This is a genomic window from Streptomyces sp. NPDC051555 (assembly GCF_044454405.1).
In the GTDB taxonomy this organism is placed as follows: Bacteria; Actinomycetota; Actinomycetes; order Streptomycetales; family Streptomycetaceae; genus Streptomyces.
Window position 1 is genome coordinate 229,742 of record NZ_JBITDP010000011.1, and the last position, 56,895, is coordinate 286,636.

Annotated in this window: 47 protein-coding genes and 1 pseudogene (1 of these 48 running past the window's edge); 25 read left to right on the forward strand and 23 right to left on the reverse strand. The window is 73.2% G+C overall.

The features are described from left to right. Positions 1-123: 123 nt before the first annotated feature. The 5 genes from ACIBEA_RS23250 to ACIBEA_RS23270 all read right to left on the reverse strand — a co-directional run bounded on the left by ACIBEA_RS23250 (position 124) and on the right by ACIBEA_RS23270 (position 5,284). Positions 124-672, reverse strand: a complete 549-nt coding sequence (locus ACIBEA_RS23250; protein WP_399263840.1) for an SMI1/KNR4 family protein — start codon at positions 670-672, stop codon at positions 124-126. An 81-nt stretch (positions 673-753) separates the two neighbouring features. Continuing rightward, entirely contained in the window at positions 754-2,070 is a 1,317-nt protein-coding gene (locus tag ACIBEA_RS23255; RefSeq protein WP_399263842.1) for an ATP-binding protein, read from the reverse strand. Next, complete coding sequence (locus ACIBEA_RS23260; protein WP_399263844.1) at positions 2,070-2,774, reverse strand: response regulator transcription factor; 705 nt, start codon at positions 2,772-2,774, stop codon at positions 2,070-2,072. Before ACIBEA_RS23260 ends, ACIBEA_RS23255 begins: the two co-directional genes overlap by 1 nt. 44 nt (positions 2,775-2,818) lie before the next feature. Next, positions 2,819-4,345, reverse strand: coding sequence for an alpha/beta fold hydrolase (locus tag ACIBEA_RS23265; RefSeq protein WP_399263846.1), 1,527 nt, complete (start codon positions 4,343-4,345; stop codon positions 2,819-2,821). A gap of 135 nt (positions 4,346-4,480) precedes the next feature. Further along, positions 4,481-5,284 carry a DeoR/GlpR family DNA-binding transcription regulator gene (locus tag ACIBEA_RS23270; RefSeq protein WP_399263971.1) on the reverse strand — a complete coding sequence of 268 codons (804 nt, stop codon included), beginning with the start codon at positions 5,282-5,284 and terminating at the stop codon, positions 4,481-4,483. Positions 5,285-5,422: 138 nt separating this feature from the next. Here ACIBEA_RS23270 and galT point away from each other — a divergent pair, with 138 nt between their 5' ends. Continuing rightward, positions 5,423-6,472, forward strand: a complete 1,050-nt coding sequence (gene galT, locus ACIBEA_RS23275; protein WP_399263849.1) for a galactose-1-phosphate uridylyltransferase — start codon at positions 5,423-5,425, stop codon at positions 6,470-6,472. Further along, complete coding sequence (gene galK, locus ACIBEA_RS23280) at positions 6,469-7,737, forward strand: galactokinase (RefSeq protein ID WP_399263851.1); 1,269 nt, start codon at positions 6,469-6,471, stop codon at positions 7,735-7,737. The genes galT and galK overlap by 4 nt, the downstream gene beginning before the upstream one ends. Here galK and ACIBEA_RS23285 read toward each other — a convergent pair. Genes ACIBEA_RS23285 through ACIBEA_RS23295 form a run of 3 tightly spaced genes read right to left on the reverse strand, consistent with a single transcriptional unit; the run spans position 7,718 to position 12,167 of the window. Then, positions 7,718-8,599: a DUF3626 domain-containing protein gene (locus ACIBEA_RS23285; RefSeq protein ID WP_399263854.1), complete on the reverse strand. Its 882-nt coding sequence runs from the start codon at positions 8,597-8,599 to the stop codon at positions 7,718-7,720. The genes galK and ACIBEA_RS23285 overlap by 20 nt on opposite strands. Positions 8,600-8,622: 23 nt before the next feature. Further along, a complete protein-coding gene (locus ACIBEA_RS23290) occupies positions 8,623-9,606 on the reverse strand; it encodes an FAD binding domain-containing protein (RefSeq protein ID WP_399263856.1) in 984 nt (327 codons plus the stop codon). Then, the gene (locus ACIBEA_RS23295) at positions 9,603-12,167 is read right to left on the reverse strand and encodes a molybdopterin-dependent oxidoreductase (protein WP_399263858.1); all 2,565 of its coding nucleotides are present in this window, start codon (positions 12,165-12,167) and stop codon (positions 9,603-9,605) included. Before ACIBEA_RS23295 ends, ACIBEA_RS23290 begins: the two co-directional genes overlap by 4 nt. Before the next feature lie 288 nt (positions 12,168-12,455). Here ACIBEA_RS23295 and rph point away from each other — a divergent pair, with 288 nt between their 5' ends. Next, positions 12,456-15,116, forward strand: coding sequence for a rifamycin-inactivating phosphotransferase (rph, locus tag ACIBEA_RS23300; RefSeq protein WP_399263860.1), 2,661 nt, complete (start codon positions 12,456-12,458; stop codon positions 15,114-15,116). 15 nt (positions 15,117-15,131) lie between these two features. On the opposite strand, the gene ACIBEA_RS23305 is transcribed toward rph, so the two are convergent. Further along, positions 15,132-16,574, reverse strand: a complete 1,443-nt coding sequence (locus ACIBEA_RS23305) for an amidase (protein ID WP_399263862.1) — start codon at positions 16,572-16,574, stop codon at positions 15,132-15,134. Between the two features lie 154 nt (positions 16,575-16,728). Here ACIBEA_RS23305 and ACIBEA_RS23310 point away from each other — a divergent pair, with 154 nt between their 5' ends. Beyond that, entirely contained in the window at positions 16,729-17,337 is a 609-nt protein-coding gene (locus tag ACIBEA_RS23310) for a TetR/AcrR family transcriptional regulator (protein ID WP_399263973.1), read from the forward strand. Positions 17,338-17,402: 65 nt separating this feature from the next. Here the strand turns inward: ACIBEA_RS23310 and ACIBEA_RS23315 are convergent, their stop codons facing one another. From ACIBEA_RS23315 to ACIBEA_RS23325, 3 genes are read right to left on the reverse strand one after another with little or no spacing between them, the layout of a single operon-like run. Continuing rightward, a complete protein-coding gene (locus tag ACIBEA_RS23315; RefSeq protein WP_399263864.1) occupies positions 17,403-18,074 on the reverse strand; it encodes a response regulator in 672 nt (223 codons plus the stop codon). Continuing rightward, positions 18,071-19,264, reverse strand: a complete 1,194-nt coding sequence (locus ACIBEA_RS23320) for a sensor histidine kinase (RefSeq protein ID WP_399263866.1) — start codon at positions 19,262-19,264, stop codon at positions 18,071-18,073. The genes ACIBEA_RS23315 and ACIBEA_RS23320 overlap by 4 nt, the downstream gene beginning before the upstream one ends. A gap of 20 nt (positions 19,265-19,284) precedes the next feature. Continuing rightward, complete coding sequence (locus tag ACIBEA_RS23325) at positions 19,285-19,806, reverse strand: hypothetical protein (RefSeq protein WP_399263868.1); 522 nt, start codon at positions 19,804-19,806, stop codon at positions 19,285-19,287. 298 nt (positions 19,807-20,104) lie between these two features. On the opposite strand from ACIBEA_RS23325, the gene ACIBEA_RS23330 reads away from it, so the two are divergent. From ACIBEA_RS23330 to ACIBEA_RS23345, 4 genes are all read left to right on the forward strand, one after another. Beyond that, complete coding sequence (locus ACIBEA_RS23330; RefSeq protein ID WP_399263870.1) at positions 20,105-22,072, forward strand: GTP-binding protein; 1,968 nt, start codon at positions 20,105-20,107, stop codon at positions 22,070-22,072. Positions 22,073-22,234: 162 nt separating this feature from the next. Next, a complete protein-coding gene (locus ACIBEA_RS23335; protein ID WP_399263872.1) occupies positions 22,235-23,107 on the forward strand; it encodes a hypothetical protein in 873 nt (290 codons plus the stop codon). Continuing rightward, the gene (locus tag ACIBEA_RS23340) at positions 23,104-27,360 is read left to right on the forward strand and encodes a caspase family protein (protein WP_399263874.1); all 4,257 of its coding nucleotides are present in this window, start codon (positions 23,104-23,106) and stop codon (positions 27,358-27,360) included. Before ACIBEA_RS23335 ends, ACIBEA_RS23340 begins: the two co-directional genes overlap by 4 nt. A gap of 210 nt (positions 27,361-27,570) precedes the next feature. Further along, positions 27,571-28,839, forward strand: a complete 1,269-nt coding sequence (locus tag ACIBEA_RS23345; RefSeq protein WP_399263876.1) for a lectin — start codon at positions 27,571-27,573, stop codon at positions 28,837-28,839. A 48-nt stretch (positions 28,840-28,887) separates the two neighbouring features. Here ACIBEA_RS23345 and ACIBEA_RS23350 read toward each other — a convergent pair whose 3' ends face one another. Beyond that, on the reverse strand, positions 28,888-29,526 hold the full coding sequence (locus ACIBEA_RS23350; protein ID WP_399263878.1) for a hypothetical protein: 639 nt from the start codon (positions 29,524-29,526) through the stop codon (positions 28,888-28,890). 207 nt (positions 29,527-29,733) lie between these two features. Between ACIBEA_RS23350 and ACIBEA_RS23355 the strand changes: the two genes are divergently transcribed. Together ACIBEA_RS23355 and ACIBEA_RS23360 are read left to right on the forward strand one after the other, a co-directional pair. Continuing rightward, the gene (locus ACIBEA_RS23355) at positions 29,734-30,402 is read left to right on the forward strand and encodes a HAMP domain-containing protein (protein WP_399263975.1); all 669 of its coding nucleotides are present in this window, start codon (positions 29,734-29,736) and stop codon (positions 30,400-30,402) included. A gap of 92 nt (positions 30,403-30,494) precedes the next feature. After that, positions 30,495-31,541 (forward strand): EcsC family protein, encoded by a 1,047-nt coding sequence (locus ACIBEA_RS23360; protein ID WP_399263880.1) that lies wholly within the window; start codon positions 30,495-30,497, stop codon positions 31,539-31,541. A gap of 47 nt (positions 31,542-31,588) precedes the next feature. Here ACIBEA_RS23360 and ACIBEA_RS23365 read toward each other — a convergent pair whose 3' ends face one another. Next, positions 31,589-32,566: a helix-turn-helix domain-containing protein gene (locus ACIBEA_RS23365; protein WP_399263882.1), complete on the reverse strand. Its 978-nt coding sequence runs from the start codon at positions 32,564-32,566 to the stop codon at positions 31,589-31,591. 140 nt (positions 32,567-32,706) lie between these two features. On the opposite strand from ACIBEA_RS23365, the gene ACIBEA_RS23370 reads away from it, so the two are divergent. After that, positions 32,707-33,804, forward strand: a complete 1,098-nt coding sequence (locus ACIBEA_RS23370; protein WP_399263884.1) for a saccharopine dehydrogenase family protein — start codon at positions 32,707-32,709, stop codon at positions 33,802-33,804. Positions 33,805-33,812: 8 nt separating this feature from the next. On the opposite strand, the gene ACIBEA_RS23375 is transcribed toward ACIBEA_RS23370, so the two are convergent. The 3 genes from ACIBEA_RS23375 to ACIBEA_RS23385 all read right to left on the reverse strand — a co-directional run bounded on the left by ACIBEA_RS23375 (position 33,813) and on the right by ACIBEA_RS23385 (position 36,333). Beyond that, the gene (locus ACIBEA_RS23375; protein ID WP_399263886.1) at positions 33,813-34,895 is read right to left on the reverse strand and encodes an alpha/beta hydrolase family protein; all 1,083 of its coding nucleotides are present in this window, start codon (positions 34,893-34,895) and stop codon (positions 33,813-33,815) included. Positions 34,896-35,224: 329 nt separating this feature from the next. Further along, on the reverse strand, positions 35,225-35,467 hold the full coding sequence (infA, locus tag ACIBEA_RS23380; RefSeq protein WP_399263887.1) for a translation initiation factor IF-1: 243 nt from the start codon (positions 35,465-35,467) through the stop codon (positions 35,225-35,227). 50 nt (positions 35,468-35,517) lie between these two features. Beyond that, positions 35,518-36,333: a GNAT family N-acetyltransferase gene (locus ACIBEA_RS23385; protein WP_399263889.1), complete on the reverse strand. Its 816-nt coding sequence runs from the start codon at positions 36,331-36,333 to the stop codon at positions 35,518-35,520. 366 nt (positions 36,334-36,699) lie between these two features. Between ACIBEA_RS23385 and ACIBEA_RS23390 the strand changes: the two genes are divergently transcribed. The 3 genes from ACIBEA_RS23390 (at position 36,700) to ACIBEA_RS23400 (ending at position 41,292) form a co-directional block, all read left to right on the forward strand. Next, positions 36,700-38,769, forward strand: a complete 2,070-nt coding sequence (locus ACIBEA_RS23390; protein ID WP_399263891.1) for a phosphocholine-specific phospholipase C — start codon at positions 36,700-36,702, stop codon at positions 38,767-38,769. A gap of 177 nt (positions 38,770-38,946) precedes the next feature. Next, the gene (locus ACIBEA_RS23395) at positions 38,947-40,164 is read left to right on the forward strand and encodes a cytochrome P450 (protein ID WP_399263894.1); all 1,218 of its coding nucleotides are present in this window, start codon (positions 38,947-38,949) and stop codon (positions 40,162-40,164) included. A gap of 72 nt (positions 40,165-40,236) precedes the next feature. Then, positions 40,237-41,292, forward strand: a complete 1,056-nt coding sequence (locus ACIBEA_RS23400; protein WP_399263896.1) for a biotin/lipoate A/B protein ligase family protein — start codon at positions 40,237-40,239, stop codon at positions 41,290-41,292. A gap of 24 nt (positions 41,293-41,316) precedes the next feature. On the opposite strand, the gene ACIBEA_RS23405 is transcribed toward ACIBEA_RS23400, so the two are convergent. Both ACIBEA_RS23405 and ACIBEA_RS23410 read right to left on the reverse strand, forming a co-directional pair. Then, positions 41,317-42,588, reverse strand: coding sequence for an NAD(P)/FAD-dependent oxidoreductase (locus tag ACIBEA_RS23405; RefSeq protein ID WP_399263898.1), 1,272 nt, complete (start codon positions 42,586-42,588; stop codon positions 41,317-41,319). Between the two features lie 181 nt (positions 42,589-42,769). Next, positions 42,770-42,919 (reverse strand): annotated as a pseudogene (locus tag ACIBEA_RS23410) (RNA polymerase subunit sigma-70); the annotation flags it as partial. 88 nt (positions 42,920-43,007) lie between these two features. Here ACIBEA_RS23410 and ACIBEA_RS23415 point away from each other — a divergent pair. After that, the gene (locus tag ACIBEA_RS23415) at positions 43,008-43,325 is read left to right on the forward strand and encodes a UBP-type zinc finger domain-containing protein (protein ID WP_399263900.1); all 318 of its coding nucleotides are present in this window, start codon (positions 43,008-43,010) and stop codon (positions 43,323-43,325) included. A gap of 75 nt (positions 43,326-43,400) precedes the next feature. On the opposite strand, the gene ACIBEA_RS23420 is transcribed toward ACIBEA_RS23415, so the two are convergent. After that, positions 43,401-44,009, reverse strand: a complete 609-nt coding sequence (locus tag ACIBEA_RS23420) for an ABATE domain-containing protein (protein ID WP_399263902.1) — start codon at positions 44,007-44,009, stop codon at positions 43,401-43,403. Between the two features lie 81 nt (positions 44,010-44,090). On the opposite strand from ACIBEA_RS23420, the gene ACIBEA_RS23425 reads away from it, so the two are divergent. Beyond that, positions 44,091-44,885, forward strand: coding sequence for an MBL fold metallo-hydrolase (locus ACIBEA_RS23425; protein WP_399263904.1), 795 nt, complete (start codon positions 44,091-44,093; stop codon positions 44,883-44,885). A gap of 191 nt (positions 44,886-45,076) precedes the next feature. On the opposite strand, the gene ACIBEA_RS23430 is transcribed toward ACIBEA_RS23425, so the two are convergent. Then, positions 45,077-46,000 (reverse strand): helix-turn-helix domain-containing protein, encoded by a 924-nt coding sequence (locus tag ACIBEA_RS23430; RefSeq protein WP_399263906.1) that lies wholly within the window; start codon positions 45,998-46,000, stop codon positions 45,077-45,079. 1,120 nt (positions 46,001-47,120) lie between these two features. Here ACIBEA_RS23430 and ACIBEA_RS23435 point away from each other — a divergent pair. The 4 genes from ACIBEA_RS23435 to ACIBEA_RS23450 all read left to right on the forward strand — a co-directional run bounded on the left by ACIBEA_RS23435 (position 47,121) and on the right by ACIBEA_RS23450 (position 50,920). Continuing rightward, entirely contained in the window at positions 47,121-47,864 is a 744-nt protein-coding gene (locus tag ACIBEA_RS23435) for a ThiF family adenylyltransferase (RefSeq protein ID WP_399263908.1), read from the forward strand. Positions 47,865-48,260: 396 nt separating this feature from the next. After that, positions 48,261-48,656 (forward strand): phosphopantetheine-binding protein, encoded by a 396-nt coding sequence (locus tag ACIBEA_RS23440; RefSeq protein WP_399263910.1) that lies wholly within the window; start codon positions 48,261-48,263, stop codon positions 48,654-48,656. Further along, positions 48,640-49,350 carry a 3-oxoacyl-ACP synthase III family protein gene (locus ACIBEA_RS23445; protein WP_399263912.1) on the forward strand — a complete coding sequence of 237 codons (711 nt, stop codon included), beginning with the start codon at positions 48,640-48,642 and terminating at the stop codon, positions 49,348-49,350. The genes ACIBEA_RS23440 and ACIBEA_RS23445 overlap by 17 nt, the downstream gene beginning before the upstream one ends. Positions 49,351-49,552: 202 nt before the next feature. Continuing rightward, positions 49,553-50,920 carry an erythromycin esterase family protein gene (locus tag ACIBEA_RS23450; RefSeq protein ID WP_399263914.1) on the forward strand — a complete coding sequence of 456 codons (1,368 nt, stop codon included), beginning with the start codon at positions 49,553-49,555 and terminating at the stop codon, positions 50,918-50,920. Between the two features lie 43 nt (positions 50,921-50,963). Here ACIBEA_RS23450 and ACIBEA_RS23455 read toward each other — a convergent pair whose 3' ends face one another. Next, the gene (locus tag ACIBEA_RS23455; RefSeq protein WP_399263916.1) at positions 50,964-51,719 is read right to left on the reverse strand and encodes an alpha/beta hydrolase; all 756 of its coding nucleotides are present in this window, start codon (positions 51,717-51,719) and stop codon (positions 50,964-50,966) included. 257 nt (positions 51,720-51,976) lie between these two features. Between ACIBEA_RS23455 and ACIBEA_RS23460 the strand changes: the two genes are divergently transcribed. The 3 genes from ACIBEA_RS23460 to ACIBEA_RS23470 all read left to right on the forward strand — a co-directional run bounded on the left by ACIBEA_RS23460 (position 51,977) and on the right by ACIBEA_RS23470 (position 54,753). Further along, a complete protein-coding gene (locus tag ACIBEA_RS23460) occupies positions 51,977-52,621 on the forward strand; it encodes a dihydrofolate reductase family protein (protein WP_399263918.1) in 645 nt (214 codons plus the stop codon). 131 nt (positions 52,622-52,752) lie between these two features. Continuing rightward, on the forward strand, positions 52,753-53,697 hold the full coding sequence (locus ACIBEA_RS23465) for an AraC family transcriptional regulator (protein WP_399263920.1): 945 nt from the start codon (positions 52,753-52,755) through the stop codon (positions 53,695-53,697). Positions 53,698-53,847: 150 nt separating this feature from the next. Further along, on the forward strand, positions 53,848-54,753 hold the full coding sequence (locus ACIBEA_RS23470; RefSeq protein ID WP_399263922.1) for a carbohydrate-binding protein: 906 nt from the start codon (positions 53,848-53,850) through the stop codon (positions 54,751-54,753). Between the two features lie 46 nt (positions 54,754-54,799). On the opposite strand, the gene ACIBEA_RS23475 is transcribed toward ACIBEA_RS23470, so the two are convergent. Further along, positions 54,800-55,633 (reverse strand): PIG-L family deacetylase, encoded by an 834-nt coding sequence (locus ACIBEA_RS23475; RefSeq protein WP_399263924.1) that lies wholly within the window; start codon positions 55,631-55,633, stop codon positions 54,800-54,802. Between the two features lie 263 nt (positions 55,634-55,896). On the opposite strand from ACIBEA_RS23475, the gene ACIBEA_RS23480 reads away from it, so the two are divergent. Together ACIBEA_RS23480 and ACIBEA_RS23485 are read left to right on the forward strand one after the other, a co-directional pair. Beyond that, a complete protein-coding gene (locus ACIBEA_RS23480) occupies positions 55,897-55,992 on the forward strand; it encodes a hypothetical protein (protein WP_399263977.1) in 96 nt (31 codons plus the stop codon). Between the two features lie 110 nt (positions 55,993-56,102). Next, on the forward strand, positions 56,103-56,895 hold the beginning of the coding sequence (locus ACIBEA_RS23485; RefSeq protein WP_399263926.1) for a lantibiotic dehydratase. The gene runs 2,540 nt beyond the window's last position; the window shows 793 of its 3,333 coding nt (coding positions 1-793); it begins with the start codon at positions 56,103-56,105; its stop codon lies off the right edge, out of view.

Sequence of the window (56,895 nt, forward strand, 5' to 3'; positions counted from 1 at the left end):
CACCCCCCCTGGGTCCCATCGCCCGCAATCCTCTACGCGGGGGCCCACATTTTAAGGCCCCCCCCCCCCCGCCCGGGGGGGGGCCCGGGCCCCCCCCCCGGCCCCCGCCCCGGCGGACACGCCCTAGCGGTCGCGCCAGTTGACGAAGGACGCCTCTCCGCTCAGCACCATGCTGATCTTCTGCTGCCGGAACTCCTCGTCGCCCAGGAGGCCGTGCAGGAACCCGGCCATGCCGCGGGGGTGCACCTGGAACTCGGGGTGGGTGTGCCGCCCGCAGATCAGGACGGGCCACCGGTCCGGGTCCTCGTCCGTGGTGTCCCAGCAGTAGACGTCAGCGCCCGAGGTGACGGCCCACGCCACGATGGACGCGGGATCCACGTCGAAGTCGGCCTCGTCGCCGCACATGTCCCACATCTCGCGGACGAGCTCCGTCTCGTCCCGCAGGCCCGGGCCGTCCCGGTACGGCCACCCGTCGGCCCGCTCCGAGGGCAGCAGGACGTTGATCGCGTCCTGCACGACCCCGGCCCCGTACACCTCCATGAACCGGACGTAGTCCGAGGGGAACCGCTTCCCCCAGATCGCTTCGACCTCGTCCCAGCGGATCCGTTCGTCCACCCCGCCGGCCACCGGTATCAGTGCGGCGAGCGCCGCCACCGCGTCCGTTCCGTGCATGTCCTGCCCTTCGTCCGTCACCCGCACCGCGCGGGGTGCCGCGTACGGGGCCCAACCTAGGGAACCCGGCGCCGCCGCACGTCACCGGCCCGTCGGGGAGTGGGGCGGGAGGTCGAAGCCGACCTCGGCGCCGCCGTCCGGGGCGGCGGTGGCGAAGACGGTGCCGTCGTCGGCGGTCACGAGGGCGTGGACGATCGCGAGCCCGAGGCCCGAGCCCGGCACCGCCTGGGTGCGCGGACCGCGGTAGAAGCGGTCGAAGACGGCGGCCCGTTCGCCCGGCGCGATGCCGGGACCGCGATCGCGCACGAAGAGCCGGGCGCCCTCGACGTGGACGGTGACGGCCGTGTCCTCGGGGCTGAACTTCAGCGCGTTGCTCAGGAGGTTGTCGACGCAGCGGCGCACCGCCCGCGGGCGGGCGCGCACCGGGACGGGGCCGCGGGTCGTGACCGTGATGCTCCGGCCCGTGCGCTGCCGGTGGCGGTGCGCGGCGTCCTCGGCCGCGGCGGGCAGGTCGACCTCGGCCGGCTCCTCCTCGGTGGAGCGGTCCGTGGCCAGGTCGACGAGCTCGCGGACCAGCGTGTCGAGCGCGGCCGCCTCGGTGACCAGCGTGGTGAGGATCTGTTCCTCGTCCTCGGGGGCGAGCCGGCCGCGCCCCCGTTGGAGCAGTTCCGCGCTGCCGCGCACCGAGGTGAGCGGGGTGCGCAGCTCGTGACTGGCGTCCTGGACCAGCCGCTGCTGCTGGTCGCGGGACCGGCGCAGGGCGGCGAGCATGCTGGTGAAGCTGCGGGTCAGCTGGCCGATCTCGTCCAGCCCGGCCGGCGGGAGCGGGGTGGTGAGGTCCTGGGTGGTGGTGATGGACCGGGTCACCCGGGCCAGGCGGCGCACCGGACGCAGGATGCGGTCCAGGGCGAGCCAGCTCAGCAACGCCGACAGGGCGGTGGCGGCGACGGTCGTCCAGGGGACCCGCCACAGGAAGGCGTGGTCGATGCGTTCGGCGCCCGCGTAGTGCTGGGCGACCATGACGGCGCCGCCACCGGGCAGCGGCACGGTCAGGACGCCGTACTCCGCACCGCCGACGGTGATGTCCTCGCGGGCGGAGGCCCGCGCGCCCCGGGCCACGGCCAGGGCCGACTCCGGGACGGGCAGCTCCGCGCGTCCGGGGTCCAGCGGGCGCACGGCGCCCGCGGCGCTGAGGACCTGCTCGGTGGTGTCCGGCCGGACCGGGGGCGTACGGTCGACGCCGAGCAGGGCGACGGCCGTCACGGCACGCTCGTCGAGCGCGCGGTCGAACTGCTCGGCCACGACGTCGCTGACGCCCCGGTACGAAAGGGTGGCGGCGAGCGTCATGGCGAGCGCGGCCGCCGCGATGACGACCAGGGTGATCTTGGCGCGCAACATCAAGCGGCCCGGACGGTGTAGCCGACGTTGCGCACGGTGTGGATCAGCCGTGGCGCGCCGTCCTGTTCGGTCTTGCGGCGCAGGTAGCCGACGTAGACGTCGAGCGAGCGCGAGGTGGTGTCGAAGTCGTAGCCCCAGATGCGCTCGTAGATCTGGGTGCGGGTGAGGACCGAACCCTGGTGGCGCAGCAGCAGTTCCAGCACGTCGAATTCGGTCTTCGTCAGGTCCAGGGGCCGGGCACCCCGGTGCGCTTGGCGCGCACCGGGGTCGAGGGTGAGGTCCGAGACCGCCAACACCGCGCTCTCCACCGGGTCCTGCGGGTCCACGCGGCGCAGCAGCGCGCGGATGCGGGCGAAGAGCTCCTCCGTGGCGAAGGGCTTGGACAGGTAGTCGTCGGCGCCCGCGTCCAGACCGGCGACCCGGTCGCCGATCTGGTGACGCGCCGTCAGGACGAGTACGGGCAGCCGGTCGCCGCGGCGTCGGAGCATCCGGCACAGCGCCAGACCGTCGAGGCCGGGCATGACCACGTCCACCACCGCGAGGTCGGGGGACTCCCGTTCGAGCACGGCGAGGGCTTCGAGCCCGTCGCACGCGAGCAGGACGCGGTACCCCTCGAAGCGCAGGAGCTGGTCCAACGTGCTGCGCACGCCGGGGTCGTCCTCGACGACCAGCACCGTACGACGGTTCTCGTTCACCTCAGTCATGTGATCATCTTCGCCGTTGGTGGGCGTGGCCACGACCTCGGCCTTCAGCGGCGTACGGGAGTGACGGCGATGGGCGGGACCGCTCCGAAGCAGGAGGTGTCGCCGGGGGCGTTGGTACGGATGAAGCGTGTGGTGACGCCCGTGACGCAGCCGCTGGACTCCAACTCGGGCACGTGCCCGACGTTGCGCACGGAGAAGAAGGTGCTGTTGCGGAACTTCGCCGCGGCCAGGCGCCCGTTGGCGTCGGGGGTGTTGGCGTCCAGGTCCCCGGAGAGCACCAGCACCGGGACGTCGGGCAGGCGCAGTTCGGTGGGCTGCGGGCGCCCGGTGTTCTCGCGCGGCCAGGAGATGCACACGTCCCCGCCGTCGGTGGGTCCCTCGGTGAACCCATGGCCGCTGAAGGCGCCGAAGCCGCCCTGCCCGGCGCCCGCGAGGGCCTTGCGGTACTGCTGCCACCGCACGGACAGCGGGGCGTCCGTGGCCCACGCCTTGCGGTAGTCGTTGCAGACCACGGCGATGTACGGGGCCTGGTCCTCCGTGCTGCCCGAGGAACCCTCCTCCCGCACCAGCCGGCGCAGCGGCTCCGTGTCGCCCTTGACGAAGCGGTCGAGGGCCCACGGGGCGCTGCCGAGGAGGGAGGGCTCGGCCGGTGCCATCCCCGCGCCCCGGCTCGCGGCCTCGAACATGAGGTGGGCGAGCTTGCCCTCGGTGAACCGCTCGCGGTAGGTCCTGCCCTCGGCGACGATCGGCACGGTGAGGGGGCGCTCCCGCAGCCGCGCGGCCGTGGTGGCGAGGTCCCGGACGGCCTTGTCGCCGTCGCACGCCTTGGGCACGGAGCGTTCGCACACCCGGCGCAGGGCCAGGGAGACGGCCTGTGCGCTCGGCCGTACGAGGGGGTCGAAGTCGTGCGGGTAGGCCCCGGACAGCACGATGTTGCGCACGCTCCCGGGATGCCTGCTCGCGTACACCGGCATCAAGTAGGTGCCGTACGAGAGCCCGTAGAGGGTGAGTTGGCGCACCCCCAGTCGGGCCCGGACGGCGTCGATGTCGTCGGCGGTGGCCGCGGTGGTGTAGCCCTGGGCGCGCGGGCCGAGGGTGCGGGCGCAGTGCGCGACGGCGTCGCGCTGTTGCTGTCGGGTGCCGAAACGGTACTCGGCGTCGGTCACCCCGCAGGGGATCCGCTCGGACGCGCCGGTGCCCCGCGGGTCCACGAGCAGCAGGTCGTGGTCGTCGAGGACCCCTTCCAACCCCGCGGCGAACTCGGCGGCCTTGCCGATGGCCACCTCGCGGGGACCGCCGGGATTGACCGCGACGGTCCCCTTCGCGGCGCCCTGGCCCCGGTGGCGCACGACCGCGTAACTCACGCCGATCGTGCCGAGTTCCGGCTTGCCCGCCACCAGCGGACGCCGCAGCGAGCCGCAGTCCACCTGGTGTCCCGCCACGGTGGGGCACCACGTCGGGCCGCTCCCGGCCGGATCGGCGGCGCTCGCCGCCGGCACGGCCGAGAGCAACAGCGCCATCGTGCCCACGGCCAGTACCGTCCGCCGCGCCCCGCTCGTGTACGTGCTCATGTCCGCTCCTTCGTCGCGTCCTGTGGTGTGGACACGACCTTGCCCGGCCCGTGACAGGGCCGGGCAAGAGCGACGGCAAAGGCGTGTGAGAACCGCGGAGAGGGATGCGAAGGAGGCCGGAGGGCGCGGCGGCGCTCAGCCGCCGGCGACGAGGAGTTCGCCCACGTGCTCACCGAGTGCGGCCCGGGCGGGTGCGGGCATGCCCGCGTCGGTCACGAACCAGTCGGCCCGGTCGAGCGCCGCGAAACCGCTGAGCCCGACCACCCCCCACTTGCTGTGATCGGCCACCACGGCGACCCGCCGTGCGGAGGCGACCAGTGCCCGGTTGGTCTGGGCCTCCATGAGGTTGGGGGTGGTCAGCCCGGCCTCCTCGGTCACCCCGTGCGCGCCGAGGACGAGCAGGTCGACGTGGAGCGAGGAGATCACCAGGTCGGCCAGCGGGCCGACCAGTGCGGCCGAGGGGGTGGGGGAGCCGCCGGTGAGCAGCAGGGTGGGGGCTTGGGCCCCACCGCCCCGGCCGGCTGACCGCAGCAGGTCGGCCACCGGGAGGGAGTTGGTGACGACGGTGAGTCGCGGGACGCCGAGCAGTCGGCCGGCCACGGCGTGGGCGGTGGTGCCGCCGGAGACCGCCACCACGCTGCCGGGCTCCACCAGTGCCGCGGCCGCGTCCGCGATGGCGGCCTTCGCCGCCCCCTCCAGATCGGACTTGGCGTCGAAGCCGGGCTCGTGCCCGCTGGCCCCCGTGGTGGCGACGGCCCCGCCGTGCACCTTCTCCACGGCCCCGTCGCGGGCCAGGGCTTCCAGGTCCCGGCGCACCGTCATGTCCGAGACGCCGAGCCGCTCGACCAGCTCCGCCACCCGTACCGTGCCGTCGCGCCGGACCGCTTCGAGGATCGACGCACGTCGCTGGTGGGCCAGTTGCGCAGCCTGTTCGGCCACGTGGTCACTCCCGGCTATCAGGGCTATCAGGGGAATCCGGTCGGAAAGCAACAACATAGCATGGGATTGTTGTTCGGTCCTGTGGGAAATGCCTCGCCAGTCTGTTGATTTACTTTGAGATCTGTTTAGTCTTGGCGGGTGAAGAAGACCCTCGCGAAACTCGCGGACGGCCGCGAACTGATCTACTTCGACACCGACGAAGGCGCCGTGCGCGATGCGCCCGACCTGCGCCCGTTGGACCGGGTGCGCAGCCGACCGCAGGTGCGGCGGGACGAGGCGACCGGTGACTGGATCACCATCGCCTCCCACCGGCAGGACCGCACCTACCACCCGCCCGCGGGCGAATGCCCCCTGTGCCCCTCCCGGGACGGCCGGTTCACCGAGATCCCCGCCGCCGACTACGAGGTGGCCGTCTTCGAGAACCGCTTCCCCTCCCTGGCGGGCGAGGTCGGACGCTGCGAGGTCGTGTGCTTCACCCCGGAGCACGGGGCCGGTTTCGCCGACCTCACCCCGCGCGCCGCCCGCCTGGTCCTGGACGCGTGGACCGACCGGACCGCCGAGCTCGCGGCCCTCCCGGGCGTCGAGCAGGTGTACTGCTTCGAGAACCGGGGGGTCGAGATCGGGGTGACGCTCGCCCACCCGCACGGCCAGATCTACGCCTTCCCCTTCGTCACCCCGCGCACCGCCAAGATGACGGCCGCCGCGGCCGCGCACCGCGCCGGCACCGGACGCAACCTCTTCGAGGACCTGCTGGCGGACGCCCGCGCGGCCACCGACCGGGTGGTGACGGCAGGGGAGCACTGGACCGCCTTCGTGCCCTACGCCGCGCGCTGGCCGTACGAGGTCCACCTCTACCCGCACCGCCGCGTCCCCGACCTGACCCGCCTGAGCGAGGCCGAACGGGCCGAGTTCCCGGAGCTCTACCTGGACCTGCTGCGCCGCTTCGACCGGCTGTTCCCCGCGCCGGGGCGGCCGGAGGGGCCGGGCCCCACCCCGTACATCTCGGCCTGGCACCAGGCCCCCCGTACCCACGGGGAGGAACTGGCCCTGCACCTGGAGCTGTTCACCGTGCGGCGCACGCCCGACAAGCTCAAGTTCCTCGCCGGGACGGAGTCCGGGACGGAAGCCTTCATCAACGACGTGGCCCCCGAGACGGCCGCACGACGACTGCGGGAGGCCCTGGCGTGAAGCCGAACGCACAGCGGGGCGACGGTCCCCCGGCCGACGATCACCGGACCGACGACCACCGGACGGACGACCACCGGACGGACGACCACCGGACGGACGACCACCGCGCCGACGGTGTCGCGGACGCCTTCGCGCGGCTCTTCGGCGGCCCCCCGGACGGGATCTGGGCGGCGCCGGGGCGGGTGAACCTCATCGGTGAACACACCGACTACAACGACGGGTTCGCCCTGCCCATGGCCCTCCCGCAGAACACCCAGCTCGCCGCACGCGCCCGCACGGACGGGCGGCTGCGGCTGCACAGCGCGCAGGGCGACGGCCGGATCACCGAACTGTCCGTGGCCGCCCTGGCCCCCGGCGCGGTGACGGGCTGGGCCGCCTACCCGGCCGGCGTGGTCTGGGCCCTCGCCGAGGCGGGCCACCCGGTCGGGGGAGCGGACCTCCACTTCGACAGCACGGTGCCCACCGGCGCGGGCCTGTCCTCCTCGGCCGCGCTGGAGTGCGCGGTCGCCGTCGCCTACGACGCGCTGTACGGACTGGGCCTGAGCGGGCCCGAGGCGGCCCGGATCGCGCAGCGGGCGGAGAACGCCTTCGCCGGAGTGCCCTGCGGGATCATGGACCAGATGGCCTCGACGTGCTGCACCGCCGAGGCGGCCCTCCACCTCGACGCCCGCACCCCGCAGGACCACCGGCAGGTGCCCCTCGACCTCCGGGGCCGGGGGCTGTGCCTGCTGGTGATCGACACCCGGGTCTCCCACGACCTCGGCGACGGCGCGTACGCCGCCCTGCGCGCCGGCTGCGAACGCGCGGCCGCACTGCTCGGGCTGCCCGCCCTGCGCGACCTGGACCCCGCGGAGCTACCGCGGGCCCTGGCGGCCCTGCCGGTGGAACTCGCCCCGCTGGTGCGCCACGTGGTGACCGAGAACGCCCGGGTCGAGGAGGCGGTCTCCCGGCTCCGGGAGGGCGATGTCGCGGCCCTCGGCCCGATCCTCACCGCGGGCCACGCCTCGCTCCGCGACGACTACCGGGTCTCGTGCGCGGAGACCGACCTGGCCGTGACCGCGGCACTGGGCGCCGGCGCGCTCGGCGCCCGGATGACGGGCGGGGGCTTCGGCGGCTCCGTCATCGCGCTGGTGGAGGAGGCGCGGCAGGGCGCGGTGGGCCGCTCCGTCACGACCGCTTTCGCCGCAGCCGGGCACCACCCCCCGCGCCTCTTCCCCGCCACTCCGTCCCCCGGCGCCCGCCGCCTCACACCGAAGTCCGCCTGAGGGCCCGGTCGCACGACCCGGCGCCGCCGGGGGCTCCGAAGCGGGCCAGGTAGTGCCAGACCTTCTTGAGCGACTGGGGGTCGTGCCGGCCCGTACGGGACGCTTCCCCGATGCTCCGGGGGTCGAGGACGCCGTCGACCGCGAGCCGCGCGGCCAGGTCGACGTACTCCTGCCCGCGGTAGTCGGGGTGGCGGCGCAGCTCTTCGACGGCGAGTCGGAAGCCGGGGTGCCACTCCACGGGGCAGCCGAGGCGCAGCGCCGCGGCCTCGACGGCCGTGCCGCGGTAGCAGGGGTCCAGGACCAGTGCCTCCGCGTGGTGGCGCGGCAGGACGGCTCCGTGCACCTGTGCCTCGACGTAGTCGTCGAGCTCGTCCTGACGATCGGCGAGGGCGAGCTCGATGAGCCCCATGCGGGCCGCGACACCGAAGTCCGAGGGCTCCATGAAGCTGTCCGGGTAGCAGAAGGTGCTCCGCTCCAGCGCTCCGGCGGCCAACCGGAAGTGGGCCGAGCCGAACCGGGGCGCCCCACCGACGGGTTTGCGACGGAAGTTCAACGCGCCGTAGACGGGCCGCTCGTCGGCGGCCGCGTCGTCGTAGGCGCCGCCGAAGATCCGGCTCTCCCAGTGCCACCGGTCACCGCCCGGACGCGCGGTCAGCCCGCCGTTGCTGGTCCCCGTGACGAACTGTGAGCGGTAGCCGCCGTCCCCGGCCATGGCGTCCAGGATCGGCTCGCCGCGCAACAGCCGGTCCGGGTGGAAGTTGAGGGTCACCCGCAGCGTCGGGTCCATCGCGGGGCCCGACGCCAGGTCCGAGACGTGTCGAAGGGCGCGTTCCCGGGCGGTCGGGGAGGGGGCGGAGCTCATCCGCACAGTATTCCCCACCGTGATCAGTCGGCGCGCGCGGATTCTCCCGCGACAGTCCCTCCGGCGGCTCGTTCCAGGGCTTCCAGCACGGTGTCGCGGAACAGCCCCACCTTGTAGCCGGTCCCCGGCAGCGGGCGGCAGCGGCCCAGGACCGCCGAGGCCGCCGAGGCGAGGACCGCGGGAGTGGCCTCCCGGCCGATCAGGGACGCCTCCACCTCCGTCAGCCGCAGCGGTACGCGCGCCACCCCGCCCGCGGCGACGGCCGCGTGCGTCACGGTGGAGCCGTCGAAGGCGAGCCGGACCGAGGCCTCGACCAGGGGCCATTCGGCGTACGCCCGGCTCGTGGACCGGTGGTAGGCGGCGCGCTCGCCGGGCAGCGGCGCGGGCAGCCGGACCGCGGTCAGGATGCGCTCCGGCGCCAGCAGGTGGTCGCCGCGGTGGAGGGCGTCGCCGTCGCCGTACAGGTCGGCGACGGCGCGCGGGGATTCGCCGTGGACCTCGGCGTGGGCGTCGTAGGCGAGCAGGGCCATCGCGAGGGTGGACGGGTGCGGGGCGACGCAGGGACCGTCGCCGCTGACCACGCCGAAGTGGTGGTCGCCGGCGCGCGCCGGGCAGTCGGTCCCACCCTTCTGGAGGCAGCTGACGTGCGGATTGCGGTAGTACCAACACCGGTTGCGCTGCAACAGATTGCCGCCCAGGGTGCCGGCGGCGCGGATCTGTGGGGTCGCGGCCGCCCCCGCCGCCAGGGCGATGCCGGGCCAGCCGTCCCGCAGTTGTGGATCGGCGGCCAGCGCGGCGAGAGTGGTCAGCGCGCCGATCCGCAGTCCACCGCCGGGCAGGGGAGTGCACCCGCGCAGGTGCTCGGCGCCGGCGAGGTCGGTGAAGGGCCCGGAGGCGACCCCGCTGCGCTGCCGGGCGGTGGTGTCGGTGCCACCCGCGCGGAGCTCGCCCCCACGGGCCAGGACGGCGGAGGAGAGGTCGGCCAGGGCGGGCTCGCTGCTGCTCATGTGCCCAGTCCTTCCAGGAGCCGGTCGGGGCGGATGGGCATGTCGTACGGGCGCCAACCAGTCGCGTCGTGGACCGCGTTGGCCAGGCACGCCGCCGTGGGCAGGGTGGCGATCTCGCCGAGACCGACGCCCCCGCCCGGCACGTGTTCGAAGCCCTCCTGATGGAAGTGGACGGTGATCTCAGGGGTGTCGCCGATCCCCGGGACGCGGTAGTCCTCCAGGTTCTCGGTCAGCACCCGACCGGTCACCGGGTCGGTCCGCCGCTCCTCGTAGAAGGCGTAACCGACCCCCTGGATCACCGCGCCCTCGCACTGGCTCCGGGCGAGTCGCTCCTCGTGGATCCGGCCGGCGGCGATCCCGCTCCACACGCGCAGCGGACGGATCCGACCGAGCCGCGTGTCCACCTCCACCTCGGACACCTGCACCGATCCGGTGAAGCCGCGGCCGATCGCCACGCCGCCCAGCGGGAAGGGGGTCACGAAGCCCCTGCGATCGCGGGGGCGCCGACCGACCACGCGCAGGCCGTGCGCCGCATCGAGCCGCGCCCCGACGTCGCCGCCGCCGAGCGCGTCGCGCAGCCGGGCCGCGGCGTCCGCGGCGGCGGGCACCAGGGACGGCGTGGTGCGGCTGCCGCCGGAGGTCGGCCCGTGGACGGTGTCGCTGTGGCCGATCTCGGCGCGCACCCGGGCCTCCGGCACGCCGAGGCCCGCGGCGACGGCCCGGAGCAGTACGCTCCGCGACCCCGTACCCATGTCCTGTACGGCGCAGCGGGCGACGACCGTGCCGTTCTCGACGGTGAGTTCGACCTCGGTGACGGGATCGAGGAAGTACAGCCAGTTGGCCGCCGCGACGCCGACGCCGCGGCGGAACCGCCCGCCGCCGCCCCGGGGACCCGACCAGACGGGAAGGGCCGCCGCCCAGTCGTACAGGGCGTGCCGCTTGGGGTTGCCGTCCCAACGCCGGCGCAGGGCGATCGGATCCTGGCCGAGCCGGTGGGCCATCTCGTCGACGGCCTGCTCCAGGGCCCAGCACATCGTGGGTCCGCCCGGCCCGCGGAACGGGGCGCCCGGCGCCCGGTGGGTGACCGTGTCGAAGTCGCGGAGCCTGCGCGGCGCCTTCCCGTACACGAACCGGGCCAGCGCCGCGACGGTCCCGCCCACCGCGATCCCGCCGTCGTTGTCCGCGTCCATGACCAGCGCGCTCAGCCGGCCGTCGGCGTCCGCGGCCATCGCCAGCCGGATCCGGGTGCCGGGCCGGTACCCGCCGTCCACGAGCTCCTCGTCCCGGTCCAGGACCACCCGCACCGGCGCACCGTGCAGCCGCGCCAGCTCCACCGCGGCGACCACGTCGGAGGTCAGCCCCATCTTGCAACCGAAGCCGCCACCGACGTGGACGGCCCGCGCCACCACCCGGTCGACGGGCACGCCGAAACGCTCGGCGGCGAGCTCGGCCACGCGCTTCACCGACTGCGTGGACACCTCCAGGTGGAGGGCGCCGTCGATCCACTGGGCCAGGGCGGCATGCGGTTCGAGCGGGGTGTGCGTCTGTGCGGAGGTGGTGAACACCCCCTCCACCAGTCGCTCGGGGCTGCGGTCCCGGGCAGCGAGGACGCGGCGCACGGCCGTGGCGGGGCGACTGTTCATGGCGGAGGGGCCGCGCAGGTTGCCGCGCCAGCGCGCGGGCACCAGTTGGGGGGCCTCGCCGGACCCCGGCGCCCGCTTGCGCGCCGCCTTGTCCGCGTAGACCAACGGGCCCTCGCCGGACCGCACCTGGCGCGCGTCCAGGGCGGCCGGCAGCACTTCGTAGTCCACCCGCACCCGCGCCGCGGCCGCCCGCGCGGCGGCCCGGTCCGGCCCCGCGACCGCGGCCACCGGCTGTCCCACGTAGCGCACCACGCCGTCGGGCGGCAGCAGCGACACCAGCGGGTCCTCGCCGGCCTCCAGGGAGCGCACGTGCGCGTGCGCGTGCGGCGAGCGGATGATCACGCCCTCCAGCAGCCCTTCGGGGCGGTGGTCCGTGGTGTACCTGGCAGAGCCGTCGATCTTCTCCGGGGCCTCGGTGCGCGCGACGGCCGGCGCTTCCCCGTGGGCGGGCGCCGTGTCGTGGTCACCCGCGCAGGTCGCGGCCACCGCCGCGAAGATCCCCTCGTAGGCACCGCACCGGCACAGGTGGCCCGACAGCGCCTCCGCGATCTCCTCCCGCGCCGGACGACCGCGGCCGTGCGCGGCCCGCCACCGGTCGCAGAAGGCCGCGGCCTCGACCACGAACCCCGGGGTGCAGTAGCCGCACTGGAGCGCGTCCGCCGCGGCGAACGCACGCGTCACCGGATGGCCGGACAAGCCCTCCACCGTCGTCACCCGCCGGCCGGACAGCAGGACCGCCGGCGTCAGGCAGGACACCCGGGGCTCACCGTCGACCTGGATCGTGCAGGCCCCGCACACCCCGCCCGCGCAGACCAGCTTCGTACCGGTCAGGCCCAGCCGGTCGCGCACCACCTCCACGGCCGCCGGGTCGTCTTCCACGTCCACCGCGTGCCGGGCGCCATTGACCTCGAACTCCAAGGGACCCACTCCTCGGCCGGGGGGCGGCGGTCGGCTCCCGCGCTCGTGTACCCGTTCCTTGATATCCCGCTATCGGGGTCGGCGCAGGTCGGCGCAGCCCGGTCGGGGGAGCGGAGATGCGTGGCGAGGGCGCTGGTCGGCGCGGCCGACGGCAAAAGAAAAGGGCAAGGAGACCTCTCCTCGCCACTATCAAGATATAGCGCACAGGGGGGCTTGCGGCAAGGCCCCCTGTGCGCCGCAGAATCATCGACCTGGGCCACAACCTGCGCGAACGAGGGGCACGAAGGCATGGAGAGCGCGTTGACCGAGCAGTACGTGTGCGGACTTCGGGAGGTGGACGAGACGCAGCTCGCGGTCGTCGGCGGGAAGGGGGCGCACCTGGGCTCCCTGGCGCGGATCGAAGACGTCGTGGTGCCGGACGGCTTCTGCGTGACCACGCACGCCTTCCAACGGGTCGTGGCGTCGCAGCCGTCGGTCGAGGAACAACTGGACCGGCTGGCGCGCCTGGACCCGGACGACCAGGAGGCGGCCCGTACGCTCGCTGCGCGGATCCGCCGGACCGTCGAGGGGACCGCGGTCCCGGCCGACGTCGCGGCGGCGATCACCCGTTCGCTCGGGCAGTACGGAGAACGGGCCGCCTACGCCGTCCGGTCCAGCGCGACCGCGGAGGACCTGCCGACGGCCTCCTTCGCCGGCCAGCAGGACACGTACCTGAACGTCGTGGGACCCGAGGAGGTCCTGCGTCACGTCAGCCGGTGCTGGGCCTCGCTGTACACCGATCGGGCCGTGGCCTACCGCCGGCGGGCCGGCATCGACCACCGCACGGTCCGGATGGCCGTGGTCGTGCAGCGGATGGTCCTCCCGGACGCGGCCGGCATCCTGTTCACGGCCGACCCGGTCACGGGCGACCGGAAGGTCGCCACCGTGGACGCGGGCTTCGGCCTCGGCGAGGCCCTGGTCTCCGGCCTGGTGAACCCCGACGTCTACAAGGTGCGGGGCGACGAGGTCGTCTCCAAGGCGGTCGCCGTCAAGGAGCGGGCCGTGCGGGCCCTCGCGGGTGGCGGTACGCAGGACGTGGCGATCGAGCCGCGGCGGGCGGAGCAGCCGGCGCTGACGGACGCCCAGGTCGTACGGCTGGTGCGACTCGGACGACGGATCGAAGCGCACTTCGGCGCTCCGCAGGACATCGAGTGGTGCCTGGCGGATGACGGCTTCCAGATCGTCCAGAGCCGCCCGATCACGACGCTGTTCCCCGTACCGGTACCCGCGCCCGGGTCCGTTCCCGCGTCCGTTGCCGCTCCCGGGACCGGTGGGCCGGCCGCCGAGGAGAACCGCGTCTACGTCTCCGTCGGGCACGGCCAGATGATGACCGACCCCATGAGGCCGCTGGGGTACTCGATGTGGCAGCTGACGGCCATGGTGGCGATGCACCAGGCCGGCGGGCGGCTGTTCGTCGACGTGACCCGGCGCCTCGCCTCGCCCACGAGCCGCGAGGGCCTCCTGGACGCCCTGGGCAAGGGCGATCCGCTGATGCGGGACGCCCTGGCGACCGTACTGGGACGCGAGGACTTCGTCCCGTCCCTGCCGGACGCGGTGCCCGCCGGCCCGCAGGCCGGCGGGCCGCCCACCCCGATCGCGACCGATCCGGCCGTGGTCGCGCAGCTGATCGAGCGCAGCCGGGACTCCGTCGCCGCGCTGGCCCGCGCCATCCGGACCAAGAGCGGACCGGAGTTGTTCGACTTCCTGCTGGAGGCGTTCGAGGAGCACAAGCGCGTCCTCGGCGACCCGCTGAGCATCCAGGCGATCATGGCCGGGATGGAGGCCACGTGGTGGCTGACGGACACGCTCCAGGAATGGCTCGGCGAGAAGAACGCGGCCGACACGCTCACGCTCTCCGCGCCCGGCAACGTCACCTCGGAGATGGGCCTGGAGCTGCTCGACCTCGCGGACGTGATCCGCCCGCACCCCGAGGTGGTGGCGTTCCTCCAGCGCGTCGAGGACGAGGACTTCCTGGACGGGCTGGACGGGCTCGCGGGCGGGACCGAGGCGCGCGCCGCCCTGGAGGCCTACCTCGACCGGTACGGCATGCGCTGCGTCGGCGAGATCGACATCACCAGGCCGCGGTGGAGCGAGCGCCCCGACACGCTCGTGCCCGTGATCCTCGACAACGTCAGGAACTTCGCGCCGGGCGCCGCCGAACGGCGCTTCGAGGAAGGCCGGCAGAAGGCCCGGCAGAAGGAACGGGACGTGCTCACCCGGCTGCTGGCCCTGCCGGACGGGGAGGGCAAGGCGGCCGAGGTCAAGCGGGCCATCGACCGCCTCCGGACCTTCATCGGCTACCGGGAGTACCCGAAGTACGGCATCATCAGCCGCTACTTCCTGTACAAGCAGGCCCTGTTGGCGGAGGCCGACCGCCTCGTGCAGGCCGGCGTCCTCGCCGAGCGGGAGGACGCCTTCTACCTCACCTTCCAGGAACTCCACGAGGTCGTGCGCACGCACCGGGTGCCGGAGGGGCTCGTCCAGCAGCGCAGGGAAGCCTTCCGCGCGCACCACGCGCTCACTCCGCCGCGCGTCCTCACCTCGGACGGCGAGGCCCTCAGCGGGGCGTACCGGCGCGACGACGCGCCGGTCGGCTCCCTGATCGGACTCGCGGTCTCCGCCGGGACGGTCGAGGGCCGGGCCCGCGTCATCCTGGACATGGCGGACGCCGATCTCGAAGCCGGCGACATCCTGGTCACGCCCTTCACGGACCCCAGCTGGTCCCCGCTGTTCGTCGGGATCGCGGGGCTGGTGACGGAAGTGGGAGGACTGATGACCCACGGCGCGGTGATCGCCCGAGAGTACGGACTGCCGGCCGTCGTCGGTGTGGAAGGGGCCACCCGGCGGATCAGGGACGGCCAGCGGATCCGCGTGCACGGAACCGACGGCTACGTCGAGATCCTGTCCTAGGGCGAAGGACACGCACTAGGCGCGCCCGGCCCACACGGTGGGGGTCCGCTGCGCCCAGGGAGCGGTCCGTTCCAACTGCCCGGCGAGCCGGAAGAGCAGGTCCTCGCGGCCGTACCCCGCGGCGAACTGGACGCCCACGGGCAGCCCGGTGGCGGGGTCGCTCTCCAGCGGGACGGACATCGCGGGGGTGCCGGCGACGTTGAACGCGGCCGTGAAGGGGGAGCGGTCGAAGAGCCGCTCGACCCAACCGAGGCCGTCCGCACCTTCGGCGCCCCGGCCGTAGGTGCCCAGGGGGACGGGCAGTTCGGGCAGGGTCGGGGTGAGCAGCAGGTCGTAGTCGGTGAAGTACCGGCCGATCGCGCGCGCGACGCGGTTGCGCATGGCGAGCGCGTCGACGAACTCGGGTCCGCCGACCCGCCGTCCGTAGGCGTAACTGGCCAACATCTCGGGCTCGACGGTGGTGGAGTCGACCGGTCGCCCGGAGGCGGCGGCGCTGCCGTCGATCCACGGCACCAGATTGGTGCTCCACAGGCGGGCGTTGGCCAGGACGAACTCCTCCCAGCTGACGCCGAGGTCGACCCCGACCTCCTCCACCCGGTGCCCCAGGGACTCGGCGAGGCGCGCGGAGCGCAGCGTGGCGTCGACGACGGTGGCGTGGGCCGGCCGACCGTTCCAGGGGCGGGTGAGGAGGCCGATCCGCAGGCTGCCGGGAGTGCGGTCGACCTCCTGCGCGTACGGCCGCTCCGGCCGCCGCGCCGCGTAGGGGTCACCGGCCTCGGGGCCGTGGACGAGGTCGAGGAGCGCGGCGCTGTCGCGCACCGACCGGCTGAGGGCGCCGTGGACGGCGAGCCCGTTGAAGACCTCGTCCGCGTCGGGGCCCATGGATATCCGACCGCGGGTCGGCTTCAGGCCGAAGAGGCCGTTGGCGGCGGCGGGGACCCGGATGGAGCCGGCCGCGTCGGTGGCGTGCGCGATCGGGACGATGCCCGCGGCGACGGCGGCTCCCGCGCCGCCACTGGAGCCGCCGGGGCTGCGGGTCGGGTCCCAGGGGTTGCGGGTGGCGCCGTACAGGACGCCTTCCGTGGTGGTGCTGTACGCGAATTCGGGGGTGGCCGTGCGCCCGAGCGTCACGAGCCCGGCGCGACGGAAGCGCGTCATGAGCGAGGAGTCGGCGTCGGCGACGGTGCCCGCGGCGAGCCGACTGCCCAGCTCCACCCGCTTGCCGGACATCGCGATGGCGATGTCCTTGATCAGGAAGGGCACCCCGGCCAGCGCGGTGCTGCCCGGAGGCGGTACGTCCTGGCCGGGCCAGGTCTCGACGACGGCGTTGATCCGCGGATTCACCAGGTCCGACGCCTGCTGGGCGGTCGCGGCGAGTTCCGCGGCCGTCACGTGGCCGCGGGCCACCAGGTCGGCGAGGCCGACGCCGTCGTAGGTCACGTACTCGGAGAGCTTCATGTGCGTTCGTCCGTCCAGGGGTGTCGTTACGGCGTGACGGGACCGCTCGGTATCTGATGAGACCGATCGGTATCGTGCAGGACTGATCGGTACCGTAGCATCGTGATCAGGTGGTGCGATCCCCACCGGACCGGAGAAGGGCCGCATGGCGAGCATGGACAGGGTCAGCAGGCAGAGCAGGGTGGCCAAGCTGCCGCCCCGGGAGCGGATCCTCGACGCGGCGGAAGAACTCTTCTCGCGCGAGGGGATCAAGGCGGTGGGCGTCCAGGCGATCGCCGACCGGGCCGCAACCACGAAGATGGCGCTCTACCGCCACTTCGAGACCAAGGACGCGCTGGTGGAGGAATGGCTGCGCATCGTCGCGGCCGACTACACCGCGGTGTTCGACCGCTTGGAGCACACGCACCCCGACGACCCCCGGGCGCAGATCCTGGGGATGGCCCGCTTCATCGCCGACGGACTCCCCGAGATCTCCCACCGGGGGTGCCCGTTCATCAACTCCGTGGCCGAACTGCCCGACCGCACCCACCCGGCGCGCCGGCTGATCGAAGCCCACAAGTCCGGCCAACTGCGCCGGCTCACCGCCCTGTGCGGCCGCGCCGGACTGGTCGATCCGGACGGGGCCGCCGCGGAGATCACCTTCACCCTCGAAGGGGCGCAGGTGAGCGCCCAGAACGCGAGCATCGTGGACGCGGGCGAGTTGCTCGTGCGGATCGTCACGGCCATCGTGGACCGCCACGCGGCGCCCGGAGCCGGCGGCTGAAGCCGGGCCGCCGGTCAGGCCGGGCCGCCGGTCAGGCCAGGACGCCGGTCAGGCCGGGCCGCCGCTCAGGCCAGCCCGGCCTCGATGGCGCGGCGGACGGCGGCCGCGCGGTCGGGGATGTCCGCTTTGGCGAACAGGTTGTTGATGTGGGTCTTGACGGTGGCCTCGCTGATGAAGAGCTTCTCGGCGATGCCCCGGTTGGGCAGGCCCCGACCGATCAACGCGAGGACCTCGCGTTCGCGGGGCGTGAGGTCCGCGGGCAGGGCGGGCCGCGCCGCGGGCGACGCCGTCGCCGTGGTCCGTACGGTCGCGAGCAGCCGGTCCTGCACCTCGCGGTCGAGGACGGACTGGCCGGCGGCAGCGGCCCGGATGGCCCGGGTGATGTCCTGTCGTCCGGCGTTCTTGGTCAGGTACCCGCGGGCTCCCGCGCCCAGGGCGCCCAGGATCGACTCGTCGTCGGCGAAGGTGGTGAGCACCACCACCGCCACCTGCGGGTACTGCTCGCCCAGCCGGCGGGTCGTCTCGATCCCGTCCATGACCGGCATCCGCAGGTCCATCAGTACGACGTCCACCGGCCCGGCGGCGACCGCCGCCAGCACCTCGGTCCCGTCCGCGGCGGCGGCGACGACGTCGATGTCGTCGGACAGCCCGAGCACCGCGGCGAGCGGTTCCCGGACAGCGGCCTGGTCGTCGGCGACGACCACCCGCAACTTCTGCTGCTCGCTCGCTTCGCTCATCCCGGGATCACTGCCTCCACCTGCCAGCCGCCCCGATCCGGCCCTTCCGTGACCGGGCCGGCGGTGACGGTTCCTTCCAGCAGCGCGACGCGTTCGCGCATGCCGATCAACCCCATCCCGCTTCCGGGACCCGCGGTCACCTCGCTGGTGCCGGGGCCGTTGCGGATCTTCAGTGTCGTCGATCCGACGGCGAACGTCAGCTCCACCCCGGCGCTTCCCCCGGGCGCGTGCCGAGCGGAGTTGGTCAGCGCCTCCTGGGCGATCCGCAACAGGTTCTGGGTCACCCGGGTCGGGAGTTCGCGGACCGTACCGGTGACGGTGAGGGCGCCGCGGTGGCCCGAGGACTCGACCATCGCGGTCAGGGTCTCCAGCAGCGGCAGCGCGTCCTCGCGCAGCGCGTGCACGGTCCACTGCGCCTGCCGCAGGCTCTCCTTGACGAGGGCGTGGGCCTTGGCGTTGGCCTCCCGGACCTTCTCCAGGTCACCGGTCTCGATCAACGCGTCGGTCAGCTCCAGCTGCATGTTGATCCCGGCCAGCGAGTGCGCCAGTACGTCGTGCACGTCCCGGGCGATCCGGCCGCGCTCGGCCAGGACGGCCGTGCGCGCCTCGGCCCGGGCGGCGCGCTCGGCCGACTCGGAGGCCGCGATCACGGCCCGCACCGCCTGGCGCTGGCTGCGGTTGAGGATGCCGACCAGGACCGTGGCGCCGGTGGAGAGGCCGAGGGTCCACGGCAGCTGCTGGTGCCCCGGCCCGAGGCCGAAGTACAGGACGCCCGCGCAGAGCACGCTGCACAGCGCGGCGAGGGCCAACGCCCACTTCGTCTCCAGCCGGTAGCCGATGTGGCCGGCCAGGAAGAAGGCGAACAGGTAGCCCGTTCCGCTGCTGCTCACCGCGATCAGGCCGGCCGCGGCGAGGACTCCGCCGGTCAGCCAGAGGGGGGCGAACCGCTGCGTCGTCGCGTTCTCCGGCAGGCCCCGGGCCAGCAGCGCGGCCGTGCAGAGGGCGAAGAGCGCGGCGACGGCCAGGCCCCGGCCGGTGACGCCCATGGGCCGGACCGTCACGACGCCGACGACGATCACCGCCAGGGTGAGGGCCCACCGGACGCGGGGGTCCTGGCCGGGAACCGGATGCGGGACCGCCTCCGGCGGCGGCGTACTTCCCGGAGGCGGAGCGCTGTGGGTCGTGGGCATGTGCAGAACGTACTGCACGGTCAGGCCGTGCGGTCGAGGACGGCCACGGGGCGGGTCACGGCGGTGCTGCGGCTCCGGATGAAGATCGTCGCCAGCCGCGTGACCACCTCGGTGAGGGCCATCAGTACGAACGCCGCCACCCAGGCCTTTTCGGTGGTGATCTGGTGGGTGACGCTGAACTGCCCGACGGTGGCGGCGCCGCCGTGCTGGACCCAGAGTTGGAAGCCCATCCGGGCGCCCATGCCCACGACCCACAGGACCGCGGACACCGCACCGGCCTTGATCAGGACGTGCCCGTCGAGGGACCGGATCCGGGTGTAGACGCCGCCCGCGATGCCGAGCGCGGCGCCGACGGCGACCAGGAGCCCGATGAGCACCAGGTCGTTGCCCGCGGTGGGAATGGTGTCCAGGTAGGAGTTGGCGACGAAGGCCACGATCCCCAGCGGGATCAGGAAGGTCTTGAGGTCGAGCCGGCCTTCCCGGAGCTGGCGGAAGACGATCAGCAGGAGGGCGATGTCGGTGATCCACTCGGTCGTTGTCATGCCCTCAAGACTGCTGCGGATCGGCCCGCGGCACCTGGACCCAGGGGTGGAAGAAGGGGTGGAAGAAGGGGTGGAGAGCGGGGGTGGAGAGGAGGGGCGGGGAGGAGGGGCGGAGGCCGGGGCAGCGGCCGGGACCGCCTCCGCAGGCCCGCCCGGTGCCGAAATGCAGTGGCCGCGGGTGCGGGTGGTGTGCGAGCGTCGGGGGAGAGCCCAACATCACCGAGGAGCCGATCGATGCGCCGTTCGTCCATGTCCCCCGCGAAAGGAACGATCATCCATCTGAAGGACATGACGCTCTGTGCACACCGCCTCACGCACGCTCAACCTGGGCATCCTGGCCCACGTCGACGCCGGTAAGACCAGCCTGACCGAACGGCTGCTGTACGCGGCCGGGGTCATCGGCGAGATCGGTAGCGTCGATGCCGGCAACACCCTGACCGACAGCCTGGAGATGGAACGCCGCCGCGGCATCACCATCAAGTCGGCCGTCGTCAACTTCCCGCTCGGGAGCGGTGGTTCGGCGCTCTCCGTGAACCTGATCGACACCCCGGGCCATCCCGACTTCATCGCCGAGGTGGAGCGGGTCCTCGGCGTCCTCGACGGCGCTGTCCTCGTCGTCTCCGCGGTGGAGGGCGTGCAGCCGCAGACCCGCGTCCTGATGCGGACGCTGAAGCGGCTCGCCATCCCGACCTTGGTGTTCATCAACAAGGTGGACCGGCGCGGCGCCGACGACGCCCGCGTCCTGCGGGAGGTCCGGCGGGCCCTGGACGTGCCCGTGGTCCCGATGGGGCGGGTCGTGGCCGACCTCGGCGCGGCCTCGGCCGGGGTCGCCGCCTTCGCCCCGGACGACACCGCCTTCACACAGGGCCTCCTGGACGTGCTCACCACCCACGACGACGCCCTGCTCGGCGCCTACCTGGCCGACGAACGGTCCGTCCCCCACGAGCGACTGCGGTCCGCGCTCGTCGCGCAGACCCGCAGCGGGCGCGTGCACCCGGTGTACGTCGGCTCGGCGATCACCGGCGCCGGGATCGCGGACCTCGTCGAGGGCATCGAGCGCCTCCTTCCCGCCGAACGCGCGGATGCCCGGGCGCCCTTGTCGGCACGGGTGTTCAAGGTGGAGCGGGGCGGGGGCGGCGAGCGGATCGCCTACGCCCGGATCTTCTCCGGCCGACTCGCGGTCCGCGACCGGGTCCCGGTCGCGGGCGCCGGCGCGGGCGCCCGGCCCAAGGTCACCGACCTGGCCGTCTTCGACCGGGGCGCCGCGGTGCGCGCTCCGGTGGCCCGGGCCGGCCAGATCGCGGTGCTGCACGGCCTGTCGAGGGTCCGGATCGGGGACGTGCTCGGTCAGGAACCCGACGGCCGCCCCTACGGGCGGGTCTTCGCCGCCCCCTCCCTGGAGACCGTCGTCGTGCCTGCCGACCCTGCCGACCGGGGCGCCCTGCACCACGCCCTCACCCAACTCGCCGAACAGGACCCGTTGATCGGCCTGCGGCGGGACCCGGACGGCCCGGAGCTGTCGGTCTCGCTGTACGGCGAGGTGCAGAAGGAAGTCCTCGCGGCCGCCCTGGCGCAGGAGTACGGGATCACGGTCTCCTTCCGCGGGACGACCCCCATCTGCGTCGAGCGCGTCACCGGTACGGGGGCCGCGCACGAGATCATCGACCAGGAGGGGAACCGGCTCCTGGCGACGGTGGGCCTGCGCGTGGAGCCGGCTCGGGTCGGCGGCGGCATCGCCTTCCGCAGGGAGGTCGAGCTCGGCTCGCTGCCGCCGGGCTACATGCGCGCCGTCGAGGAGACGGTCCGGGCGACCCTTGGCCGGGGGCCGTTCGGCTGGCAGGTGCCCGATTGCACCGTGACCATGACGCACTCGGGATTCTGCAGCATCCGCAGCACGGCCGGGGAATTCCGGGCGCTCACCCGGCTGGTCCTCATGTCCGCGCTGCGCCGGGCCGGTACGGTCGTGCACGAGCCGGTGCACCGGTTCCGCCTGGACTTCCCGCAGGACGCCCACGCGGCGGTGGCGCTCGCGCTGGCCCGGCACCGCGCCCAGCCGGAACCCCCGGTGGCGCGGGGGGACGCGTACGTGGTCGAGGGCCTCCTGCCCGCGGACCGCGTGCACGGCCTGGGGCGGGAACTGCCCGCACTCACCAGCGGCGAGGGCGTGCTGGAGACGGCCTTCAGCCACTACCGCCTCGCCCCCGTGCAGCGCGCCCGGGCGGGCACGGACCGTGGGGCCCGCGCCACCGGGAGCGACCCGAGCTGAGCGCGGCCACCTGCCCGGAGGTCCGGCGAACGGCTGCGGCGGGCCGGGGGCGACTGGTAGTAGTGCCTCTGGGCAGGTGCCTTCGCGTCGTGTTCCAGGGTCGTGTTCCAGGGTCGTGCTTCAGGGTCGTGTCTCAGGGTCGTATCTCAGGGGGTGGGTCGAATGGCCCGAGTGGTGTGCGTGCACGGAATCGGTCAACAGGTCCAGGGAGAGGCGCTGTTGCTCTCGGCCTGGTGGCCGGCGCTGGGCGACGGTCTGCGCCGGGTCGACGCGGGCGGAACGCTGGACGCGTCGGAGGTGGCGATGGCCTTCTACGGGGACCTGTTCCGGCCGTCCGGCCGGATGCTCTCCGTCGACGACCTGCCGTACACCGCCGAGGACGTCGACGACCCCTTCGAACAGGAGCTGTTGGGCGCGTGGTGGCGGGCGGCGGCGCAGAGCGACCCGGGCGTCGTGCCGCCGGACGCGCAGGACACCCTCCTCGCCACGCCCGGCTCCGTGCAGGCCGCACTGCGCGCGCTGTCCGGGTCGCGGTTCTTCGCTGACATCGCACTGCGGCACATGGTCGCCGACCTCAAGCAGGTACGCGCCTACCTCACCGATCCGGCCGTACGGGGCGCGGTCCGCCGGCGCGTGATCGGCGCGATCGGTCCGGACACCCGGGTCGTGGTCGCCCACTCGCTGGGCTCGGTCGTCGCCTACGAGGCCCTGTGCGCCCTGCCCGGCCACGGCGTGCGGGCCCTGGTCACGATCGGTTCGCCGCTCGGCATCAGGAACCTGGTCTTCGACCGGCTCGACCCCGCACCGACCGGCCCGCGCACGCGGGCCCGCGGAAGCTGGCCCGGTGGGAAGGCCCTGACCTGGACGAACCTTGCGGGGCACGGTGACGTCGTCGCGCTGGTGAAGGACCTGCGGCCGGGCTTCGGCGACGAACTGCGCACCGGGCTCCTCGAAACCGGGGCGCACGCCCACGACGCCACCGCCTACCTCACCGATGCCCTGTGCGGGAGGGCCGTCGCCGAGGCCCTCGCGTGAGCGACGCGGCCCCGGGCGGGCCGGGACGCCGCTTCCTGATCGCCGCCGTCGTGGCCGACTACCCGAAGAACCCGGTCTGGAACCGGCCCGGCCTCGTCGAGGCCCGGGCCGGGATCGTGGAACTGTTCACCGAGACCCTCGGCTACCAGCACTACGACGCGCTCCCGCTGAACCCCACGAAGCAGCAGCTCACCGACGCCCTCAACGATTTCTGCTGCGCGGCCGACCGCCGCGCGGACGACCTCCTCGCCGTATACCTGTCCCTCCACGGGGACATCCTCGACGCGGGCGGCGAGCACGTCCTGCTGACCACGGACACCGACCCGAACCGCAAGTCCTACACCTCGCTGCGCACCACGGACCTCGCCCGCGCGATGCTCCAGGACACCCGGGTGCGACGCGTCATGCTGATGCTGGACGCCTGCTACAGCGCCAAGGGCGGCAACCAGCTCGCCGCCGCCGCACTGAACCGCGTCGAGTCGGGCTGGAGCCGCGCCCCGGGGTCCGGGCTGGTGGTGATCTCCTCCGCCCAGCCGCACCAGCAGGCCGTGGCCGCCCTCTTCCCGACGCTGCTGCGGGACGCGGTGACGGACCTGTCCGTCGCGGGCCACGCTCCCGGGACCCTTTCGGTGAACGCCGTCGTCCAGCACGTCAACGACTCGAAGAAGCGGCCCGAGCACCAGCGGATCGGGGTCACCCTGGCCGGTCTCGACGGCGAGCCCCCGGCCTTCTTCCCCAACCCGCGCCACGACGTCCGCCTCAACGACGTCGACCTCGCCCTCCAGCAGGCCGCCTCCTTCGACGAGCAGGACCGGCTGCGGGAGACCGAGCTCACGGCCCGCCTCCTGGTCCGCGCCATGGGGCACCACTCCGGCGCCCGCCACCAGGACGCCAACCCACAGTGGTGGTTCAGCGGCCGGCACGCCGCGCTGGCGGCGATCGGCAGGTGGCTGAAGGAGCCACCGGGCCCCGCCGCCTCGGCCGCCCGCGTGGTGACCGCGGGACCCGGCTCGGGCAAGACCGCCGTGCTCGGCGTGGTGGCGGCCCTGTCCCACCCCGAACACCGCAGGACCGTCCCCACCAGCGCCCTGCAGATTCCCGCCGACCTCATCGGCCCGGGCGCCCTCGACACCGCGATCTACGCCCAACGCCTCACCGACACCGACGTCCTGCACGCCCTGGGCGCGGCGGCCCGCGTCCACGCCACCACCGTCGGAGGGCTGCTCGACGCCCTGGACGGGCGCCGGCGACCGCTGACCGTCCTGATCGACGCCCTCGACGAGGCCGCGACCCCCGACACCCTGTGCACCAGCGTCCTGCGCCCACTCATCGCGCACTCCCGGGGCCGGATCCGGCTGTTGCTCGGCACCCGCCCCTACCTCCTGGACCGCCTGGGCATCCCCGCCGAGGACACGGTCGACCTCGACGCCCCCCGGTACGCCGACCGCGAGGCCGTCACCGCCTACGCCGCCCGGATCCTGCTCGGCTCGCACCAGAGCTCCCCCTATCGCGAGCGGCCCGAGCGCGTCCTGCCCGTCGCGGAGGCCGTGGCCACGGCCGCGGACCGGTCGTTCCTCGTCGCGCGCCTCGCCGCCTTCACCCTCGCCGCGGCCCCCACGATCCCGTCCGACACGGGACGGCGCTGGCGCGCCGGCCTGCCCCGGCACGCCACCGACGCCATGCGCCAGGACCTGGAGCGGCGGCTCGGGCCCGATGCCCGGCGAGCCACCGACCTGCTGCGGCCGCTGGCGTGGGCACAGGGCCAAGGCCTGCCCTGGGAGGACGTATGGGCTTCCCTCGCGAGTGAGATCGCCGGCCGTCCCTACACCGATCAGGACCTGCTGTGGCTGCGCCGCGCGGCCGGGTCGTACGTGGTGGAGGCCGTGGAGAACGGCCGCTCCGCCTACCGCCTCTACCACGAGGCCATGGCCGAACACCTGCGCCACGACACGGACGCGACCCGCATCCACGCGGCCTACACCCGCGTCCTGAGCGACCGCGTCCCCCACCGGGCCGACGCGACCCGCGACTGGGGCCGCGCCCACCCCTACGCGCTCCACCACCTCGCGCACCACGCCGCGGAAGCGGACCTGCTCGACGCCCTGGTCGAGGACCCGGAGTACCTCGTCCACGTCGCGCCCCGGGGGCTCACCCCGCACCTGCGCCGCGTCGTGCAGGACGTCCCCCGCCTCCACGCGGCCGTCTACCGCGCCCACCTGCACCTGCACCTCCCGCTCGAACCCGCGCAGCGGCGCCAGGTCCTCGCGCTCGACGCCGCTCGCGCCGGCGCCCGCTCCCTCCACCAAAGACTCGTCAAGCAACTCCCCGGCGGCACCTGGGCGCCCTCCTGGGCCAGCGGAAGCCGCTTCAGCACCGCGCAGCAGGACGCCCTGATCGGGCACAACGTGACGCTGGCGGTGGCGTGCACGGTGGTGGACGGACGGGCGGTGGCCGTCAGCACCGGGCAGGAAGGGACCGTACGGCTGTGGGACCTGCGCACCGGAGCGCCCGTAGGGGAACCCCTCACCGGCCATGCGGGCGGGGTGGCCGCGGTGGCGTGCACGGTGGTGGACGGCCGCCCCGTGGCCGTCACCAGCGGTTGGGACGCGACCGTACGGGTGTGGGACGTGCGCACCGGGCAGCCCGTCGGAGAACCCCTTACCGGACACGCCAGCCAGGTGCACGCGCTGGCGTGCGCGGAGGCGGACGGCCGACCGGTAGCCGTCAGCGGGAGTTGGGACGGGACGGTGCGGGTGTGGGACCTGCGCACCGGCCGACCGGTCGGCAAGCCCCTCACCGGCCACGCCTCGGCGGTGAACGCGGTGGCGTGCGCGGTGGTGGACGGCCGACCGATCGCGGTCACCGGCGGACAGGACGGGACCGTACGGCTGTGGGACCTGCGCAGCGGCCGGTCCGTCGGCGGCGGGCGGATCGCCGGCCAGGACAGCGAAGTGCACGCGGTGGCGTGCGCGGTCGTGGACGGCCGGCCGATCGCCGTCAGCGGGAGTTGGGACGGGACGGTCAGGATGTGGGACCTGCGAACCGGCCGCCCCACCAGCGGTCCGCTCACCGGCCACACCAATGTGGTCCACGCGGTGGCGTGCGCGGAGGTGGACGGCACGCCGGTGGCCGTCACCGGCGGTTGGGACGGGACGGTGCGGGTGTGGGACCTGCGCACCGGGCGACTCGTCCGCGAACCGCTCGCCGGCCACACCAACGAGGTGTACGGGGTGGTCTGCGCGGAGGTGGAGGGCCAGCCCGTGGTCGTCACCGGGGGACAGGACGGGACGGTGCGGGTCTGGAACCCGCGGATCGTGCCGTCCCGCGTGCAGCTCCCGACACACCCCGGAGGAGTGTCCGAGGTGGAGTGCGTGGTGGTGAACGGTCGGCCGACCGTCGTCACCGGGGGTGTGGACGGCGTGGTGCGGCTGTGGGACGCGGGCACCGGACGGCCGCTCGGCGACCCGCTCTTCGGCCACTTCGGTGAGGTGAACGCGGTGGCGTGCGTGGTGGTGGACGGTCGGGCGATGGCCGTCACCTGCGGGCAGCACGGCTACGTGCGGGTGTGGGACCTGGACTCCGTCCCACGGCACGCTCGCCAGCTGATCGGCCATGTCGGTGAGGTGTACGCGGCGGCGTGCGCGGTGGTGGACGGCCGACCGGTGGCGGTCACGAGCGGGCTGGACGGGACGGTGCGGCTGTGGGACCTGGACCGGGGGGAACCCGTGGGTGAACCCCTGACGGGCCATGTCGGCGGGGTGGCCGCCGTGGCGTGCGTCGTCGTGGGCAGCAGGCTGATCGCGGTCACCAGCGGTTGGGACGAGACGGTCCGGGTGTGGGACCTGTTGGACGGTGAGCACGGCGGCGGACTCCTGCCCGGACAGCACGGCATGGTGCACGCGGTGGCGTGCGTGGTGGTGGACGGTCGGCCGATGGCGATCGCCACCGCGCAGGACGGGACGGTTCAGATGTGGGACCTGGACGCCAGGGAATCCGTCGGCGAGTCCGTCAACGCCCACGTCGGTGGGGCGTCCGCGGTGGTGTGCGGGGTGTTGGACGGCAGGTCGGTGGCCGTCACCGGAGGGCGGGACGGGATGGTGCGGGTGTGGGGCCTGCACGGCGGATCCTCGGTGGAAGCGATCTTCCTCGACACCGTGGACCACCTCGGACTGGCCGATTCCGGTGACATCGTCGTGGTCAGCGGTCGGGACATCGCGTTCTACCGCCGCGTCCGCCCTGACCGCCCCGCGTAGCCCGACCGCCACGCATGGCCCGGCCGGTCGGCACGGACGGTGCAGGCATCTTGACGCCGTCGTGGCCTGCACCTTGAATCAAGTAGTGAACGAAGGGTCCCGGACGGCCCGGTTCCGCGTTCACTCCCTGGCGGCGGGCTGTCGTATGCCGTGGCATGCCCATGTCATGGCAAGTCCGTTCCGCCCCACCCCCCACGCCGAAACGATGTGATGACCGTGCACCCCACCTGGCACCGACGCGCGCTCTTATGCGCCCTCGCCCTCGTCTGCTGGGGCGGCCTGACCGCCCCGGCCAGCGGCAACCCGGCCCCCACGCCGACGGCCGCCGCGGCCGTGACCTTCTCGGACGACTTCGACGGACCCGCCGGCGCCGCCGTCGACCCGGGCAAGTGGCAGGTCGAGACCGGGGACAACGTCAACAACCACGAGCGGCAGTACTACACGGCGGGCAACCGCAACGCGGCCCTCGACGGACAGGGCCACCTGGTCATCACCGCCCGTCGCGAGAACCCCTCCGACTACGCCTGCTGGTACGGCCGCTGCGCGTACACGTCGGCCCGGCTGAACACCGCGGGCCGCTTCACCCAGAAGTACGGACACGTCGAGGCGAGGCTCAAGGTGCCGCGGGGCCAGGGCATGTGGCCGGCCTTCTGGATGCTCGGCGACGACATCGGCCAGGTCGGCTGGCCGAACTCCGGTGAGATCGACGTGATGGAGAACGTCGGCTTCGAACCGTCGACCGTGCACGGCACCCTCCACGGACCGGGCTACTCCGGCTCCGGCGGCATCGGGGCGGCCTACTCCCTCCCCGCCGGCCAGGCCTTCGCCGACGCCTTCCACACCTTCGCCGTCGACTGGGCCCCCGACGCGGTCACGTGGTCCGTCGACGGCACCGTCTACCAGCGGCGGACCCCCGCCGACCTGGGCGGCCACAGCTGGGCCTTCAACAAGCCGTTCTTCCTGATCCTCAACCTCGCGGTCGGCGGCTACTGGCCGGGCGACCCCGACGGCGGCACGGCCTTCCCGCAACAGCTGGTGGTCGACCACGTCCGCGTCACCTCCTACGACGGCGGATCCGACGGGCGTAGCGGCCAGATCAGCGGTCTCGCCGGCAAGTGCGTCGACGTGGCCGGAGCCAACCCGGCCAACGGCACCCCGGTCCAGCTCTACGACTGCAACGGCACCGGCGCCCAGCGCTGGACCCTCGCCGCCGACGGCACCGTACGGGCGCTCGGCAAGTGCCTCGACGTCGCGAGCGGGGGCACCGCCGACGGCACCCCGGTGCAGCTCTACGACTGCAACGGGACCGGCGCCCAACGCTGGTCGGTGTCCGGGGCCCGCGACATCGTCAACCCGCAGGCGAACAAGTGCCTCGACGTCACGGGCGGAAACGCCGCCAACGGGACCCGGCTGCAACTGTGGACCTGCACCGGCGCCGCCCAGCAGAAGTGGACGCCCCCGACGCCCCCGACGTCCTGACTCCCCGGATCCCCGGCTCCCCAACACCCGGACCGTCGGGGCCCGTTCTCAGGGGCAGGTCTCGTCGGTCTTGGCCACAGTGAAGGCGACGGGCCGGCCGGTGAGGGCGGCTCCTGGCTTCGGGTCCTGGGCGCACACCTTCCAGTTCGACTCCTGAAGGACCATGCGGCTCTGCACCGCGTCCTTCACGGTGATGCTCGCGTTGGCGGGCAGGGCGGCGCGCACGGCCTTCATACCCGTGCCGACGAAGTTCGGCATGGTGTCCCCGGCGGGCTTCGGGGCCGGTGCGTCGGTGGCGGGGCAGGTCTCTTCGAGCTTGACCGCGCCGAAGTCGACGGTCGTGCCCGTGTCGATTCCCGCGCCGGCGGCGGGGGTCTGCGAACACACCTTCCAGTTCCGATCGAGGGCCTGGAGCCGGTCGCGACCGAGCGCGTCGTGGGACTTCAGGTGGTAGAACCCGGCGGCCTGGGCCTCGTCCTGGGCCGTTTGCAGTCCCTTGCCGACGAGGAGGGGAAGAGCGGCCGAGGCCTTCGGCGCCGGCGTGTGGCGCGTGGACGCGGGCGGCGCGGAAGGCGCCGTGCTCGCGCCGGCGGGCTTGTCCGAGCCCGCCCCGCCCTGCGGACCGCAGGCCGTGAGGGCGAGGGCGGCGGCCGCCGTGAGCAGGGCGATGGTGTGCTGTGTACGCATTGCGCCATGTTCGCCGGGACGGAGCCGCGGTGGGGGCCTTGTGACCGGTCCGTGACACGGTGAACTCTTCCGGTGACAGGACCGGGCACCTAGCCCCCAGCCCGGGCGCCGAGTTGGGTGACGTCCACCGTCGGGCCCGGATGCGTGCCCGAGGCGGCGGGAGACAGGAGGGGGAGCGCCAGCCACAGGGCGGTGAGTGCGGCCAGGGTGGCCACCACGGCGAGGGCCCGCTGCGGCCGTGCGCCCAGCGGGCGCGGTAGCGGACCGGGTCCTCCAGGAAGCGCTTCGAGAGCGCCGCCACCGCGACGGACAGGGCGACCGGACACGGGGTCCGGGCCCAGCCGGGCAGCCGCAGACCCGCGTGGTCGGGTCCTGCTGCCCGTACGCCGTCTGCGCCGCGGCGCCCAGCAGGTCGCGGAGGGGCGCCTCGACACCCGGCTCGACGTCACCGGCAACGACGAACTGGCCGGGCTCACTGCCACCTTCAACGCCATGGCCGCCCAACTCCAGCGCGACGACGCGGCACTCGGCCGACGCGGCCTCCCTCGTCGCCTCCGAGACCCGGCGGCTTGCCCGTACCGTCGAGGACCTGATGGAGGTGGCGCGCTTCGACTCGGGCCGCGCCGAACCGCACGCCGAGGAGACCGACCTGCGCACCGCACTGGCCACCACCCCGCGGCTGCGCGGCTGGCAGGGGGATCCCCGGATCGTCGTCGACCTGCCCGGGCCGCTGCCCGTGCGGATCGACACCCGCCGGATCGACGTGGTCCTCGCCAACCTCGTCGGCAACGCCCTGCACCACGGCCGGCCGCCGGTGACCCGGCGACGGTCCGGCTGTTGGCCGGTATCGCGCCGCGCCCCGCCTCGAACACGTAGTGTCCTGCGAGGAGTTCCCCGTCCAGCGGCGCCGACCCGTGGCCGCGACCGCGCGGAACTGTTTCCGAGCACTTCGATACCGAGGCGACCACATGACTCTCTCCGCTTACGAACAACGGGAGTGGGACCGGCTCCAGAAGCGGAAGGAGGCCTCCCTCGACAAGCAGGCGAGGAACCTCCTTCCGCGACAGGCCCGTGACCGCCTCGCCGCACTGGGCCAGAAGGCGCGCAACGCCCCGGGCGCCGACAAGGTGGTGGCCGCGTACGGCGGGGCGGCGAGGGGCCTCGGCAAGGCCGTGAGCGGCACCGCGAGCCGGACCGTGAGCAAGAAGCGCGTGGTCGAGCAGTACCGGCGGGCCGGGCATGAGACCGGCGGGCTGGGCGGGATACGCGAGCTCGACCTGGAGGTCGTCGACGAGGTCGCGCGGCACAACGCGGTGCGGTACGGGCACGCGCTCTCGGCGGCGGCGACGGGCCTGGGATCGGCCGCGGCCGTGACGGGCGGCGAGGTGCTCGCCGGCGTGGGAACGATCGCCGGCGCGGGCGCGGGCGCCGCACCCGGAATCGGCACCGTGGCCGGCGCGATGGCCGCGGACACCGCCATGATGCTCGCCCTCGCCACACGGGTGGTCGCCTCGACGGCCCTCTACTACGGCTACGACCCGAACGATCCCGAAGAGGAGGTCTTCGTGATGTCCGTGATCGCCCTCGGCATGTCCACGGGCACGTCGGCGAAGGCGGCCGCATACGCCGAACTCTCCCAGCTCACCCAACTGCTCGTGCGCAACGCTCCGTGGACGAAGCTGAACGAGAAGGTCCTCACCAGGATCGTCCAGCGCTTCGCGGCGAAGTTCGCGCAGCAGCTCCCGAAGAAGAAGCTCGGGCAGTTCGTGCCGGTCGCCGGCATGGCCGTCGGCGCGGGCCTCAGCTACCTGCTCATCGATCGCGTCGCCGTCTCGGCACGCGACGCCTACCGCGAGCGCTTCCTGATCGAGAAGTCGGACGGCGACCTGACCGGCGCCCCGGTCCCGGACCACGGCGCCGCCGACCCGGCGCCGGACGACGACGGCATCGGCCTGATCACGATACTCCGGGAGGAGGACGCGCTCCCGCCGCCCTTCCCGTCGGACACGCCCTAGGCGTCGTCGGCCCCCTCCCCGCTCGGGGCGGGGGCCGTCACCGGCGGTCAGCGTCCGTCGGTGTCGGTCAGTGTCGGTCGGGGGGTCTCGTAGCTGCGGAAAGTGCGTCGGTAGGTGTCGGGCGGGACTCCGACGGTGCGGCTGAAGTGGCGGCGCAGGGTGGTCGCGGTGCCCATGCCGGTGGCCGCGGCGATCGTGTCCACGGTGGCGTCCGTCCCCTCCAGCAACTCCTGCGCGTGCCGGATCCGTTGGGTCAGCAGCCACTGGAGCGGAGTGGTTCCGGTGACCGCCTTGAAGTGGCGGGCCAGGTGGCGGGAGCTCATGCCGGCCCGCTGCGCGAGGTGCTCCACGGTCAGGGGTTCGTCGAGGCGCTGGAGGACCCACGGCAGCAGCTCGGCCAGCGGATGGTTGCCCGGCTCGGGCACGGGCGTGGTGACGAACTGGGCCTGCCCGCCTTCGCGGTGCGGCGGCACCACCAGGCGCCGCGCGACGACGTTCGCCACCCTGGTTCCGTGGTCCAGGCGCACCAGGTGCAGGCACAGGTCCATCGCGGCGGCCTTCCCCGCGGAGGTCAGCACGCTGCCGTTGTCGACGTAGAGCACGTCGGGGTCCACCGTGACCCGGGGATGGCGCCGTGCCAACTCGCTCGTGTGCGCCCAATGCGTGGTGGCCCGCCACCCGTCCAACAGCCCCGCCGCCGCCAGGACGAACGCACCCGTGCACAGGGAAGCCACCCGAGCGCCGGCCTCGTGCGCGGCGCGCACCGCGTCGACGAGCTCGGCCGGCGGGTCCTGATCCACGTCAGCCCAGCCCGGCACGATCACGGTGTCCGCCGTCGTCAGCGCGTCCAGACCGGCGTCGGGTTCCATCCGGAACCGGCCGACCGTCACGGGCCCCGGCCCGCACAGGGTGAACCGGTACCACGGGTCCACCAGGTGCGTCAGGTCCGATCCGAAGACCTCGCAGGCCAGGGCCAGTTCGAAGTGGAGCATGCCGTCCGTGACGGCCAACGCGACGTGGTGCATGTCCGAAACTGTACGGGGCGCGTCGTTTCCGCCACTCACGCGCCCCCCGCCCGTGCCGACAGGATGATCACAACAGCCCGGACCGGCCCCGCGAACACGGGGATCGCGCAGGGCGTCGAACGCACCAGGGGAGCGGTCTCATGAACGGCATCACGACGGGCAGCGCCAACACGGGCCACAGCACTGCGGGCAGCGCCGGCGAGGGCAACGCCCCGACGGGCAGCACCATCACGGTCTACGGCGCCTACGGGCACACCGGCAGGTTCGTGGTCGCGGAGCTGCTCGCCCGCGGATACGTTCCGGTCCTCTCCGGCCGCGACCGCGAGAAGCTCGACGCCCAGGCCGCCGACACCGGTCTGCGGTCCAGCCCCGCCACGGTCGACGATCCCGCCGCGCTGGACCTCGCCCTGAGCGGCGCCGCCGCGGTCATCAACTGCGCCGGACCCTTCGCCTCGACCACGGGCCCCGTCATCGAGGCCGCCCTGCGGGCCGGCATCCCCTACCTGGACGTCGCCGCCGAGCTGGAGGCCAACCTCGACACCTTCGCCCACTACGCCGACCGCGCCCGTGAGGCCGGGGCCGTCGTCGTCCCCGCCATGGCCTTCTTCGGCGGCCTCGGCGACCTGCTCGTCACCACCGCCATGGGCGACTGGACGCGGGCCGACGAGGCGCACATCGCCTACGGCCTCAGCCACTGGCACCCCACCGCCGGAACGCGCCTGTCCGGCAGCGTCTCGCGCGAACGCCGGGGCGACCGTCGCCTGCGCTACGCCGACGGCGCGTGGCAGTACCGCACGGACACCCCGCCCACCGTGGAGTGGCCGTTCCCCGCCCCGATGGGCCCCCGTCCCGTCATCACCGAGTTCACGATGGCCGACGTCGTCACCGTCACCGACCACCTCGCCATCCGTGACGTCCACACCCACATGCTCGCCGAGGCCGCCCGGGACATCGCCTCGCCCGACACCCCGGCCCCCGCCGCCACCGACGAGCTCGGCCGTTCCGACCAGACCTTCCTCGTGGACGCCGTCGTCCGCGCGAACGGCGTCGAGCGCCGCGTCGTCGCCGAGGGCCGGGACATCTACGCGGTCACCGCGCCCCTCGTCGTCGAGGCCCTCGACCGGGTGCTGACCGGCCGCGTCCGCACCACGGGCGTCGCCTCCGCCGGCCAGGTCTTCGACGCCCCCGACTTCCTGGCCGCCCTGGCCCCCCACGTCACCCTCCGGACCACCGGCTGAGCCACCCGCTACTTCAGGTGGGCGTCGAAGAACGCGGTCGCCGCGTCGATCGCGGCCCGGCGTTGCTCCGCGGGCCCCAGCCGCACGGGGTCGCCGGTTCCGTTGGTGCTCCTGCACCGGCCGCCGGCGAGGTCGCGGTGCTCCACGGCGACGTCGTCCGTGGCGAAGGCCGGCCCGCTGCCGGGGGTCCAGACGGTGTTGAAGTAGTTGTGGTTGCCGCCCTTCAGCTCGACGTGCCGGGCGTTCGGGTTGCCGGCCGCCATCGCGAGGGGGATCTTGCTGTCGTCCCACATGGCGTCACAGGTTCCGGCGACCACGGTGAGGGGCACGCGGCTGATGCGCTCCTTCGCGGCGTCGATGCCGTTCATGGCGGGCGCGAACGCCATCGTGGCCCTGATGTTCACCCCCGGTACCCGGGCGTGGCTGTCCAGGACCTCCGACAGGACGCCGCCACCACCGCGCGAATGCCCCAGGGTGCCGGCGCGGTCCGGGTCCACCCGGCCGGCCAGCTGACCGAGTGCCCGCAGGGGGCCCTTGCCCTCGGAGAGCTGCTGCCACATCCGCAAGTGCTCGTCGAGCAGGCCGGCGCGCGCGACGTCGCCCCGCTTCGTCTCGTGGGCCTGGATGCCGTTGGCCGACACCGACACCACGACGTAGCCCTTCTCGGCCAGGGCGTCGGCGAGGTAGGAGTAGCCCAGGTAGTTGTCGACCGGCCGGGCGTCCCCGCCGCACGGCCAGGCGTACGGGCGTACGGGCTTGTCACCCGCCTGACACGTGTCCGCCCACCCGTGGAGCATCACCACCAAGGGGTGCTTCCCGGTGCCCAGCTCGCGCGGGTAGGTGACCGCGGCCCTCAGCTCCGTGAGCTGCCCGTCCAGACCGGGCGGGGCGTAGGCGGTGTCGCCCAGGTCGTAGGTGACGCGCGTGGTGCGCTCCGTATCGACCTGGGGGGAGATGGCGGCGGGGTGGGCGACGGCCGGGGGGCGGGCGGCGTCCGCGGGTCCGCCGCAAGCGGTCACCAGGGCGAGCCCGGTGACGGCGACGGCTGCGAACAGGAGCCGGTGGGACGGGAGGCGGGTGGGTACGGGCATGCGCGTGTCGGCCTTCGGAGCGTCGTGGGGTGGGAGTGGCGCAGCGACAGCCGTCCAGCTGTGGCTGTGATGGTGGCTGCGGCGATACGTCCGAACGGTACGGGCCCGGTTTGTCGGTGACGTATCGGTTGGGGCGCGCCCGTGTCCCAGTACGCGGAGGACGCCGAGGGTGCCGGTGCGGCTGGGCCCGCGCCCGCGCTCAGAGCAGCCCGCCACCTCGGAGGTCTGACCCGGACGACCCCGTGGCGCCGGTGCTCCGTCCCCGGCCCGGCGCGCGGGAGCCGGGCTCCGACGGTGCGTCACCGTCGGAGCCCGGCCGCCTGCGGCTGCTACCTGTAGCGGTAGAGGATGCGCCCGCGGGTGAGGTCGTAAGGGCTCAGTTCCACGATCACCCGGTCGAACGGAAGGATCTTGATGTAGTTCTTCCGGATCTTTCCGCTGATGTGGGCGAGGACCTTGTGCCCGTTTTCGAGCTCCACCCTGAAGGTGGCGTTGCGCAGGCACTCGGTGACGGTGCCCTCGGTTTCCAGGGCGCCTGATGTTCTCGGCAAGTCGACTCGCTTCCCCGTCATGTGACGGTGGGTTCGGCAATGAATGGGACTGTGGAAGGTACGGCGGCGCGTCAGCTGCGCACCCACTCGACGGTGCGGCCCGCGATCCGGGCACCGACGCTCTCGAACAGCGCCGTGGCCGCCGCGTTGGATTCGTCGACCTCGGCCCGGGCGGTCGCGACCCCGGAGCGGTGCAGCCCGCCCAGGACCGAGGCCAGCAGCGCCCTGGCGATGCCGCGGCGGTGCTCGTCGGCCCGTACGGCGATGAGGCCGATCCGGGGCTGGCGGGGCAAGGGCCCCAAGCGGACCATGCCCACGTAGTGGTCGCCCCGCGCCGCCACGGCGTAGGTCGAGGGGTCCACGACGGTGATCCCGGCCGGGAGCGCGATCACCTCGGCGGGCATGCGCCGCCAGCCGACCGTGGCCTCGACCTCGTCGCGGATCGCGCGGTCCACGACGCACAGCGGATCGCGCTCCGCGTCTCCGACGGGCACGATCCGCACGCCCGCGGGCGTCGGTGCGCCGTCGAGGCCCGTGCGGGCCGGGTCGGTGGGCACGAGGTACTCCCGCTCCCGCCGTCCGATCGTGAAGCCGGCGCGCTGCCACCCGGCGGTCGAGTCGAGGTCCTCCTCGTCGACCACGGCGTGGAGGGGAACCGGCAGGTCCGCCACCATGGCGGCCGCGAGCCGGTCGAAAGCCTCGGCGTGCCAGGCGTCGACACTGAGGAAGAGGCGCCCGTCGGGCCGGACCGACATGTCGCTGCGGCCGACCTCGCGGCCGTCCTCCAGGGCGTGCCACTGGTGCTCCGCGGTCCGGGTGATCGTGGTGACGCGATCGCCCGTGCCGGCGGTCGGGGTGGGAACAGGGGTGTGACGTAGGGGATCCATGGGTTTCGCCCTTTCGCGAGTGCCTTGTCGTTGAGGCACCCCCGGCGACACCTGCGTCAGCCGCCCACCGTGACGGAATGGGGGAGTACCCACCTGCATACAGCGTTCATGGGTCACACCTCCTGAGTCCGGTCACGTCCTTCGGCACCGTACCGGCCGCAGACCCGACGTGGCCAGTCCTTTTCCCCGGCACCGATCGCGCGCGCCCGGAGCGGTCCCCGCGAATGGCCGAACTCCTGCGGAATCCGACTGACGTTCGCCTGGCGTATCCATCACCTTCACGCCAGGCTCCCTCTCCGGTACCCCGCGCAGGATGTCCTGGGGGCGCTCCACCACTTCTCGATCGAAGCAGAGGTCCCTCCCGCCATGGCAGATCTGAACCGCCGCCGCTTCCTCCAGCTCACCGGCGGCGCCGCCGCCCTGACCATGCTCAACGAGAGCATCGCGCGCGCCGCGGCCATCCCCGCCCAGGGGACGACCGGCAGCATCGCCGACGTCGAGCACATCGTGGTCCTGATGCAGGAGAACCGTTCCTTCGACCACTACTTCGGTGCGCTGCGCGGCGTCCGCGGCTTCGGTGACCCCCGTCCGGTGACCCTGCCCAGCGGGAAGTCGGTGTGGCACCAGAGCGACAACGCGGGCAAGGAGACCCTGCCCTTCAGGCCGCCGTCGGACGACCTCGGCATGGAATTCCTCCAGGGCCTCAACCACGACTGGGCGGGCGGCCAGAGCGCCTTCAACAAGGGCAAGTACGACAATTGGGTGCCCGCCAAGACGCCCGCCACCATGGCCCACCTCACGCGCGACGACATCCCGTTCCACTACGCCCTCGCCGACGCGTTCACCATCTGCGACGCCTACCACTGTTCGTTCATCGGCTCGACCGACCCCAACCGCTACTACCTCTGGTCGGGCCACACCGGCAACGACGGCAAGGGCGGCGGCCCGGTCCTCAACAACGCCGAGGCCGGGTACGGCTGGACCACGTACCCCGAGCGGCTGGAGGCGGCCGGGATCTCCTGGAAGGTCTACCAGGACATCGGCAACGGCCTCGACGCGGCCGGTTCGTGGGGCTGGATCAGCGACGCCTACCGCGGCAACTACGGCGACAACTCGCTGCTCTACTTCAACAACTACCGCAATGCCAAGCCCGGCGACCCGCTCCACGACAAGGCCCGCACCGGTACGGACGCCCGGACCGGCGAGGGTTACTTCGACCGGCTGCGCGCCGACGTCACCGCGGGCACGCTGCCCAAGATCTCCTGGATCGCCGCCCCAGAGGCCTTCAGCGAACACGCCAACTGGCCTTCGAACTACGGCGCCTGGTACATCGCGCAGGTCCTGGACGCGCTCACCTCCAACCCCGACGTCTGGGCCCGTACGGCGCTGTTCATCACTTACGACGAGAACGACGGCTTCTTCGACCACGTCGTGCCGCCGTACGCCCCCGCGAACGCGGGCCAGGGCCTGTCGACCGTGTCGACCGCCCTCGACGTCTTCCCCGGCAAGGCCGGCTACGTCGCCGGACCGTACGGGCTCGGCCCGCGCGTGCCGATGCTCGTCGTCTCGCCCTGGAGCACCGGCGGCTACTCCTGCTCCGAGACCTTCGACCACACCTCCGTGATCCGCTTCATGGAGCAGCGCTTCGGGGTGCAGGAGCCCAACATCTCCCCCTGGCGCCGGGCCGTCTGCGGTGACCTGACCTCCGCCTTCGACTTCGCCCGCAAGGACACCGGTACGGCCCCGCTGCCCGACACCGGCATGTGGCAGCCGCAGGACCGCGACCGCCACCCCGACTTCCTGGCCACCCCGCCGGCCGTGGCGAGCATGCCGCGCCAGGAGAAGGGGCAGCGGTCGACGCGTCCGCTGAAGTACGCCCCGTACGTGGACGGCGCGGCCCTCACGGGCGAGGGGAAGTTCCGACTGACCTTCAGCGGCGGCAAGGACCTCGGGGCGCAGTTCTACGTCACTTCCGGCAACCGGACGGACGCCCCCTGGACCTACACCACCGAGGCGGGCAAGTCGATCACGGACACCTGGAACACCACCTACTCGGCCGGTGTCACCGACCTGACCGTGCACGGCCCGAACGGCTTCCTGCGCGGGTTCCGCAACCCCGGCACCACCGCCGGCCCCGAAGTCACCGCCCGCCACAACGCCACCACTGGCAACCTGGACCTCACCCTCACCAACGCGGGAGCCGCCACCGCGACCCTCACGGTCACCAACGCCTACGGCGGCGGCCCGAAGCGCCTCACGGTCGCCAAGGGGGCCACCGTGACGTACAGCGTCCCCCTGAAGAACACCCGCCGCTGGTACGACGTCAGCGTCACCGCCTCCGAGACCGCGAACTTCGCCCGCCGCTTCGCGGGCAAGGTGGAAACCGGCGCGTCGGGCCTCTCGGACCCGGCGATCCTGACGGACCAGTCGTCCTGACCGTACGCACCCACGCCCCGCCCCCGCCCCCGCCCCGATGCCGCCCGGCACCGGGGCGGGGGCGTCGTGCGCGCCGACCCGGCCGACCGGCTCCGCACCCGTCGCACGTATCGCACACCATCCCTTGACACTTCGTCAGTAGGAGAGCAGCCTCTCCGCCGACGAAAGGACCGCCCCGTGCTGGACACCGGCGACATGGACCTGCTCGAAGACACTTGGGCCCGCGAGGTCCCGCACGCGCTCTTCACCCGGCTGCGCCGGGAGGACCCGGTGCACTGGCACGAGGTGCCGGGCCGACGCGCGGGCTTCCACGCCGTCACCCGCCACGCCGACGTCAAGGCCGTCAGCCGCGATCCCGAGCTGTGGTCCACCGAACTCGGCTCGTTCATGATCCGCGACCAGGACCCCGAGGCCCTCGGGGCCCTGCGCCTGGTCCTGTTGGGCATGGACGCCCCGCGCCACTCCCGCTACCGCGCCCTGGTCAGTGCGGGATTCACGCCCCGGGTGGTGCGCGGCCTGGCGGTCCGGATCCGTGAACGGGCGCTCGCCCTGGTGGAGCGCGCGGTCACCCCGGGCCGGGAGATGGACTTCGTCGACGAGGTGGCCTCCTGGCTGCCGATCCAGACCATCTGCGAGATGGTCGGCGTACCGCAGGAGGACGAACGGCTCGTCTACGAGTGGAGCAACCGGATGGCCGGCAGCCAGGACCCGGAGCTCTCGGCGGGAAAGCACGACAGCGACCTCGCGGCCGCCGAGATCTACGCCTACTGCGCCGAGCTGTCGGCGCAGCGGCGGGCCCGGCCCCGACAGGACATCCTCTCCACGCTCGTCCACGCCGAGGTCGACGGGGACCGGCTCACCCCGGACGAGATCAACATGTTCTTCGTCCTGCTGTGCGTCGCGGGCAACGAGACCACCCGCAACCTGCTCTCCCACACCCTGCTCGCCCTGATCGAACACCCGGCGGCGCGCGCCGAACTGGCCGCGGCGCCCGACGACGAGGCCCTGTGGACCTCGGCGACGGAGGAGTTCCTGCGCTGGGGCGGCTCGATCCACAACTTCCGGCGCACCGCGACCCGCGACACCACCCTGCGCGGCCGGCACATCGCCGAGGGCCAGAAGGTGGTCACCTACTACACCTCCGCCAACCGGGACGAGGAGGTCTTCGCCGACCCCTTCGTCTTCGACGTCCGCCGCACCCCGAACGAGCACCTCACCTTCGGTGGTGGCGGCCCGCACTTCTGCCTGGGCGCCGGCCTCGCGCGCACCCAGATCAAGACCCTCGTCCGCGAGCTGCTGCGCCGCCACCCGGACGTCACCCTCACCGGCGAGGTCCGCCGGCTGCGCTCGGACTTCATCAACGGAGTGAAATACCTGCCGGTGCGCTTCGGATAACGTGGGATGTCATGTCAATGCCGGTCAATTCGATCGAACGGGCCGGTAGCAACTCCCGAAGGGCGTTTCCCGGTGCACGGTGAGTACAAGGTTCCCGGCGGCAAGCTCGTCGTCGTCGATCTGGAGCGTGCGGGAGAGGTGTTGCGCGGCGTCCGGGTCTCCGGCGACTTCTTCCTCGAACCCGACGAAGCGCTCGACGCCGTCGACCGCGCCCTGGAAGGCGCCCCCGCCGACACCGACGCCGCCGAGCTCGCCGCCCGGATCACCGCCGCCCTGCCCGAGGGGACCCAGATGTTCGGGGTGAGCGCCGAGGGCATCGCCATCGCCGTGCGCCGCGCCCTGGCCCAGGCCACCGAGTGGGCCGCGCACGACTGGCGTCTCATCCGCATGCCCCCGCAGGAACCCGCCCTGCACATGGCCCTCGACGAGGTCCTCACCCACGAGGTCGCCGCGGGCCTGCGGCCCCCGACCCTGCGGGTGTGGGAATGGGGCGCCCCGGCCGTGGTCATCGGCAGCTTCCAGTCGCTGCGCAACGAGGTCGACCCCGAGGGCGCGCGCCGGCACGGCATGACGGTGGTGCGCCGGATCTCGGGCGGCGGAGCCATGTTCATCGAGCCCGGCAACACCATCACCTACTCCCTCTCGGTGCCGCAGTCGCTCGTCTCGGGACTCTCCTTCGCCGACTCCTACGCCTATCTGGACGACTGGGTCCTCGGGGCGCTCGGCGAGATGGGCGTCAAAGCCTGGTACCAGCCCCTGAACGACATCGCCACCGAAGCGGGGAAGATCGCGGGCGCGGCCCAGAAACGGATCGTCTCCGGCGCCGGCGCCGTACTGCACCACGTGACGATGGCCTACGACATCGACGCCGACAAGATGACCGAGGTGCTGCGCATCGGCCGCGAGAAGCTCTCGGACAAGGGGACGAAGAGCGCCAAGAAGCGGGTGGACCCGCTGCGCCGCCAGACCGGGCTCTCCCGGGAGGAGGTCATCGACCGGATGGTCGGCGCCTTCCGCGGTCGCTACGGCCTGACCGAGGACACGGTGACCCCACAGGAGCTCTCCCGCGCCCGCGACCTGGCGGCGACGAAGTTCGCCACGCAGGAGTGGACCGCCCGCGTTCCGTAGCGCCGCTCACCCGCGCCCGGGCCCTCACCCGCGCCCCCGCGCTGCCGCGCGGCCGTCGAGGTCGGCCAGGAGCTCACGAGCGGCGCGGGCCCCGGAGGCCATGGCGCCCTGGACGGAGCCCGTGGCGCGGTGGTCCCCGCACACGTACACGCGGTCCTCGACCCGCGTGGTCCGGCTGAGCGGCCAGGGCGGGAGCATCGCGGGCAGGGCGCCGGGCACGGTGACCGCGCCGACGGCCTGCCACCGGGTCGCGTCCGTCCCGTAGACCTCCGAAAGGGCGGCCGGCAGGGCGGAGCGGTGGCCGGGGGTGTCCTCGCCGAGGACGGAGGTGGACACCAGGGCGCGGCCGTCGGCGGAGTAGCCGGGGGCCACCTGGGTCAGCACGCAAGTGTTCAGGAACCGCCGCCGGCCGTCGACCAGCAGGGTCGGCTCGCGCAGCGGAGAGGTGGCGGCCGCGTGGTAGTAGGTGGTGACCGTGCGGGTCGGAGCGGGTGCGCCCACGGCCGGTACGAGCGCGGACGCGCACGCGGTGTCGGTGGCGACCACGACGGCGAGCGCCTCGCGGGAGCCGCCGTCCGCGAGGACCACCCCGTCGCCGGACACGGCGCGCACACGCACCCCGAGGCTCAGCGCGCCCCGGGGCAGAGCGCGTGCCAGCTGCTCGGGAACGGCCCCGATCCCGTCGGCGGGCAGGGTCAGGGTGCCCCGGATCATGCTGCGCCAGGTCAGGTGGAACATCCGGCTCGACGTCTCCAGGGCCTCCTCCAGGAAGACACCCGCCAGGAACGGGCGCATGAGGACGTCGACGAGCGCGTCGTCGAGCCCCCAGCGCTCCAGTTCCCGCCGGGTCGTGCGCTCCGGGAGTCGCCGCAGCGCCCGGGCGGGGGCCAGGGCGTCCCGTGCCGTCAGCGCGCCGAGGCCGGCGAGCCCGCGCAGGCGGGTGCGTCGGCCGGCCAGCAGGGCGGCCGTGTCGCCCGGGCGCCGGCTCGGATCGCCGAAACGGACCCGCTCGCCGTCCGGCAGGTGGGCGAGGACGCCCGGGGTGAAGGGGTGCAGGCGCAGTTCGCGCAGCCGGACGCGGCGCTTGACCTGGGGGTAGCCGGTGTTGAAGACCTGGAAGCCGCGATCGAGCACGAACCCGTCGCGCAGGTCGCTGCGCATCCGGCCGCCGACTCCGTCGGAGGCCTCCAGCACGCTCACCCGTACCCCGGCCCGCACCAGGTCCAGTGCGCAGGTGAGCCCGGCGAGACCCGCTCCCACGACGATCACGCTGCCCTGACGGTCACGACCGTTCACCGCTACCGACCTCCTCGGGGTGTTCCACCTGCTCCACCCCTCCTTCGCCACCGGGGACCGGATCGGATGCGGGAGGGGCGCGGACCAGCCCGGTTCCGGAGGCGCGCCGGAGCCTCGTGGTGGTCGGCCACCCTCACGTGCACCGCGGCGACCTCCATGCCCAGGACCGCCTCCGAGGCCCCTCGGCGGTCGCCCGGGACTCCGCGGCGCGGGCGGGGGAGGCCCGGTGCTCGGGGGCGGCCGGTTCGGGAACGGCGTCCAGATCGGTGACGGGCCTGCGGGCGCGCAGCGCGTTCAGGCATCGGTTGGTCACGATCCGGTGGATCCAGGTCCCGGAACCCGCCTCCCCGCTGAACTGCCTCGCTAACGTGTAGGACGGACGGAAGGCACGTTCGGCCTTGGTTCCAGGAGGAGCGGCGATGACCGGATGGACCGTGGCCCCGGACGCGGGCCGCGTCGAACAGCCGCGTTGCGGGCACCTCGACCAGGCGCCCGCCGAGGAGCCGCCCGCTGCCGCCCGGGGGTGCGCGGAGTGCCTGGCGGCCGGCGGTAGCTGGGTCCACCTGCGCAAGTGCCTGGTCTGCGGACACGTCGGGTGCTGCGACAGCTCGCCGGGCCAGCACGCCTGGAGCCACGCGGACACCACCGGCCACGCGCTGGCGCGCTCTGTCGAGAAGGGCGAGGACTGGGCGTGCTGCTACCCGGACTCGCTGTTCCTCCGTCCCGAACCGTCGTGATCCCCGGCGTGCACGGCGGCCGCCGTGACACCGGGGAGGAGCGGGTCTACTTCTTGGGGCGTCCCCTGAGCCCGCTCAGGCGTCGGGGCCCTGGGTGCGGCGGGCGTACGCACGGGCGGCGCGGGCGCGGTCGCCGCAGCGCGTCGAGCACCAGTGGCGGCGGCCGTGCCGGAGCAGGTAGCGGCTGCAGGGGCTGGAGCCGCACGCGGTGAGGCGTTCGGAGTCCGGGGACGTCAGGAGATCGGCCGCGTCGGCGGCGAGCGCCGCCAGGGCGTGGTCGACGATCGCGCTGGTGGGGTGGGGAGTGACCCGGTGCGGGCCGCTCTCGTCGTCCCACTTCAGGAGCGGGGCGGTGGGTACGCGGGTCATGGCGTCGTTGACGGCGGCCACGGCGGCGGGCAGGGCGGGCAGTCCCGCGGCGCGGGCGGCGAACAGCGACCGGACCTGCTCGCGCATCGACCGCAGCTGGGCCGTGCACATCTCCTGCATGCCCGCGTCGAGCGGCGCGAGATCACGTTCCGCCAGCCAGTGGTTCGCCCGGGCGGGGGTCGACAGGAGATCGAGCGTGTGCCCTCCGGGCAGCGCGAGGGCGCTGTTGGCGAGGGCGAGGGAAGGGTGCTCCTCCTCGCCTCGGGCGGGTGGGGGGACGGCTTCTTCCATCAAGGACTCCTTCACCTTTCTCATGGTACGGCTTGTGGTTATCCGTGAGAAGCCGGTACGGTCATCTCACGGTTCACTCGTATCTATCCGTGAGGTGTTATCTCCATGTCCTCGTTCCCGGTACCGGTCGAGCAGTTCCCCGTGCGCGTGCTCGGCGGCCCGACCGCCCTCTTCGAGTACGGCGGCCTGCGCTTCCTCACCGACCCGACCTTCGACGGCCCCGGCGACTACCCGGGACGCGGCGCGACCCTGACCAAGACCGCCCCCGCGAAGGCGGAGCCCGCGGACCTGGGCCCCGTCGACGTGGTGCTGCTCTCGCACGACGAGCACCCCGACAACCTCGACACGTCCGGCCGGGCCCTGCTCGCCGAGGTGCCCCTCACCCTCACCACCCCCGGCGGCGGGCAGCGCCTCGGTGGCCGGGCCCAGGGGCTGGCCGACTGGGAATCCATCGAGCTGAAGCGCCCCGACGGCGGCACGGTGACCGTCACGGGCGTGCCCGCCGTACACGGACCCGGGACGCGCGAGGAAGTCGAGCCGATCACCGGTCAGGTCGTGGGCTTCGTCCTGACCGGCGACGACCTGCCCACCGTCTACGTCAGCGGGGACAACGCCTCGCTCCGGGCGGTCGAGGAGATAGCGGAGCGCTTCGGCCCGGTGGACACCGCCGTCCTCTTCGCGGGAGCCCCGCGCTTCCCCGTCCTGTTCGATGGCGCGCCGCTCGTCCTGGACAGCGCGCAGGCGGCCGAGGCGGCGCGGATCCTGGGCGCCCGCCGCGTCGTACCCGTGCACTGCGACAGCTGGGCCCACTTCACCGAGGGTCGCGCCGACCTCGAAGCCGCCTTCGCCGCCGCCGGGTTGGCCGGCCGACTGGACGCGGACCAGTCCCGGCAGGCCTGATCCGCGTACGGACGGCCCTCGGGCCGCGGCCCCAGGGGCCACGCGGGTTGAGCGGGCGAGCGCATGCGCCGTGTGTCACCTCGGTGGCGTTCCTCCCGAAAACTGGCACCTAGTGCCGTGATCGGCACCAGCGGCCAGCGCGGAGCGCTGGAGCAGGCGGGTTCCCGAACATGAAGCGTCCCTCTCACGCGTCAGGCCGAATGCTCTGCGCGCAGGACGTGCATGCTGAGCGCGCGGAACTCGGTCGGGCTGATGCCGTACGCCTCGCGGAAGGAGCGGCTGAACACCACCGGCCCGCTGAAGCCCCAGCGGGCGGCGATGGCGCCGACGTGCCGGGTGCGCAGCGCCGGGTCGGCGAGGTCGGCGCGGCACCGTTCGAGTCGGCGACGGCGTATGCGGGCGTGGACGCTCTCCTCCTGGCCGTGGAAGAGCTGGTGGAGCGTGCGCACGGAGACGTGGTGGTGGGCGGCGATCGCCGCGGGGTCGAGCTCCGGGTCGCCGAGGTTGTGTTCGATGAAGGCGTGGATCCGCTGCACCAGCGCCCGCGTGCGCACTTCGGCGGGCAACCGGTCCTCGGTGTCCAGCTGTTGGGCCAGGCATGCCGCCACGAGGTCGACGGCGACCGTGCTGAGGCGACGCAGTTCCTCCGGAGCACATTCGGCGCCGTGGTCTTCGAGCGAGGTCATGAAGGACGCCAGGATCGCTGCCAGGCCCCGGTCGCCCGGTATGCGCCGGGCCAGCACCTGGTCCAGGCTCTGGGTGCGCAGCGGCAGGACCTTCCGGGGCAGCATCAGGATCGTCGCCTGGACCTGACCGCCCCCGGCCGGCATCTGGTTGTCGGAGGGCCGGGAGGTGTCCCAGAGCATGAGGTCACCGGCTCCGATGGTGCACTCGCTCCGGTGCTGCGACAGCGAGGTGGCTCCCTTGCGCAGGAGGGCCAGCTGGTACTCCTCCGGGTCGCCGCGCCGGATCATCGCGGCCGTGCGCCGCGAACGCAGGGGCGCCAGGGAGAACTTCGACGCACGGATGTCCCCCAGGTCGAGCACCGCCGCTTCCCCCTGGAAGTCCGCGGGCCGCTCACAACTGAGGGTGGCGGGCATCACCTCGCTCGACACGACGTCGGAGTACCAGGCGAACCGATCTCCCGCCGGAACCTCGCCCGTTGACACCACTGACCACATCCGGCGCTCCCTGTTGGATCTCTTCGACGAGACCAGGATGCGGCCAAAGAACCGCTGCTGACGCACGCCGGGCGTGCAACCGATCATCGGGGCGCTCGTTGTGATCTCGGGTGCGCGGGGCGCGCGCCCCCGGAGCACATACGAGAGATGTGCGCTAGCCGAAGTGGGTTGCCGATGATGAAGAATGTTCCTCCTACCGGGAGCGTGCCCTGGCGCGTGTCCGCGTTCCGCGTCGGGACCGGGGACCCGGACGGGGTCGAGCTGATCGGGCGGATCCGCGAGCTGCGGGCGAGGATCCTCTTCGACCGCGGCCGACGGCCCGATTTCCGCACCTCCGACGGTGGCTACGCCGATGACCAGGCCCTGGACTTCGGCGCCTGGCACTTCATCGGGAGGCGGGACGCCGACGGCCCGCCGCTGGGGTACGTGAGGCTCTCCACGCCGGAGACGGGCGACCTCTTCCAGACGCGGGCGTACCTGGGCGCCGAGCGCTACGAGGACGTGCTGCGGGAGTACGGCCTCGGTGTCGCGGAAACGTTTGAGCACAGCCGCCTGGTCGTGGAGCACCAGGCGCGCAAGCTCGGGTTGGGGGTCCATCTCAACGCCTTCGCCATCGGGGCCGCGCGCCACCTGGGCGCGAAGGCGATGATCGGGACCTCCGGTACCGCCGACGGGCAGGATCGTTTCCACGAGCGGTTCGGCTTCCGCCCGGTCACCGGGACGCGCCGATACGTCGCGCGGTACACCGAGGACGTGCTGATCATGCTGTACCGCCCGGGGGTCTCGGCGGACGAGTTCACCTGGCTCGTCGAGCAACTGGAAGGGGCCTTCCCGGCCTCGGTGGTCCCCGCACGGCACGCGGGGCTCCGCGCCGCCGGGACTCCCGGCCGCCCGCGGGGCGACCGCCCGCAGGCCGACGGGCCGGGGCGGGACCCCATCCGCCTGCCCGCGGTCCCGGGCGTACGCGGTGACGCGCCCGCGGACGCGTGCCGGCAGCCGGTGTTCTTCGAGCTGGGGCGCGAGCAGGACCGGCTCGGCATGCAGGCCCTGCTCGATGCTGGGACGCCGGGTGGGCGTCATCGGCCTTTCGGTCGGCAGCAGCGCCGCCCTGACCTTCGCGATGGAGGGCATCGGCGGATCGTTCAAGCTGGCCGACTTCGACTCCCTCAGCGTCTCGAACCTCAACCGCCTGCGCGCGGGCGTGCACCACCTGGGCCTCAACAAGTGCGTGCTCGCGGCCCGTCAGATGCTGGAGATCGATCCCTGGCTGGACGTCGAGGTCTTCCAGGGAGGTCTGACGGACGACACCATGGAGGAGTTCTTCACCGGCGGCGCGGGTCCGATCGATCTCCTCGTCGAGGAATGCGACACCCCGTACGTGAAGATCGCCGCCCGTGAGCACGCCCGGTCACTGGGCGTCCCCGTCGTCATGGACGCGAACGACCGCGGGCTGCTCGACGTCGAACGGTTCGACCTGGAGCCCGACCGGCCCCTCCTGCACGGCCTGCTCGGCGGGACGACCTCCCAGGACCTGGTGGACCTCACCCCCGAGGAGATGGTCGACGTCATCCTCGCCATGGTCGACCGGGAGCGCATCAGCCCCGAACTGACCGCCTCCATCGACCAGATCGGCGTCACCCTCAGCAGTTGGCCGCAGCTCGCCTCGGGCGTCGCGCTGGGCGGCGCCCTCACCGCCGATGCCGCGCGCCGCATCCTGCTGGGCCAGCCCCGGCCCTCGGGACGCTTCTATACGGACCTGGAGGTCCTCACCGCGGGCGACCGGAGCACCGTCGCGTGACCTGACGTGCGCTGACGGAGGCTGGAGTGGGGCTGGCGGGGGCTTGCGTGGGCTGGCGTGGGCTGTTCGGGGGGCGCGGGGGGCGCGAGCAGCGCACTCGTGGGGCGCACGATACGAAGATCAATTCGATCGCGTGCCCCCGGGTGACGGGCCGGAGTCGGCGCTTCCGCATCGCTACTGTGAGTACTCGCGAGCTCGTGATCAGCAGGCCGCGGCGCGCACGTGCCCCCGTCCGGAACGGGGCCGGTCACCACCAGGACCGCACGGTGCGCAGGGCCGGGGGAACCCCGGCCCGCCACGCCTGCGAGGAAACCTTTCCCCGAGCTCTGCCGAGTCACCTCCCTCCCATCACCCCACGACCGTCCTTCCCGGCCCCCGAACACGGGAAATACCACCATGACGACGCATTCCGACACCCTGCACCGGATCACGGCCATCGTGGCGGCCGTCGCCGATCGCCCCGCCGACGACATCGCCCCGGAGAGCCGACTGGTCGAGGACCTCGACCTCGACTCGCTCCAGGTCGTGGAGATCGCGGTCCGGGCCGAGGAGCAGTTCCGCACCCCCGTCGACGACGCGCTGCTCGCCGAGGAGGAGATGACCGTGGCGCGCTGCGCGCTGCGCGCAGGTCGTGGCGGAGGTGATCGCCCAGGGGATCCTCACGTGAGCGGGCAGGAACCGCCCGCCGCGTGGGGGATCCACGGACTGGGCGTCCACATCCCGCAACGCCGCGTCAGCAACGCGGACATCGCCGACCGTACGGGGTGGACCCCGAATGGATCGAGCGCATGACCGGAGTCACGCAGCGCCGGTACGCGGAACCGGCGCAGGCCACGTCCGACCTCGCCGTCGCGGCGGCCGAGCAAGCCCTCGCCGATGCCCACCTGTCCCCACGGGACATCGCGCCCTGGTCATCGGAGCCGAGGCGTTCTCCAAGTTCCAGAACCCCGCCGACCGGTCCACCGGCGTGCTGTTCGCCGACGGGGCCGGTGCGGTGGTCGTGGGCCCGGCCGCCGAGGGGAGCGGCATCCTGTGCAGCACGCAGGGAACCGACGGCTCCTTGGCGGACATCGTCGGCATTCGCGCGGGCGGCAGTGCGGAGCCGACCAGCGAGCACACCGTCTCCGAAGGCGGTCACTACCTCCACATGAACGGAAAGGCGGTCGCCGCCTATTTCCATGACGTCTTCCCGCGCATCGTCGAAACGCTCGTCCAGTTGTCCGGCCTGCCCCTGACCCAGATCGACCTGGTCGTTCCGCACCAGGCCAACCCCCGCATGCTGCGCACCCTGAGCCGGGGGCTGGACATCTCGCCCGCGCAACTCGTCGTCACGGCGGACACCTTCGGCAACACGGGCGCGGCTTCGATCCCCATGGCCCTGTACGTGGCGCGGGCCGAGGGCCGTCTCAAGCCGGAGAGCACCGTGCTCCACGCCGCGGTCGGCGCGGGGATGACCTGGGCCGGAACGGTACAGCGCTGGCTGTAGCGCGCCCAACACGGCCGGCGTCCGGACCTGTTGGAGCCGGAGGCGGGCTCCCTCGGCAGGCGACCTGGCCGCCGGGTCGGGCCCGGACCCGGGGGATAGCCCCCGGGCAAACCCGGAGGAAGCCACCAGCGTGGTCCGCGCCGGGCCTGAGCCATGATCGTTTCACCCCTCCGGGGAACGGGAACGAGCCGAGGAGTTCAGCATGACCACGCACCACGAGGCGATCGGCCGACGGAGGCTGCTCGCCGTGACGGCCGGGGTCGCCGCCACGGCCCTCCTGGCACCCAGGGCCTCGGCCGCGACCTCCACACCCGGCCCGCCGGCCCCCGCCGGGGCGAGGGAGCAACAGGCGGCGCTCCGCGCGCTGGAGCACGCCGCGCATCCCCTGCGCTCGACGGAGCCCGGCGGCAACACCATCGACCTGCGGGCGTTGGACGCCATGATCGGCGGCGCCAAGGTGGTCGGACTGGGTGAAGCGACCCACGGATCGCACGAGTTCTTCGCCATGAAGCAACGCGTCTTCAGCCACCTGGTCGAGGAGCAGGGCTTCACCACCTTCGCCCTGGAGATGAGCTGGAGCGCCGGTCTGCGGATCGACGAGTACGTCCAGGGCGGCCCCGGTGACGCCCGGCGGACGGCCAAGGAGACATTGACCGGATCTCCCTGGGAGCGCGAGGAGTTCGTCGACCTCATCGCCTGGATGCGGCGGTACAACGACCGCCACCCCGGCCGCAAGGTCCGCTTCATGGGCAACGACATCGGGGCTCCGCGGCTCGGCGACGCCGTCTTCGACCGGGTCGTCTCGTACGTCCGCGCGAACCGCCCGCAGGACGTCGCGCGCCTGGAGGCGCTGTACGCGGGCCTGCGCCCCCTGGACGACGTCTTCGCGTACCTCCGCAAGCCCGTTGCCGAACGGCGCCTCGACGCCGCCACCGCCCAGCAGGCGTTCGATCTGGTCGCCGCGTCCAAGGGGGCCGGGGACGACGCCTACGCCTGGGCCGAGCAGCACGCCCGGAGCATCGCCCAGACCTTCGCGTTCGCCTCGCTCGACCTGTCCGACCCGGCATCCGTCTCCGCCGCGCAGCACTTCCGCGACCGGGTCATGGCCGACAACACCGCCTGGTGGCACCGCCGCACCGGGGACAAGATGCTGCTCTCGGCGCACAACGGCCACGTGGGCTATCTGGCCAGCGACCCGGTGATGTACCCCACGACCCAGGGCGCCTTCCTGCGCGGGGCCCTCGGCCGGGACTACGTCGCCGCCGGCTTCACCTTCGGGCGCGGCGCGTTCCTCACCGCGACCACCCTCGGCAGCCCCTGGCGCGAGGTCGCCGTCCCCGCGGCCACTCCCGACATGCAGGAATACACCCTCGGCAGGGTGCGCTACCGCGACTACTACCTCGACCTGCGCACCCTGTCCGCCGCGGGCCGCAGCTGGCTGAGCACACCCCGCCCCACCTACGAGGCCGGCTCGTCCTTCACGAAGGACCCGCTCCCCACCCTCGCCCTCACCGGGACGTACGACGTCCTCATCCACCTCGACCGGGTCCACGCGGCCACCAGCCTCTAGAGCGCCGCGCGGCGCCACCCAGGGGGCGGCGCCGGTCACTGCACTAGCGCAGGTGCCGGGCGAAGAAACGGGCCCCGGGGTCGAGCTCGAACTGCGGGACGCCGGTGTGCCCGCCCATGTTGGCGTGCAGCGTCTTTTCCTCGGAGCTAAAGGCGTCGAAGAGGTCCAGGGCCGCCTGGCGGTCGTTGCCCTCGTCGTCCCACTGGAGCAGGACGTGCAGCGGAATGGTGACCCGCCGGGCCTCCTCGAACATGCTGGCGGGAATCAGGCTCCCGGCGAAGAAACCGGCGGCCACGATGCGCGGCTCGACGGCCGCGAGCCGGACGCCGATGGAGATGACTCCCCCCTCGTACCCGACCGGACCGCCGATCTCGGGAAGCAGCAGGACTGCGTCCAGGGCGGCCTGCCATTCCGGCACCGACTTCTCGACCAGCGGGAGGATGAGGGCGTCGATGATGTCGCCCCCGACCGGCTCGCCGGCCGCCATGGCCCGTCGCAGGTCGGCCCGCGCCCGCTCGGCGACGTCCCAACCGGGCCGGTCACCGCTGCCGGGGAGCTCGATGGTGGCCGCGGCGAAGCCGTACTCCGTCGCGTAGTGCCGAGCCCGGCCCACCAGCCGGGAATACATCCTGCGCAGTCCGAGCGGGGGGTGGCCGATCAGGATCAGCGGCGCCGGTGCGGAGGCGGGCGTGGGCGCAGGCGTGGGGGAGGGCGTCCAGAGGATGCCGGGGATCTCCCCGAGGGTGAACTCGCGTTCGAGAACGCCGTCGGCGAGGAGCTGTTCAGAAGTGAATCGCATGGTCGTGCCTTTCGGGAATGCGCGTGAACGGCGCTCCCGGACGACCTATCGCCCGACCATGACCCCGCGAGGGAGCACCCATGTCGTTACTGGTTCCACGGGTACCACCTCCTCGTCCATCGGCACGGTCACCGGAAACATAACAGCGACCGGGGCGCGCTCCAACCCGTTTTCCCGGGGCGGTCGTGGAGGTGGCGTGGCGATGAGTTTTTCCGGTCCGGACGGTCTTACCTGTGATGACGACACAGGAGGAACGCATGGCGCAGTTGCTGAGGGTCCAGAACTTCAACGTCTCCCGGGACGGGATCGGTGCGGGAGAGGACCAGACCCTGGAGCGGCCGTTCGGGCACGTGGACCCCGGGCGGTTGTTCGCCTGGGCCGGTGCCACGGCGAGCTGGCCCATGCGCACCGATCCCGGGGGCAGCAGGGGCCTGGACGACTACTTCACGCGGGACTACGCCCGCAACATCGGTGCGGAGATCATGGGCCGCAACAAGTTCGGCCCCCAGCGCGGGCCCTGGCTCGACCACGACTGGCAGGGCTGGTGGGGTCAGGAGCCGCCCTTCCACACCCCGGTGTTCGTGATGACCCACCACGCGCGCCCCTCTCTCACCCTGTCCGACACCACGTTCCACTTCGTCGACGGCGCCCCCGCCGCCGTCCTGGAACGGGCTCGGGAGGCCGCGCAGGGCAAGGACGTACGGCTCGGTGGTGGGGCGAGCACCATCCGCCAGTTCCTGGACGCCGACCTCGTCGACACCCTGCACGTGGTGGTCTCCCCGTGGGAACTCGGGACCGGCGTACGGCTGTGGGAGTCACCCGACGAGCTGCTCGACCGCTTCCACCTCGAAGTGGTTCCCAGCCCGAGCGGCGTGAGCCACCACCTGTTCTGGCGCAAGTAGCCGGTTCCGTTCGGGCGGGGGCCGGGCCGTATCGGGTGGGGCCCGGCCGTCGCCGATGGCCGGTCTGTGGTCTGGACCAATTCATCGGGCCCGTCGCAGACTGGCCCGATGAACCCGTCACGGACCACCTCGTGAGCACGCCCCGGACCGGCGAGCTGCCGCTGCACCGGCTGGAGGTCCCGCTGCCGCACCTCCTGCCCTTCGCCATCGGATCGTTCGACTCCATCGGGCCCCTCTCCCGCGCGAACTTCCCCCACCGGCACGCGTTCTACGAGATCGTGCACGTCACCGGCGGCACCGGCGCGCACGTTCTCGACCTCGTCCACCGGCCGTTGGAGCCGCCGCACCTGTGCGTGATCACGCCCGGGCAGGTCCACCACTGGGAGGCCGCCGACGGACTCACCGGCCACGTCATGCTGTTCAACGAGGACTTCCTCCTCTCCCACCCCGACGACGCCACCGCGCTGGACCAGCTGGCCGACCGGCCCTGGCTGCGCCTGCGGGACCGCCAGGACGGGATAGCGGACCTGCTCGCGGAGATGGAACGCGAGTACCGGGCCCTGCGCGAGGGGTACGCCGGGGTGCTGCGCGCCTACCTCCACATCCTGATCGTCCGGGCCCTGCGCAACTGCGAGCCGGGCCGGGAGCGGGGGCCCGCGGCAGCCGGCCGGGCCGTCGAACTCGCCGCCGCCTTCACTCGCCTGATCGCCGCCAAGGGCGGGGCGGAGTCCTCCGTGGCTTCCTGCGCGAAGGAGCTCGGGGTGTCGGCCGGCCATCTGCACACGCTGGTCAAGGCGGCCACCGGCCAGACGCCGGGCCGGTTGATCCGCCGCCGGCAGACGCTGGAGGCCAAGCGGCTGCTCGCCCGTACCGACCTCACGGTCAGGCAGGTGGCACGGGACACGGGCTTCGCCGACCCCGCGTACTTCTGCCGGTTCTTCCGGCGGGAGACCGGCCTGAGCCCCGGGGACTACCGGGCGGCGTTCGACCGGGGGACCGGGCCGACGGGTGGAGGAATTCACCACGATCCCCGGATCCCGTCCATCGCTGCCGCCGCGACGGGAACCGTAGGTTGACGCCGACGGGGCCGGGTGCCGACCGGGTGCGTGTCCCCCGACCCGGGCCGCGCCCCACCGCAGCCCGGCGTCCGGCCCCGCACCCGTCGGACCACCGACCGTCGTTTCGCCGCCCGTCCTCCCGCCCCACGCGTGTGAAGGAGCCGACCCATGCCCAGCCCCGGAGAGCAGGACACCGCCGATCCGTCCCGGTCCGCATCACCGGACGCACCCGTCCCCGCCCCTGCCGGCAGCCCGAACCGACCGAGCCGGCTGAGCCGCAAGAACTTCCTCAAGGCGGCCGCCCTCGCCACCGCCCCGCTGCTCATCGGTGGCGGCGTGGCCCTGGCCCGCGACCAGGGAGGAGCCGGCGCCGCACTCGAACTGACCCCGACCTGCGACGACGGCGACCACCCCACCGTGCCCCAGACCGAGGGCCCCTACTTCAAGCCGAACTCCCCGCTGCGCACCTCCCTGGTCACCGCCTCCACCCCCGGCACCCGGCTCACCGTCAGCGGTTACGTCTTCGGCCGGGCCTGCCGGCCGATCGAGGGCGTCCTGCTGGACTTCTGGCAGGCCGATGTGAACGGCGCCTACGACAACACCGGATTCGGGTTCCGCGGCCACCAATTCAGCGACGCCCAGGGCGTGTTCCGGCTGGCCACCATCGTGCCGGGTCTGTACCCGGGGCGCACCCGGCACATCCACGTCAAGGTCCAGGCCCCGGGGCGGCCGGTGTTGACCACCCAGCTGTACTTCCCGGGGGAGCCGCGCAACACCACGGACTCGATCTTCGACGCCCGGCTGCTGATGAACGTGCGCCAGGCCGGACCGGGGAAGGAGGGCACCTTCGACTTCGTCCTGGACGTCGCGCAGACGCCCTCGCCCTCGCCCTCGCCCACGGCGACCCCGCCCGGCCCGAGCACCCCGCCCTCCGGCACCTGGGCACCGGGAACCGCCTACCGGGCCGGTGACCGGGTCACCTACGGCTCGACGGCGTACACCTGCATCCAGGCGCACACCGCCGTGTCCGGTTGGGAGCCCCCGAACGTCCCGGCCCTGTGGCGCCGCGACTGACCGGCCTGCCCGCGCGGGCCGCCCCCGAGCGGCCCGCCCCGAGCGATCAGCGCAGGCCGGCGAAGAGGTCGGTCTCGGGCACGGGGGTGCCGGTGGTGTCCTGAACGCGCAGGAAGGTCTCGACGCCCATCAATTCGGCGAACCTCTCCTTGCCCATCCTGAGGAAGAAGATGTTCTCGCCCTGGCTGGCGTGCGCGGCCAGGGCGTCGAACTTCTGGCCGCTGTACGCGGTGGTGTCCACCCAGGTGGTGATCTCGTCGTCGGGGAGGCCGATCTCGGCCAGCGCGGCGGTCTCGGCGGGGTCCGGCGCCGGCCTGTCCCCGTGGAGCTCGCGCATGATCTCGCCGAACCGCTGCATCCCCGAGCGGGGCATCGTCGTCCAGTAGACCTTCGGGCTCAGGTCGGTGAGCTCCAGCGCCGCCATCGTGATGCGGTGGGCCTGGATGTGGTCGGGGTGTCCGTAGAAGCCGTTCTCGTCGTAGGTGACGACCACGTCGGGCCGGTAGTGCCGCATGAGGTCGGCGAGCCGGGCGGCGCCCTGCTCCACCGGCGTCTGCCAGAAGGAACCGGGGGCGTCGTTGCTCGACCATCCCATCATCCCGGAGTCGGCGTAGTCCAGCGTCTCCAGGTCGCTGATCTTCAGGACTTCGCAGCTCGCTTCGAGTTCCTTGCGGCGCAGCGCGGCGACGGCGGCCGGATCGTGCTGGGCATCACCGGGCTTGGCCCCGTCGATCCCGTCGCCGCAACCGCCGTCGGTACACGTCACGAGGACCGTGCGGATGCCTTCCGCCGCGTACCGCGCGAGGACCCCGCCCGTTCCGGTGGCCTCGTCGTCGGGATGGGCGTGCACTGCCATGAGCGTCAAGGGCCGGTCAGTCATGGGGAAGTCCTCCTGCGTCAATACGTCGTGTTCCGAACATGGTGGCTCAACCCGGTCGAGGGACGCACACGCGGGGTGGGTGAGGGGCGTCGGCCACCCCGGCCCGGTAAGCGGGGTTCGAGACTCCTTCTAGATGTGGCTGCCAGATTGGCGGTCGGACCCACACCGCTCCCCACAGAGGAGAACCAGATGCCCACGCTCGCCCCGAACTCGATGCCGAGATCGCCGCGCCGCTGACGGACCTGACCGACGACCTCTTCGACATCGACGTGCGGATCGAGGTCGACACGACGCGACCCGAGGCCGGCTTCACCAGCATCAGCTGCAGCTCCTGCCTCCAGAGCATGTGTTGGTGCTGAGGTAGGCGGCCGGCGGCCCCGGGCCGCCGGCCCCCTCGCCCGTCCCCTCGCTCCGTACCCTCCCTCACCCGCTCGTCCGATTCGCCGCCAACGTCAGGGGACCGGTCCCGATGCCGCCGAAGGCCGCGCACCGCCCGTATTTCCGCGCCGCACCCGTCGCCCTGCTGCGGGCACCGGCACGCGGCGCCCTCGAAGGGCCCGTCCGTACGTCCCCCGACGGCGCGCCCGGCAGCCGCTCGGCCTGCGAGCAGCTCCTGCGCACGGCGGCGGGCGACGCCCCGTTCATGGAGGCCCTGTACGTCGCCAGCGCCTCGCTGGCGCGGCTCGTCGAGTCGAGCACCGAGCCCGGGGGACTGGCCCCGCGCACCGACGGCCAGCTGCGCAAGGCCGCGCTGTCCGTGGTCCGTTACGAGGCCAGGATGCGCTCCCGCTGCACCCCCTTCGGGCTGTTCGCAGGGGTCGCCCCCGTACGCATCGGCACCTCGGCGAAAGTGTCCTGGCCGGAGCCCGCTTCCAGTCGCACCCGGGTGGATCTGGACTGGCTCTCCCGACTGATCTGTCAACTGGAGCTGGACGGCTCGCTGTTGCCGCACCTCACCGTGCACGCACACACCGGGGTGTTCCCGCGCGGCGGCCGGCTCGTCATGGCCACGCCCTCCAACCCCGGCACCGGCGCGGGCGACGCCGCCCGCAGCGAGGTGTCCGTACGGGTCACTCCCGTGGTCACCGCCGCCCTCGAACTGGCCTCGTCCCCGGCCGGCATCCGCGCGCGCGAGGCGATCGCCTCGCTCGAACGAAGCTTCCCCACGGCCCGGGCCGGCGCCGTCGCCGGACTCCTCGCCACACTGGTCCGGCAGGAATTCCTCGTCACGGGCCTGCGGCCGGTGCTCGACGGCAGCGATC

Excerpts from the sequence above, each read along its gene's own strand:
- ACIBEA_RS23250 (WP_399263840.1), bottom strand. The coding sequence starts at position 672 with ATGCACGGAACGGACGCGGTGGCGGCGCTCGCCGCACTGATACCGGTG.
- ACIBEA_RS23255 (WP_399263842.1), bottom strand. The coding sequence starts at position 2,070 with ATGTTGCGCGCCAAGATCACCCTGGTCGTCATCGCGGCGGCCGCGCTC.
- ACIBEA_RS23260 (WP_399263844.1), bottom strand. The coding sequence starts at position 2,774 with ATGACTGAGGTGAACGAGAACCGTCGTACGGTGCTGGTCGTCGAGGAC.
- ACIBEA_RS23265 (WP_399263846.1), bottom strand. The coding sequence starts at position 4,345 with ATGAGCACGTACACGAGCGGGGCGCGGCGGACGGTACTGGCCGTGGGC.
- ACIBEA_RS23285 (WP_399263854.1), bottom strand. The coding sequence starts at position 8,599 with ATGAGCTCCGCCCCCTCCCCGACCGCCCGGGAACGCGCCCTTCGACAC.
- ACIBEA_RS23290 (WP_399263856.1), bottom strand. The coding sequence starts at position 9,606 with ATGAGCAGCAGCGAGCCCGCCCTGGCCGACCTCTCCTCCGCCGTCCTG.
- rph (WP_399263860.1), top strand. The coding sequence starts at position 12,456 with ATGGAGAGCGCGTTGACCGAGCAGTACGTGTGCGGACTTCGGGAGGTG.
- ACIBEA_RS23305 (WP_399263862.1), bottom strand. The coding sequence starts at position 16,574 with ATGAAGCTCTCCGAGTACGTGACCTACGACGGCGTCGGCCTCGCCGAC.
- ACIBEA_RS23310 (WP_399263973.1), top strand. The coding sequence starts at position 16,729 with ATGGACAGGGTCAGCAGGCAGAGCAGGGTGGCCAAGCTGCCGCCCCGG.
- ACIBEA_RS23315 (WP_399263864.1), bottom strand. The coding sequence starts at position 18,074 with ATGAGCGAAGCGAGCGAGCAGCAGAAGTTGCGGGTGGTCGTCGCCGAC.
- ACIBEA_RS23320 (WP_399263866.1), bottom strand. The coding sequence starts at position 19,264 with ATGCCCACGACCCACAGCGCTCCGCCTCCGGGAAGTACGCCGCCGCCG.
- ACIBEA_RS23325 (WP_399263868.1), bottom strand. The coding sequence starts at position 19,806 with ATGACAACGACCGAGTGGATCACCGACATCGCCCTCCTGCTGATCGTC.
- ACIBEA_RS23335 (WP_399263872.1), top strand. The coding sequence starts at position 22,235 with ATGGCCCGAGTGGTGTGCGTGCACGGAATCGGTCAACAGGTCCAGGGA.
- ACIBEA_RS23345 (WP_399263876.1), top strand. The coding sequence starts at position 27,571 with ATGACCGTGCACCCCACCTGGCACCGACGCGCGCTCTTATGCGCCCTC.
- ACIBEA_RS23350 (WP_399263878.1), bottom strand. The coding sequence starts at position 29,526 with ATGCGTACACAGCACACCATCGCCCTGCTCACGGCGGCCGCCGCCCTC.
- ACIBEA_RS23360 (WP_399263880.1), top strand. The coding sequence starts at position 30,495 with ATGACTCTCTCCGCTTACGAACAACGGGAGTGGGACCGGCTCCAGAAG.
- ACIBEA_RS23365 (WP_399263882.1), bottom strand. The coding sequence starts at position 32,566 with ATGCACCACGTCGCGTTGGCCGTCACGGACGGCATGCTCCACTTCGAA.
- ACIBEA_RS23370 (WP_399263884.1), top strand. The coding sequence starts at position 32,707 with ATGAACGGCATCACGACGGGCAGCGCCAACACGGGCCACAGCACTGCG.
- ACIBEA_RS23375 (WP_399263886.1), bottom strand. The coding sequence starts at position 34,895 with ATGCCCGTACCCACCCGCCTCCCGTCCCACCGGCTCCTGTTCGCAGCC.
- infA (WP_399263887.1), bottom strand. The coding sequence starts at position 35,467 with ATGACGGGGAAGCGAGTCGACTTGCCGAGAACATCAGGCGCCCTGGAA.
- ACIBEA_RS23385 (WP_399263889.1), bottom strand. The coding sequence starts at position 36,333 with ATGGATCCCCTACGTCACACCCCTGTTCCCACCCCGACCGCCGGCACG.
- ACIBEA_RS23390 (WP_399263891.1), top strand. The coding sequence starts at position 36,700 with ATGGCAGATCTGAACCGCCGCCGCTTCCTCCAGCTCACCGGCGGCGCC.
- ACIBEA_RS23415 (WP_399263900.1), top strand. The coding sequence starts at position 43,008 with ATGACCGGATGGACCGTGGCCCCGGACGCGGGCCGCGTCGAACAGCCG.
- ACIBEA_RS23420 (WP_399263902.1), bottom strand. The coding sequence starts at position 44,009 with ATGAGAAAGGTGAAGGAGTCCTTGATGGAAGAAGCCGTCCCCCCACCC.
- ACIBEA_RS23425 (WP_399263904.1), top strand. The coding sequence starts at position 44,091 with ATGTCCTCGTTCCCGGTACCGGTCGAGCAGTTCCCCGTGCGCGTGCTC.
- ACIBEA_RS23435 (WP_399263908.1), top strand. The coding sequence starts at position 47,121 with ATGCTGGGACGCCGGGTGGGCGTCATCGGCCTTTCGGTCGGCAGCAGC.
- ACIBEA_RS23440 (WP_399263910.1), top strand. The coding sequence starts at position 48,261 with ATGACGACGCATTCCGACACCCTGCACCGGATCACGGCCATCGTGGCG.
- ACIBEA_RS23445 (WP_399263912.1), top strand. The coding sequence starts at position 48,640 with ATGGATCGAGCGCATGACCGGAGTCACGCAGCGCCGGTACGCGGAACC.
- ACIBEA_RS23450 (WP_399263914.1), top strand. The coding sequence starts at position 49,553 with ATGACCACGCACCACGAGGCGATCGGCCGACGGAGGCTGCTCGCCGTG.
- ACIBEA_RS23455 (WP_399263916.1), bottom strand. The coding sequence starts at position 51,719 with ATGCGATTCACTTCTGAACAGCTCCTCGCCGACGGCGTTCTCGAACGC.
- ACIBEA_RS23460 (WP_399263918.1), top strand. The coding sequence starts at position 51,977 with ATGGCGCAGTTGCTGAGGGTCCAGAACTTCAACGTCTCCCGGGACGGG.
- ACIBEA_RS23470 (WP_399263922.1), top strand. The coding sequence starts at position 53,848 with ATGCCCAGCCCCGGAGAGCAGGACACCGCCGATCCGTCCCGGTCCGCA.
- ACIBEA_RS23475 (WP_399263924.1), bottom strand. The coding sequence starts at position 55,633 with ATGACTGACCGGCCCTTGACGCTCATGGCAGTGCACGCCCATCCCGAC.